Origin of the sequence: Rhizobium sp. AP16 (genome assembly GCF_000281735.1) — a bacterium.
In the GTDB taxonomy this organism is placed as follows: domain Bacteria; phylum Pseudomonadota; class Alphaproteobacteria; order Rhizobiales; family Rhizobiaceae; genus Rhizobium; species Rhizobium rhizogenes.
In genome coordinates this window covers 57672-114335 of sequence record NZ_AJVM01000074.1, presented here as the reverse complement: position 1 = coordinate 114335, position 56664 = coordinate 57672, and the positions used below count along the sequence as shown (strand labels likewise).

Sequence of the window (56664 nt, the reverse complement as noted above, 5' to 3'; positions counted from 1 at the left end):
AGGGCGTTTCCTTGTCCTCGTAGGCCGCGACCGGCGTCTTGAAATCGCGCGGATTTGCCAGGCAGTTCGCGCCGATCGGCCCACGATCCGGCAGCGTGAACTTCGCGCCGTAATTCTCGCAGATATAGCCGCGCCAAACCTTCTCGTCGCCTTTGCGCAGCACCTTGAACATCATGCCCCGGGGGATGAGAACTATCTCCAAAGGCTCGACATCCATGATGCCCATTTCGGTGAACACGCGGATGGCGCCGACCTGCGGGACGATCAGGAGCTCGCCGTCGGCGTTGAAAGCATAATCATCCACCATGTCCTCGTTGAAGACATAGACATGCGCGGCCATCCCCGTCTGCGTCAGGACATCGCCTGCAGTCGTCATCGTCCGAACCCCGTCAAGAAAACTCAGCTTCTCGTCCGGTGCGGGCACGGGGCCCCAACGAAGCTGGCCGAGGGGTAGTGAATGGTCGTCCAGGCAGGGCGCGGATTTCCAGTGCGGATAGGAGACGTTTGAAAAACGGCGGGTATGGCGCACGCTCGGGCGGATGCGATAGAGCCAGGACCTCTCGTTCGTCCCTCGGGGCGCGGTGAAGGGTGAGCCGGAAAGCTGCTCGGCATAAAGACCATAGTTGCATTTCTGCGGACTGTTCTGGCCTTGCGGCAAGGCACCGGGAAGCGTTTCAGTTTCGAAGTCATTGCCGAATCCGGGCATATATTGCAGCTTATCCGCCACCGAGGCCTCTTTGTCCGAAGCCTGGGTCATTGTCTGGTCCATCGCTCAATTCCTCCCGAAAACTGAGGGCGATCCCACGCAGGCGCAGGATCACCTAGAGATCATTCTGCCGCTGTACCGATCACGCCACGTTTGATCTGATCCGCCTCGATCGACTCGAAAAGGGCGCGGAAATTGCCCTCGCCGAAGCCTTCGTCGCCCTTGCGCTGGATGAATTCGAAGAAGATCGGGCCAATGACGGTTTTTGAGAAGATCTGCAGCAGGATCTTCGTCATGCCGCCATTCACCACACCTTCGCCGTCGATAAGGATACCATGTTTCTTCATGCGCGCGATGGGTTCGTCATGGCCGTTCACGCGTGCATAGGACATGTCGTAATAGGTCTCCGGCGGGCCAGGCATGAAACGCAGCCCATTGCCGGCGAGCCTGTCGGTGCCCTCGTAGATGTCTTCCGTTCCCACAGCGATATGCTGGATGCCTTCGCCCTTGTATTTCTTCAGGAACTCCTCGATCTGGCTCGTATCGTCCTTCGATTCATTCAGCGGAATACGGATCTTGCCGCAGGGCGAGGTGATGGCGCGGCTCACCAGACCGGTAATGCGCCCGTCGATGTCGAAGAAGTGGATCTGCCTGAAGTTGAACAATTCGCGGTAAAAAGCCCACCACTTGTCCATGTTGCCGCGGAAGACATTGTGGGTCAGATGGTCAAGATAATAGAAGCCGACGCCTTCGGGACGCGGGTCGCGATCGCCGAGCCAATTGAAGTTCGCGTCATAAGCCGACCCCTTCGCACCATAGGTCTCGATGAAATAGAGCAGCGACCCGCCGATGCCGACGATCGCCGGGACATCGAGTGCCTTGTCGTCCCCCTCATAGGGAACGGCACCTTTTGACACGGCATGATCGAAGGCATGCTTGGCATCGACAACGCGCCAGGCCATCGACGGGGCGGCGGGGCCGTGCTCTCCAACGAAACGCGCGGCATGGCTGCCCGCTTCGGCATTGAGGAGATAATTGATATCGCCCTGCCGCCAGACGGTGATGTCTTTCGTCTTGTGCTTGGCGACCGGAACATAACCCATGCGCGTGAAGAGCTCGCGCAGCTTCTCGGGTTCCGGATGAGCGAATTCGACGAATTCGAAGCCGTCGGTACCGGCTGGATTGTCAGCGCTGATTTCCGGTGGCGGCGCATCGTGCGGAAAAGGACCCATTTTCTCCTCCAGAGAAATTTGCATTTCGACTGCGCAAAGTGTGATCCAAAATGCATGCAATGTACTTGCATTATTCATGCACATGGCGGATTTTATGCACGGATCGTGAGAGTTTTATGGATTTCATGCAATGGATGGACAGCTCGATAAGTTCGATTTGCGCCTGCTTCAGGAGCTGCAAAAGGACGGCAGGTTGACGAATAATGAGTTGGGCGAGCGGATCGCGCTTTCCCCTTCGCAGTGCTCGCGCCGGCGGACGAGACTGGAGGCTGAGGGATATATTCGCGGCTACCAGGCCAATCTGGACAGGCAGAAGCTGGGCCTGGATATGCTGGTGGTCATTTCGGTGACGCTCGCAACCCACAACAGGGACAATGCTCAACGGTTTTCCCAGCTGATCAGCGGACTGCCGGAAGTTCTCGAAGCCTACGCGCTGACCGGTGAAATGGATTATCACCTGAAGGTAGCGACCCGCGGGCTCACCGACCTCTCGAGGTTCGTCAACGACATTCTGTTGCCGCACGAGTCCGTGCAGCATGTGAAGACCTCGATCGTCCTCGACACGCTCAAGACGTTTGAGGGACTTCCCGTCCCGATGCCACATAGCTGACCGCGTGCTAGAGCGGCAATTCGGTCGAGAATTTCAGCTCGCGCAGCACGAAGCTCGACACCACCGTGCGTACATGCGGGTTGCGCATGAGATAGCGGGTCATAAAAGCCTCGTAGCTTTCTACATCCTTAGCCCGGATCTTCAGCATGTAGTCAAAGGCGCCGGATAGCGCATAGCACTCCATGATCTCCGGCCGCTCCAGCACGACCGAGGCGAAAGACGCAACCGCCTCCTCATGGTGATCTTCGAGCGTGACATGGGCAATCACGCAGAGCTTGAGATCGAGCTTTCCCGGATCGAGCAGCGTCACGCGCTTGCGCACGACGCCGTCTGCCTCCAGCTCCTGGATCTTCCGCCAGGCCGAACTCTGCGACATCCCGGCTTTTTCCGCCAACTCCGCCAGCGAAAGGCTGCCATCGGCCTGGATCAATTGCAGAAGCTTGCGATGAAAATTCCCAGGTTCTTTCATTTCCCATACCAGATCCGAGAATATTTGCCATCAACATGGCAATATCCAGCACGAAAGAAAAGAAAATCCTCCAAATCCGGAGCATAATTACAAGAATATCGCAGCATCTGGGAGGATCGAGCTATGGTCAAGGAAAGCAGCTACACCGCCAAATTGCCTGGCCCGGATGGTCTATATGCTTACACCGCCGAAGAGGATGCGATCTGGGGCGAACTCTACGAACGCCAGTTGAAACTGCTGACCAACATGGCCTGCCGCGAATATCTGGACGGTGTCAAAACCCTGGGGCTTAAGGCGGACAAGGTCCCCCAGCTTCTCGACGTCAACCGGCGCCTGAACGAGACCACCGGCTTCGGCGTCGAAGGCGTACCGGCGCTCATTCCGCCTTCGCGCTTCTACGAACTCCTGTCACAGGGCAAGTTTCCGCTCGCAACCTTCCTGCGCCGCCGCGAGCATATCGACTATATCGAGGAACCAGACCTGTTCCATGAGGTCTTCGGCCACTGCCCGCTGCTGACCAACCAGAGCTATGCCAATTTCGTGCGACATTTCGGCGAAACCGCCGTCCGCCTCGGCAAGGGCTATTCCTGGCATCTGTTCCGTATCTTCTGGTTCACCGTCGAATTCGGTCTGATCAATACGCCGGAGGGCCGCCGCTGCTTCGGCGCGGGTATCGTCTCATCTCCAAGCGAAGCGAAGGCCGCCATGGAGGGCAAGGCCTGCGAGTTCCGGCCCTTCGATCTGCTGGATGTCCTCAGAACGCCCTACCGGATCGATATCGTCCAGCCGATCTACTATGTCATCGACAGCTTCGCTGACCTTGAAGCGATCGTCGAGCAGGATATCGAGGCTCTGATCCTCAAGGCGAAATCGCTGGGTGACTTCCCACCCGCTTTCGAAGCAAAGGCCTCCTGAACCACGGATCTGCCAACCCTTGGCCGCTCCGCGAAGATGGGGTATCGAGGATGCAAGGCGAAAAACTGTTCCTGGGTCGATGGTTGTCGAAGACTCTGAGCGGTTTTCTGGTTAAAGAAACCAGCCTAGCGTCAATCAGGTATGTTCAATGAACGAAGAAGATTTCATCGCTCTTTGCAAAAATGGGAAGTTCAAGGAAGCGCTTGCGCTCGCTTTGCAGGGACGTGAGAAGGCGAAATTTTCGCCCAGCCGGTTTTCCATGGACAAGAACACAGGAAAGCCGATCTTCTACCGCGGCAACAAGCGCGTCGAAATGGATGCCGAGGGCGAATGGCAGCAGGCGAAGAACACCAAGTAGCCACTTGCGACTGGTGCACTCCCACGATCCGCGATCGTGTCCAATAGGCACAAGACGAACGGGCCGGGTTGCGCAGTCGGCAACCCGGCCCGTTCTTCAGCATGCTTCTGGCGCCGGCACTAAGATGCCATGGCGTACTGACGTTGTCCTGATGTCGCCGCGCTGCGTGTCCTGAACCGGTGCACCAGATCGGCGAGGTTTTCGGTCTCCTGGGTCAGGCTCTGGGCCGCCGCCGTGGTCTCTTCCACCATCGCTGCGTTCTGTTGAGTGACCTTGTCCATCTGATCCCCGGCCGCCGAGACCTCTCTCAGGCTGGCAGCCTGTTCACGCGCAGCCACCGCGATCTCTGCGACCGTGGCGCTCATCGCGCTAACCTGCTCGACGATCTGCGCGAGCGACGTGCCGGATTCACCGACGAGTTCCACGCCTGCCTTAACCTGGGCGGAAGACGTAGAGATCAGTGCCTTGATCTCCCTGGCGGCGCTGGCTGACCGTTGTGCAAGCTCGCGCACTTCCTGGGCGACGACGGCAAAGCCTTTCCCCGCTTCGCCCGCACGCGCCGCTTCCACGCCCGCATTCAGGGCGAGAAGGTTGGTCTGGAAGGCGATTTCGTCGATGACGCCGATAATATTGCCGATCTTCGACGATGAGCTTTGGATCTCGGTCATGGCCGCGATGGCGCGAGCAACGATCGCCCCGCCGTTCTCGGCATTGGCGCGCGCAGTGGCGACCGCGCCCTGAGCATGACTTGCGCCTTCCGCCGTGCCATTGACGCCCCGCGTTACATCGCCCAGCGCAGCCACGGTCTCCTCAAGCGAAGCGGCCTGCTGTTCCGTGCGGCGAGCGAGATCGTTCGAAGCCGTTGATATCTCCGTAAGGCCGGACCTGATCGTGCCGACCGCGCGGATGACGGAATCGAGAGCCTCTTCCAGACTGGAGACCGAGTTATTGAAATGATCCCGGATGCGGACATAACGACCGTCAACCTCGCCGACACGGACGGTAAGGTCGCCCTTCGAGAGCGCATCGAGACCCAGGGAAATCTGCTGGAAGGCATGTTCCATCACCTGGGCATCGGCAAGCCGCTCGGCTTCCTGACGCAGACGCTCCTCTTCGGCCGCAAGGCGGGCACGTTCGGCATTGGCTTCCGCCATGACCTTGCCGCGTCCCGTTTCCTGGAAGACCTTCAGCGAGCGTGCCATCGCGCCGAGCTCGTGGCGATGTTCGGTGCCGTCCACCACCATCGTGTCGTCGCCATGCGCAAGCCGCTCCATCGTCCGTGCCATCTTGCGCACAGCCGATGAAATCAGCTGGCCGACAAAATAGGCAAGCACGAGACCAATTACGATCAGAAGACCGCTGATTACGAGCGTCGAGCGGGCCGCAGAGGCGACCGTCGTATCGACTGAGCCATCGAGCGCCTTCTGCGCATCCATAACGGTGGCCTGCAGATCCTTGAAGCCGGTGGCGATTTTCGGTGCCAGGACATTCAGTTCACTTTCGCGGATCTTGTTGGTCGCCAGCAATACGTCCCTTACGTCACCCAGACGGCTTGTATAGTTCTGCATCAGCTGACCAGCGCCCAGAATACGCTTGCGTTGCAGGTCACCCTTTGCCGCCTTGGCTGCCGCATCGTTCAAAGCCATGGCGTCGTTGAGCGCCGACTGAGCGGTGTCGTAGGATGCCAGATCGCCCGCATGGATGAAGCGCTCAGAGAAATAGAGGCTGCGGTTCAATGCCTCGAGCGTCGCGCCGGTCATGTGCAGCAGCGTCACATCGTTCTGTCGCCAGGCGCTGCGCATAACGTCGTTGAGCGCAATGCTGGTCCAGGGGCCGAACTCGGTGACCTTGGAGATCAAGGCATCGCGCCTTGCATGCAGGGATACGATCTGCTCGAAAGCCTTGCCGTAGGTGGCAATGTCCTGACGGATGGCTGCCATTCCAGTCTGCAGAGTACTGTCGCCCGCAAAACGCTGGTCGTCGGCGTCAAACGCCTTCACGCCGGCGCGAAAACGGTTCACGACCTCCTGGGTCGGGCTGGACCGGAAAGCTTCCACCGACATCTGAATCTCGTTCAGCTGGTCGCTGTAGCCGGAAATGGCGAGGCTCTGGCCGGCGGTGCTGCGGTAGGAGGAGAAGATGGACGAAAGTCCCTCCATACCGGAAATCGCATTGACCGAGAGCAAGCTCATAAGCAGGATCAACGGCAGAAAGCCCGCCGTAATCTGCGCGCGGATGCCTAGTTTATTCCAAAAGCGCAACATGATGATCCCCTTGTGCTCACTGGGTCTTCGGCAGATATTGGGCGATATTTTGTGGCGTCACGAGCTCGAAGGGCACGTTGTTTTCTCGCGGCACCTTCTGCCCGTTGATGAGCTTGATTGCGGCATCGACCGATGTCGCGCCCTGCCCGACGGCGCTCTGTAGAATGGTGACATCGAGATCGCCGGCCTGCATCGCTGCCAGGGCATCGTCGGTGGCATCGACGCCTGCAACGACGACGTCCTTCATCGACATGCCGTTCCTCTTCATGGCGCGGATCGCACCGACCGCCATCTCGTCGTTATTGGCAATGACCGCGTCGAACTTCACCCCTGCCGACAGCCATTCCTGCATCTGCTGATCGGCATAATCGCTCGACCAATAGGCAGCCTGGCGTTCCACGATCTGGAGACCCTTGCATTCAGGCGTGGCGATGACATTGTCGATGTCCTGCGTGCGGGCGCGGGCAGCCGCATGGAAGGGTTCGCCCATCAGCACCACGAGGCGCCCCTTGCCCTTCAGGAGAGAGCAGACTTCCTTCGTCTGCATCGTTCCCGATTCCGCTTCATCGGACGCGACCACGACCTGGTTTTCCGGCAGATCCGCCAGGTTCGAGGGGACGTTATTGATATAGACCAGTGGAATATGGGCATCGGCGGCAAGCTTGGTCATCTGCGGGCCGAGATCGCCATCGGAGACAGCCAGGATAATGGCATCGACTTTATCGGCTATGAACTGCTGAACTTGTGCCTTCTGAACCTCCTTGTCGCCTTCGGCGTTCTGTACGACAAGTTTCAGCCCGGAAATCGTCTTTCCCTGCGAAAGGACTCCGTTGAGCAATGCTGTTCTGAATTTATCCAGACCGGACATCGATACGCCGATCGTCTGTGCACTTGCAGTCGAGGCGGATATCGCCATCACAAAAGCAGCCAGTATGGTCTTTCTCACTATTACCCCTCCGCAAGACGGTTATCGAGCTGAAGATTTATAAGGCGATTTTGGTTAATATTTACTTTGCGATATTTGATGTAAATTAGAGATTCATTAAGTTTTAAAACAAAATCCGCTATATCAACCGTAACTCATGAAGAACTTCTCATTTATTGCTTCAAAACAGGTCAACTTCCACCCATTTGACGAAACAATACTTATTAGCTCGGCCTATTTAAGCTTGAATGACTTGCCCGCCTTGGATTGAGCGCTAGAGATCCCAACCCATCGCTTCGAGAAAAAACGAACCGCAGATCCACAAATCCGGATTTCAGTTCAGACTTCACGCGACCTTCAACTAGGCACAGAACATCCGGCAGAGTTCATGCAACTTCAAGGTGCTTGCGGCGCGCATCGGGCCGTCAACGGCGGTAGCTGTCCGAGGCGCTTCACTTGGCGATTCCGCCCGTAAACCGTCTGTTAGGGATCTGTTGACCATAATTGGAGGTGAAGCGACGTCGCAGATGCGGCGCCACCAGTGTTCCCTGTCTTTTACCAAAGACGAAAGTCGTGTCCGTGCACCAAGCGTTTCTCTCCATTCCAGCGGCAATGTCGGCCATGATTTTGTCATTCGTCGCTCATCGTGTAGCGCTGATCGCAATGCTGGTTCTTGCCGCCTTTGCGGGATCAACAGCAGCTGCGGCCGAGGACCGGGCACTCAAGCTCTTCTTCACCCACACGGGCGAAAAGGCGACCATCGTCTTCAAGCGCGACGGCAAATTCGATCCGAAGGGCCTGGCGCAGATCAATCGCTTCCTGCGTGACTGGCGAAAGAACGAGCCGACCAGGATCGATCCGGAACTGCTTGACCTCGTCTGGGAGGTCTACCGCCGCAGCGGCGCGAGGGAAGCCATTCATGTGGTCTCGGCCTATCGCTCGCCATCCACCAACAATATGTTGCGGGGCCGGTCCCGCAGCTCCGGTGTCGCAAAGCACAGCCAGCATACGCTCGGCAAGGCGATGGACTTCTACATACCGGGCGTGAAGCTTGCGACCCTGCGCGCGGTCGCCATGCAGATGCAGGTTGGCGGCGTCGGCTTCTACCCGAACTCCGGATCGCCGTTTGTGCATCTGGATGTCGGCAATGTCCGTGCATGGCCGAGAATGTCGCGCCAGGAACTGGTGCGGCTTTTCCCAGATGGGCGAACCCAGCATTTGCCCGCGGACGGCTCACCGCTGCCGCGTTACGAACTGGCAGTCGCGGACGCCAAGAAGCGCATCCGCCCGGCCCGCAGCGAAATTGCCAGCATTGCGGCTGAGGAAGACACCGCCGGGGCCACGACGAGCGCAAGCCTCGTGACCAGCATGCTGCCGATACCTCAAAAGCGGGTCAATAGCGGGCTGGAGCTTCAACTCAACAAACAGGTAAACGCGAGCAAGGAAACTCCACGCTTCACCGACCTTGCATCCTATGTTGTACCGTTGCCGACACTGCGGCCAGTTGTCAGCGACGGAACCGGCGCGACCCCGACCACCAAACCCAGTCCCATGGCTTTCGCAAGCCTGGTGGTGGGCCGAAACCTCGCTGGAAAATTGCAGCTTTCGGACCAGCTAAGGGCTTCCATGAACAGCGACACAGCCACGCTGCAGCCCATGGCAATCCTGCAAGCTCCCGCTTCCCGCGAAGTATCCGCCGGAGTCGGCACCATGTCCACCAGCGCCCTCGTCGCATGGGCCTTGCAGCCTCCGGGCACCACGATGGAAATGACGCTGCCGAGCATGGTCGGGGCCGCGCTCCCTCTGGAGCACAATGCAGCCGGTGCCTGGAGCGATGCTTCCGAGATCGCCGAGGATGACTTCGATACAGAGAGGTTCGGCTTCGAAGGCTAGAACCCGTCACCGCGTCGAGCAAGTGCCGGCAATTGACGAGCCGTATGGCATGCTCGTCTGACCATCCGGCAGATGGACAAGGTTGCGGCCCTCATGCACCCAGGCTCGACATGCGCTTGATCGCAAGATCATAGCCTTCGGTGCCGAATCCGGCGATCACCCCATCCGCGCGCAAGGAGACGTAGGAGTGATGGCGGAACTCCTCGCGCTTGTGGATGTTCGAGATGTGAACCTCGATCACCTTGCCGTCGAAGGCATTCAACGCATCCAGGATGGCGACGGATGTGTGGGTAAAGGCGCCGGGGTTGATGATGATGCCGAAAGCGGTCTCGCGCGCCTCATGGATCCAGTCGATGATCTCGTATTCGCGATTGCTTTGGTGAAAGCGCAGCTGCAGTCCCAGATCATCGCAGATTTTGCGGCAGCGCACGCCCATATCTTCAAGCGTTTCTGATCCGTAAATCTCTGGCTGGCGCTTACCGAGGAGATTGAGGTTCGGTCCATTGAGAAGGAATATCGTGTTCAAATCTTTATCCTTTCGTCTTCCGTGTTCCGATCATGGCACCTTGCCGGCTCCGCGTCTGCGCATTCACGAGCCGCACGGATATCAGTCCACAAAAGACTGTGCGGCGTGCTCCAGTGCATCAGCCCATTGTTGAAGCGCGTGCTCGTCATGCCTTGAAGACAGATAGTGACGGCCATAGGTGCTGTACATCGACATGACGCCGTTGCGCCTTAGCTCCATGTGAAGCTTGGCGGTGAAGTCGGCGTCGGCTCTTTGAACCGCCTCGTGATAGTTCGATGGAGCGTCTTTGCCGCGCCAAATGGTGAATACGGTGCCGTAGCCGCTCGTGCAGACGTCCATACCCACCCGCGCGAAGGCTTCGACCGCGTGCCGCCTCAGCCGGTCGCCGGCCATGTCGAGAGCCGGGTAATCGACCTCGTCAAGGACGCTCATTGCCGCCTTGACCGCGGCGCAGGCAACCGGATTGCCGTTATACGTGCCCGCCCGGTTGACCCGTTGATCCTCAAATGCCGACATAAGCTCCGGTGTGCCCAGCAGCGCGGCGACCGCAACCCCGTTGCCGATCGCCTTGCCGACGGTCGCAAGGTCCGGGTTAACGCCCATCAGATGGCTGGCCAGGCCCGCATGGCGGCGGAACCCCATCAGAACCTCGTCCATGATCACCAGCGCGCCGTGACGCCGGGCAAGCGACGAGACGAATTGCAGATAGTCGGGGTCCGCCAGAATGCATCCCGCATTCGCCATCATCGGCTCAAGCACGATCGCGGCAATGTCGTCGCACTCCTGGAACAGCAGCTCAGCATCCTGACGATCGTTGAAGCGCAGGAGCAGGGTGTCGCCCTTCGACGGCCGATTGTTCATCGCCATCTTCGCTTCGGGCGAACCTGCATTGCCGAACGCCACATCATCGAACCAGCCATCATAGCCGGCCGCCATCTTGACGATCTTGTGGCGACCGGTCAGCGCCCGCGCCGTGCGGCATGCCAAGTGCACGGCCTCGCTGCCGGAATTCAGGAACACCACCTTGGTGAGGTCCTGTGTATGCGAGGCGAGGCTGGCGGCAGCCTCTTCCTCAAGCGCATGGGCATAGGCCGGCATCGAGCCTTTTTCCACTGCTTTGCGAATGGCGTCCGTCACGACCGGATCGGTGTGCCCAAGGAACGTGGCCCCGAAACCGAGTGCCGTATCGACATATCTTCTGCCAAGATCATCCCATACATAGGGGCCTTGGGCGTTGGCAACGAGAAACCGCCTGCCGTCGAGATCGGGCACGGCTCTGCCGCCGCTGGATATCCCGCAAACCAGGTGTTGCATTATTTAAACTCCAAACAGATGGGGAAGCCACTCGGTCAGTGACGGGAAGGCAACGAGGGCTGCGACGCAGACGACGCTGGCGATCCAGTAGGGAACGAGCCACACCGAGACGGACCACATGTCGATCTTTGCAACATTGCAGACCACGAAGATGTTGGTGCCGATCGGCGGCGTGAACAGCCCGATACCCAAGGTCATCGTGAACACGATCCCGGTCTGATAGGGCGTAAGCCCGGCGGCGAGTGCGATCGGAACGAGGATCGGGGCGAGGATGATGAGGGCAGGTCCCAAATCCAGCCAGAAACCGACCACCTTCAACAGAACCAGAACCAGAATGATGGTGACGAGCGGTGTCGTGTGCAGGCCCGTGATCCAGGCGGCGGCATTTGCCGGAACCTGTTCGACGGTCAGGATCCATCCGAACGGCGTTGCAAGCGCCATGATCATCATGATCACACCCGTTGTCGCCACCGCCGCGGATGCGGCTGAATAAAGCGAACGCAACGGCAGCTCGCGATAGACCAGAATGCCGACAAGGAAGGAATAGACGACGGCAAGCGCCGATGCTTCCGTTGCCGTGGCGATGCCGCCGATGATCGATCCGAGAACCAGCGCCGGCATCAGGAGCGCGGGCAGGGCTCCCAGAGCATCCTTTCCGATTTCGCTCCAGCTGGCGGGCGTCTCATTGCGCGGGAAGTTGTGTCGCCGTGCCACGACATAGGAGGTGATCATGAAGGTGGCCGCAATGAAGAGGCCAGGGATCAAGGCGGCGACGAGCAGGCCGCCGATCGACGTTCCTGTCAGCACACCATAGAGGATCAGGATGACGCTCTGCGGCCCGATGATGCCGAGCGTTCCCGACGCAGCTGTGACCGCTGCCGCAAAGGCCTTGGGATAGCCGCGCTCCGCCATTGCCGGGATCATGATCGATCCGACCGCGCCGGTATCGGCGGTGGCGGATCCGCTGATCCCGCCGTAAACCAGGGCCGTGGCGACATTGACCAATCCGAGACCGCCGGTGATGCGACCGAAGACGTGTTCGGCGACCCGCATGATGCGGGCAGTCAGGCCGCCACGGTTCATCAGTTCGCCGGCAAACAGGAATAGCGGAATGGCCGCCAGCGTGATGGCATCCGCGCCACGGACGGTTTGCTGCGCAAACCAGGCGAAGGGCAGACCGAGATGACCCACATAGATCGTCAGAAGGCTGGCGACACCCATGCACCAGGCGATCGGCACGCCAATGAGGAGAAGAAACGAAAAGCTGAGAATGAGAACCGCGATGGTCATAGCGCCCGCTCCTTTTCATGTTTGGAGACAAGCGGCTGGATGACCTTTGGAAGACGCGAAATCGCGATGCAGACCGCAGACAGTCCGAGGATCAGAACCGTCGCGGTTATCACGCCGGTTGGAAGACGCAGCACCGAGGTCGGGACCATCCAGGACCGCTGCCACACGGCCCAGCCGCTGATGAGGAAGGCAACTCCCATCGCGAGCAGAACCAGGGTGGAGATGGTCTCGAATACGGCCCGGAGCCGCGGCGGCGCGCTATGCTTCAAAGCCTCGAACGCGACATTCTCGCCGCGTATCTCCGCATTGATGACGCCGATGAAGGTTATCCAGATGAAGGCGATGCCGGCGACCTCGAAGGACCACTCGACCCCGCCGAATTCGAAATAGCGCGCGATAACACCCAGAAGCGTCGAGCCGAACATGACGACGAAGGCAATCACCCCGACGAATTCAAAAATGCGCGTCAGCCACCCTCGCCCATCGGGCGAGGGGTTCACAAGACCTTGATTCATTGGGATTACCTCAGTTGGAAGCGGCGGCTTGTTTCACGGCGGAAACCAGATCGGCGCCCCACTCTGTCGAAAACTGGGCGTATACCGGCGCAACCAGCGCGACGAACGGTGCCGTGTTGACGGTGGTCACCTTGACGCCCTTATCCTCGAGCTTCTTCTGGGTATCGGCATATGTCTTCGACAATTCGCCCCGATACCAGACCACGGTGTCGAGCGCCGACTTCTTGACTGCTGCCTGCTCCTCAGGGCTCAGGGACTCGAACTTGTCCTTGTTCATATACCACCAATTGGCGGTCCAGATGTAGTTCGATATCGAGAGGTTCTTGGCCACTTCGTACCATTTGGAGTCGTAATAATCGCGCATCTCAGGTTCGACGGCCGCCACCACATGCGACTGCAGGGCGGTGTAGACCTGGCCGAAGGGGATCGATTCCGCGAGCGCACCGAGCTGCTTCATCGTTGCAAGGATCACCGGATTGGGAGGTGTGCGGATCTTGACGCCGGCCAGATCGGCAGGCGTTTCGATGGCCTTGTTCGTCGCGAACTGGCGGAAGCCGGAATCCAGGACGCCGAGCATCAGATAGCCGCGGTCTTCTCCAAGGTGCTGGACCTTCTGACCTTCGTCGCTATCGAGAAACTTGTGCACATTGTCCGCGTCTTTGAAGAGGAACGGCAGCGACAGCACGTTGAGGCGCGGATCGATGGCATCCACCGCGCCACCGAGGCCGATGTCGATTGCCCCTGCACCCACGCCGTCGGCGATCGGGCCTTCATCGCCCAATTGTGCATTCGGAAATATCTGTACCTTGACTGACCCCTTCGAGATCTCGCTCACTTCATCCGCGAATTTCTGGACGGCCTGATTGATGAGACTTTCGGGTGCGGAAGCGTGGGCCAGCCTCAAGGTAGTCTCGGCATCCGCCGTACTGGCCCAGAGGCTCGACAGGCAAATAACGCCGCCGGCCATTATTGTGACAAAACGATTGCGTTCCATACGACGAAACATGAATTCCCCTTTACGTTCTTGTTGTGTTGACGCAGCATCAAGATAATCGGCGGAGCGGTGTTGAAAATGACAGATTTGTTATTCTCGCATAAGCGCCGCTGATACATACCCGAAAGCTCAGGGCTCTCCGCATACGGCAGGCATTGCTGCCGCTAGCCCCGGATGGTTACTTGAACAGGATGGGGAAATAGATCTACGGCCTGGGATGAATGCCTGGCGACAGGAGTATGACACATGCGCAACCTCGATAGCGATGCTCTGGCCAGCTTTGTGGCGGTGGCCGAAACCGGAAGCTTCACGGCGGCGGCCGAGAGACTGGGCCGCACGCAGGCGGCCGTCAGCATGGCCATCGGCAAGTGGGAGGAGCGCCTCGATCTGCGCCTGTTCGACCGCGGCCATCGCCGCGTCACGCTTACGCCGATCGGGGAGAGGCTGTTGGGATATGCGCGCAGGATACGCGCGATCGAAGACGAGGCTTTGGCCACCCTGCTCGAGGGCCGGAACGAAAGCCGGGTTCGGCTCGGCATGCCGGACGACTATCTGACGCTGTTCGGCACCGCTTTGATGCAGCGCTTCGTGCCACAATATCCAAAAGTCAGTCTCGACCTTCAATATGACTTTTCCCACCGTCTTGAATATATGGTCGAAAGCCGCGAGCTGGACATCGCCATCATCACGCAGAATGCCGTGGAGCCGAAGGGGGAGATCATTCGGCTGGAAAAACAGGTCTGGTGTGCAGCGGCCGACCGTTATCCGGAACGCGAGAACTGCATTCAGCTCGCGCTGTTTCCGGAAGGCTGCCGTGCCCGACCGCAGGTACTGTCGGCGCTGGATCGAGCAGACCGCCGGTGGCGGATCGTCTATTCGTCCTCCGACATTGCCGGCATTCAGCTCGCGGTTCATTCCGGAGATTTGCTGACGGTATTGCCGGAGTCGGCAGTCCCGGTCAGTTGGCGAAAGCTCGGACCGGAGGATGGCATGCCGGAACTTCCGACTTTGCGGCTGGCAATGGTTCTACCGCAGCAGCCTCGCCTGCCCGTGAGGCAGCTTGCGACATTCCTGCGTGCCGAATTTCAACGCTCGCTCGTCGAACCCGACGGTGACATCAATGCCGCAATGTTGACGGCCTGATCGATCGCCGTCGCTGCGATCGGCCATAGGTCATGGCCGACGTACAAAGGCAATCACTATCGGAAAGGTCGGCATGGCGCCGAGATTGCTTGCCATCTTCGCTGCGAGTATCACATTGCCAACATGAAGGTGCCAACATGAAGGTGAACGTCTGCGGCGGGCCTCATGAATATTCGGCCACCAGACAGAGAAATGCGAGCAAGTGACGACCAACATCAGACATATCGCCAAACTTGCAGGAACATCGGTCTCTTCGGTCTCGCGCGTGCTGAACAATAGCGGCTACACCTCGCCCGATCTCAGGGACAGGGTGGAAGCAGCCATTCGGACGCTGAAATACACGCCCAGCAAGGACGCGCGCATGCTGCGCGGCGCGCAAAGCCGGATGATCGGACTGATGCTGCCGTCGATTGACGTGCCCTTCTTCGGTATCCTGGCCCATGCCATTGAGCAGGATTTGTTCCAGCGCGGCTATCAGACGCTGATCTGCAGCACGGCGGAAAACATCGACCACGAGGCGCGCTATATTTCGATGCTGCTCGCCCAGCGTGTCGATGGCGTCATCGTGGCAAGCGCCTTCGGCAGAGCCGAGCATTTCGAAGTGCTGCGAGACGCTCGTATTCCGATTATCGCCATCGACCGCGAGCTGAACGGCATCGCCGACGAAGCGGTCATGGCCGATCACGAGGAAGGCGGGACGCTGATGGCGCGCCACCTGATCGGTCTCGGCCACCGGTCGATCGCCATCGTCGGCGCACCGGCCCATAGCCAGCCTGTCCAGCTTCGCCTCCGGGGCATTACGGCGGAAATGGCGAGAAACGGGATCACGCCCGCCGCCGTGACCATGGCCGAGGAACATAGCTTTGGCGCAACCTACCCGCTGGCGCGGGATCTGCTGGCGGCCCGGCCGGAGATCACGGCGATCATCGGCACGAGCGATATCTCAGCGATCGCGGCAATCCATGCCGTCCTCGATCGCGGTTTTTCCGTTCCGGGCGATTATTCGGTGATCGGTTTCGACGACTTGCCCGAGGCAGCTTATGTCTTTCCCCGGCTAACGACGGTCGCGCAGCCGATCCGCGATGTCGGGCAGCGGGCGGCACAGCGGCTGGAGGCGCTGATCGCGGAACACCAGATGGGGCATGAGCCACGCCAGGCCACCGTCGTGAAAGTGCCGGTCACCCTGATCCAGCGCGACTCCACCGGCCCCGTCCGCAGCTAAGCCGGGCCGGGTCCATGGCATGCTCTAGGGTCGGACGATGACCTTGATTTCGCCTGGCAATGGCGCGCCGCCCACCACGCCGGCGACGTCTTCGAGACCGATGGTCCTGGTCACCAGCATATCCAGCTCCAACACCCCGCTCGCGACCATGGCCGCAGCACGCGAATGGGTGAACGGATTGAGATAGGCCGGCCTTATGTCGACCTCGTTGACGAGCAGGTCGAACGGCAGGACGGGCACCTCGACACCCGCGGGCGTCACGCCGAAAAGCACGAAGATGCCGCCGCGCCGCGCCATCCTCAGGCCAGTCTGCATGGTTTCGGGAACGCCGGCGCACTCTATGACGACATCCGCGCCGCCGTGGGTGACATCTCGAACAGCGGCAACCGCGTCCGAAGCTGTCGGGTCGAAGGCATGCGACGCTCCAAGATGCAGCGCGGTCTGGCGTCTTGAGAGCTGCCGCGTGATCAGGATCACCTCGCTCGCCCCGGTCAAACGTGCCAATTGCACCATGAGCAGGCCGATCACGCCCCCTCCCAGGATCACGACACTGTCACCCGCACGGATCTCGGCCTTGTCGATGGCATGAAGGCAGCAGGCAAGCGGCTCGCAGAAAGCGCCATGCACGGGATCGAGATCGGCGGGCAGTGTGAATGCCTGCCGGTGCGGCACCGCCACATAGTCGGCAAACCCGCCATCCCGTGTCACGCCGATTGCAGTCAAACCCTCGCACAGATTCGGCCGCCCGCGCGTGCAGGCATGACAGCGGCAGCAGGCGATGTTGGGATCGACAGTGACAAGCTCGCCGCCGGCAAAGCCTATGACGTCATCTCCTATCTCTTCCACGATGCCACTGAATTCATGACCCATCGTCACCGGGATCGCAGTCGGATACTCCCCCTTGTACATGTGACGATCGGAACCGCAGATGCCGGCTGCAAGGACGCGAACAAGCAGTTCGCCCCGCCCGGCAACCGGTTTCTCGACGCTGCGCATGGTCATGAACCCGATCGATTCCAAACGGACAGCTTTCATTTTTCTCCTCCTCCTCGCTGATGAACCCGCATTGCAGAATGATCAGCTCATGACGTTGCCGCCATCGACATTGTAGCACTGCGCGACGATGTATGCCGCATCCGGCCCGGCCAGGAAGGCAGCCATGGCAGCCTGCTCATCGGCCATACCAAATCGTCCGGCTGGAACAGCGGCGGCCACACGGCGCTTCACGTCGCCCGGCTGCAAACCCTCCCTGCTACCGAGTTTCGCATCGACGACATCCCACATCGGCGTGTCGACAACACCTGGAGCGATGGCATTCACGTTGATCCCGTACCGGATCAATTCCAGAGCGCAGCTTTGGGTGATGCTGATGACGGCCGCCTTGGAAGCGCAATAGGCCACGGCCGGTCCCTCGCCACGACGGCCAGCCTGAGACGAGAAGTTGATGATACGCCCGCCCTGACCGCGCTCCACCATATGCCGGGCAACCGCCTGCGTCATGAAGATCAGGCCTTCGACATTGACAGCAAAGACCTTGGCGGTGCGCTCGCGCGATATCTCCAGAATGGATTGCACCTCATAAACGCCGGCTGCGTTGACCAGGATATCGATCTGACCGGCGGCCTTTATCGAGAAGTCCACGGCAGCATCGATGCTGTCCTGGCTGGTCACGTCGAGCGCCACACCCCAGGCACCGGAGCCGATCGCCTCCGCGACCCCTCGGCATCGTTCGCCATCCAGATCCGCCGCGATAACCCTGGCGCCTTCGGCCGCGAAGCGCTCGCAGACTGCCTTGCCGATACCGCTTGCGCCTCCCGTGACCAATGCCACCTTTCCGTATAGCTTCATGTCTACTCCTCCACTTGCTTGGATCATGACCGGAACTGCCTTCTCCCAAGGGGACCCCGACGGGCTAACCGGATACCGGAGTCGTCTCCTTCGTATCCTCCAAAAGGACCACCATGTCGGGGATGCCGTCGGTGGCCGTCGCGCCGCCTAAGCAACGCGCGGCCGCACCATGGGCGACAGCGCAGATATGCTCGATAGGCCAGTTCTCATGCAGGCCGTAGAGCACGGCGGCGCAAAAGGCATCGCCGGCACCGACCGTGCTAACGATATCGCTCGGATCGACGGGCCGCGAACGTATGACGACGGGCAACGCGCCGGGCGCAAACCAGAAGCAGATCTCCGGGGCATGGATGACCGCCCCTTTGGCGACGCCCGCTGCAAGCAGGCGTTCGCCCGCTGTCAGAAGCTCGGCCTCGATCAGGTCTCCCTTCGCGTCGCGAACGGTAACACCCGTTGCTCGGCCCGCTTCCATCTCGTTGATAACAAGGAAATCGCAATATGGCAGCGCAGCGCCGACCTTGGCCGCGAATTCCGTGTCTTCGCTTGATACGAAATCCACGCAGGTCGTCAAACCCGCGCCCTGCGCGGCCTCCAGCAGACGCGACGCTCCCGAACGGCCATCTGCATCAAGCCGGTCAAGACTGGGCAACAGCATCAGATAACCGAGATAGAACAGCCTGTAGCCGGCATTCGCAAAGGTGGCTGGGGAGACGAGCCCATCCGTGACCGCATCATTGGCGCCGCCATGATAGAAAAAGGTGCGGTTCTGGCCCGGCACGTTCATGACATGCGTATGCGCCGTCGCACGGTCGGCAAGCACGGTCAACCCGTCGACATCGATACCAGCAGCGACCAGGCGTGACTTGACGATCTCCCCGTCAATATCCGCGCCAATGCATCCCGCTGCCGCCAGCTTTCCGGGAAAGCCGAGCGAGGCAAGATCGGTGACGACATTGGCCGCCCCGCCGCCCACGCCCAGATCCTGGTGCAGGATATGGGCGAGATTACCCTGTTCGGGCCAATAGGACAGGGTATGGACGCGATCGACAATGAAATTGCCGGCGCAAACGATGCCGCCCGTCTTCTGCTTTTCGCTGCCGCGACCCTCCTCCCCGGTCCGCATCAGCCACCTGCCTCGTTCCATAGGGGTCTGAGAGGCGGTTCGTCCTCCTCGATGGCGGCAAAGCGCCCGATCGGCTCCAGAAAGAAGTTGTCGTTGTTGTCGTCATTGACCTGACTGACCTCGCCAACGAGAACCGGGCCGCCGCCCTTCCTTCCGTAGAAGCGATGGTAAAGCCCGGTATGGATCGTCACGCTCTGACCGGGGGACAGAACCAGCGGTTCCCATGCGGCGAGCCTAAACGGCAGCCCGTCGACCGGAACGGTCACGTCATCCCTCGTTACATTGCCATCCGCGTCGGTCGCGGAGAATTCGATGATGAGATCACCGCCGGCACGGTTGATGATGTCCTCCATCTTCGCCGCATGGCGATGCGTCGGCGTGACCTGACCTTCCTCGACGAAAAGCAGTTTTTCGGCATAGGTACGCTCGCCCTCGACCCCGACGATGCCGTTGCGCAGGCAGAACAGCACGAGGCCGCATTCGGCAAACCGGCCCGAGCCGAAATCGGTGACGTCCCAGCCCAACTGATGGGCACGCAGATAGCTTGCCGCCTGTGGATTGGCGGCAAAATCCGCCGTCGTCCAATATCCCCAGTCCGGCAAGGACCAGTGCCAGCGTTCAAGGGTTTCGCTTGCCTGCCGAAGGGCCGCATTGATCTCGGAGCGCTTCATCGGATCGCTGCTCCGTCATACTCAACCGGCACCACGACGTCCTCGCGACCGGATTTGAGCGCCGCCGTCAGCACAGCATGATGCGCCTGTGCCTCGGCCGGCGTCGCGCAGCCGAAACCATTTGCATTCCCGCCAGCAAGTTCGTCGACGAAGGCCGCCCACATCTGCTGGATGGCATCGGCAAAGCCGAACTCAAAAATCTTGCCGGTGATCGCCGGAAACAGCGAGCCATAGCCGAGATCCTCGGTGCTCCATGCCTGCGTTCCGCCGCTATAGTCCATCCACTGCCATTGGCGCGGCGACTTGGTGCTGAAGAAAGCGCTCTTCTTCATGCCAAGGATGCGAATGTACCAGGTGTTGGATTCGCCGGGCGCGATGCGCCAGGTTTTCAGCACCATGGGAAAATCCTGATCCGCCGTGCGTACCCGGCTACTGATCGTGGCATTGTCCCAGGTGGTGCAGGGCAGCATGCCGCCCTTGCCGTCGGGACGCTCGGTGACCTTTTTGACCAGTTGCGCATGCAGCGTGGTCGGGCGCCAGCCGAGACGCAACGGTACATGCAGGACATGCATGCCGAGATCGCCCATGCAGCCATAGTCGCCGTTGATCTCGGCCATGCGCTTCCAGTTGATCGGCTTTTGCCGGTCAATATCCGAGGAATGCAGGAAGCCCGCCTCGACCTCGAGGATATCCCCCATCTCACCGCTCTCCGCGAGCGCGATGACCTTCTGCGCACCCGGGAAGAACGGCATTTCCGACGAGCACCGGACCAGAAGCTCGGGATGCCCGGCAAGAACCGTCATGATCTCGCAGTTCTGGGCAGCGTCCATGCCGAAAGGCTTCTCGCCGAGCAGATGCTTTCCGGCCTTCAGGATGTCGATATAGAGCTGCTGGTGCAGCACATGCGGCACGGCGCAATAGATTGCGTCGATCTCCGGATTGGCCAGAAGCTCCTTATAGTCGGCGCTAAACTGCCGCACGCTCGGCACATGATCCCTGAACCAGTCGAGCAGCGTCGCATTGGTGTCGCAGACCGCGACAATCTCCGGCCGCGCCTTCACATCGGCCAGATGCAGCCAGCGCGCCGCCGCACTGGCGAATTCGCGCCCCATCAAGCCGCAGCCGATAACGCCGAAACGGAATACTTTTGTCATGTCTCCTCCTCCCAAAGGTGCGTCAGGCGAGATGCCGCGAAGCTTGTTCGACGGTAGCGTTTTCATGGACGATCGCCATCAAGGCGCGCGTCATACCGCCAGGATTGTTGTGCTGGATGACATTGCGGCCATAGACGATGCCGCGCGCACCTTGCTCCATCAACTGCTTGGTGCGGCTGAGGATTTCCTGATCCGAAACGCGGCCGCCGCCACGCACCAGGACCGGAAGCCCCTGCGCGATCTCGATGACGCGATGATATTCCTCGACATTGTCGCACGGGTCGGCCTTGATGATGTCGGCGCCGAGTTCAGCCGCTTGACGCACCAGCGGCAGGATCTTGTCGATCGCGCCGTCGACCATATAGGCACCCTTGGAATTGTCCTGCATGACCAGCGGCTCGACCATCAGCGGCATGCCGTAGATCTCACATTCACGCTTGAGGCTGCTCACGTTGCGCACACAGGCGCGATAGACTTCGGGCTGGTCCGGCAGCATCAGGAGATTGACGACGACGCAGGCGGCGTCCAGCGCCACGCCCTGCTCCACCGCCCTGTCGATCATTTCGGAAAACAACGCGGAGGGCAGCGGATTACCGTAGATGTTAGCAATGTCGGTACGCAGCACCAGCGCCGGACGCTGCTTGCCCGGAATGGCCTGCAGCAGAGGCGCCGTGCCCGGCGGAAGCTGGATGGCATCCGGTGCTGCATCCGCGATCACCTTGATGGCCGTCTTCATGTCCTCGATGCCGGACAGGAAAGTTCTCTCATTGAACATGCCGTGATCGATGGCGACGTCGAAGCAATTTCCGGACACGCCAAAAAGGCGGTTGAGCCGCGCGGATTTCATGAAGTTCCTCCCGATATGGTAACGTTTCCACATCGATACTAAGCGACGGATATGGCGAGTCAAGACGAATGTGGTATCGTTTCCACATTCACCCATTTCCAAGTCTGAACCTATTGGGGCTCGATGACAAAGGCTGTCGGATTGAGGGGTTTGACGGCCCTGATGCGAGAGCGTGGCTCAATTCAAAGGATAATAGCGACCAGCGCTAATCCAAATCGATGAGACGCTGAGCCGTAAACTTGTCCGTCACCAGCGTATCGATGACACCGACACGCAGCGCTCCCGCGATTGCGGCAGTCTTCTTTTCTCCGCCTGCGAGCGCGACGACACGATCGACCTTCTCAAGCTCTTCCAGCGAAATCCCGATGACGCGTTCGTCGAGCGGCGTTTTTACCGTATTGCCCTTCAGATCGAAGAACCGGAGCGAAATATCGCCGACGGCACCGGCATCGGCCAGGTCGGCCAGCTCGCGCGACGAAAAGATATTTCCGGAGCGCGCCAGCAGCTCGGACGGCTCGACGGCGCCGATCCCGACGATGGCGAGGCTGATTGCGCCAAAAAGGTCGATGGTCTCGCGAACGAACGGATCCGCCATCATCAGAAGCTTCGCTTCCCGAGAGCTTGTGACGCCCTGTACGGTCAAAAGCTTCGGCTCTCCACCCGTCAGCCGGGCCAATCTCGTCGTCAACTGCGTGGCGTGGGTCTGCACCGACGGATCGCCCATGCCACCCAGCGTTTGCACGATGTATTTCGCCTGAGCGCTCTTCTGGGGATGAATGTTTTCCACCATCTTGAAGATGGTCTGGCTCCAGCTCGAAACGCCGATGATTTCGCCCTGCGCCAGCGTCACTTCCAAAAGATGCGCGGCCGCTTCCCCGATCCGCTCCATGATCGCACCATCGCGGTCCTCCGAACATTCCACAACGATGGCTTCGGGAAGATTGAAGCGTTCGCGAAGAGCACCTTCCATGTCGGCATAGGTGCCGGCAGGCGGGATGACTGTGGTTCGAACGATATCTTCGGCTTCCGCGCGCTTGAGCATGCGCGAGACAGTTGCCTGCGATAGTCGCAGATGCTGAGCAATGTCCGCCTGACGTTTATGCTCGATATGGTACATCTGCGCTACGCGGGAAATCAGCCGAAGTTCGTTGATGCGTCCCATATTTTCCCCAGCCGTGAATTTTTATTCACCATTAGCGGGCGGCGGGCCGAACGTCGAGCGGGCAATGGCATCGCTCCACGTATTAAGTTTCTCCGACGAAATAATCGCTTGCGGTCTTATGACCGTATTGCTGCGCGGCAGACGCGCAATAGCCTCCAGATCCGGCCACATGCCGAGCGACAGACCAGCCAGATAGGCCGCTCCCAAGGCTGATGCCTCCGGGGCTTCGCATTGAATGACCGAATGCTGCAACAGGTCCGCAACACACTGCATCAGAAACGTATTCTTACTGGGGCCGCCATCGACATAAAGCGCACCGATCGTCCCACCATTTTGGCTTTGCATCGCCGCAAAGACATCATGAACCTGAAAGGCAATCGAGTCCGTCACGGCCCTGGCCATCTGCGCGCGTGTCGTGTTGAAGCCGATCTGAGAGAACAGGGCACGCGCATCGGAATTCCAATGAGGCGCGCCAAGGCCGACGAAGGCCGGCACGAAGCCGGGACCGCCGGGTTCCGCGGTTGACGCCAACTCGATCAATGCGGCAACATCCGGCAGTCCAAGCACATCCGTCATCCATGGCAGGCTGGCGGCCGAGACGAGGATGTTTCCCTCGAAGGCAAATGTCGGTTTGCCGGCAACGCGCCAGGCGACCGTGGTGGTAATCCCGTTGCTCGGGGCGATGAAACCCGGCAGCGTGGTCATGACGGATGATCCGGTTCCGAACGTCACCTTTCCATCGCCGGCTTTGTAGGCTCCATGCCCGAAAAGAGCAGCGTGGCTGTCGCCGATTGCCGCACGGATTGGTGTGCCATCGCGCACGCCAGGCACATTCGCAGTCGTTCCGAAATCCCCGGAACTGTCCAGCACCTCCGGCAATACCGGTTTGGCGACGCCGAACAAGTCGCAAAGCTCGTCGCTCCATTGCTGCGACTTAAGGTCGAAAAGCTGGCTTCGCGCGGCGTTGGAAGCATCGCATACATGCCGCCTGCCACCGGACAGGCGGTGGATCAGCCAGCTGTCCACGGTGCCGACCCGGATCGAACGGCCTGCCGGGGCACGATCAAGCAGCCACTTCACCTTCGAGCCCGGAAACATCGGGTCGATGGGAAGACCGGTGATCTGCTCGACCCGATGCGAATGACCGCCCTCGATCAACCTTGCACAATCCGGCGCCGTCCGGCGGCACTGCCAGCTGACGACGGGGCCGAGAGCCTCTCCAGTTTCACCGTCCCAGATCGTCACCGACTCCCGCTGGTTGGAAACGGCCACAGCTTCGATTGTGACCTGCGGTGCCGCCTCGATGCAGAGGCGCACGGCTTCGCAGACGGATTGCCAGATCCGGTTGGGATCCTGCTCGACCCAGCCGGATTGAGGATAGCTGATGCCGACCGGAGCAGCGCCACGCGAGATCAGCTCGCCTGTCTCCGATACCAAAATGGCCTTGGAGTTGGTGGTACCCTGATCGATTGCCAGGATGGCGCGCATGAAAGTCTTCTCCACATCAATATCGGCGCATGAACGCTGCTTCGAAAGCCGCTAGGAGCGCTTGCTCACTTCCGCTTCAACAGGGCAAGCGTCGCCTCTGCGATAGCATTCGGAGCCATACCGAACTCATCCAGCAGAAATTCGGCAGAGCCGGTCGGCGCATAGACGCCCGGGACACCCAGACGCTTCATGGGCACCGGCGCATTGTCGACCACGACCTCGGCGACGGCTGAGCCGAGACCACCGTAGATCGAATGCTCTTCAGCGGTTACGATCGCGCCGGTTTCCCTTGCGGCGGCGATAATCGCATCTTCATCGATGGGACGCACCGTTGCCATATTGAGCACGCGCGCGTCGACACCCTGCCTTGCCAATATATCCGCCGCTTTCAACATGCGATGCGTCAGCGTTCCATTGGCGATCAGCGTCACGTCTCCACCATCCCGAAGGAGGTTTGCCCGGCCGGGCACGAACTTATGACCCTCAGGAAGGAGATCCGGCACGCCGACACGCGACAGACGAAGGAAGCAGGGGCCGGCATAGCTCGCGGCCCATTCGATCGCTGCGGCCGTCTCTATCCGATCGCATGGTGCGATAACGGGCAAATTGGGCAGAACGCGGGTCCAGGCGAAGTCCTCGATGGAATGATGCGTGGGGCCGAGTTCACCGTAAGCCATGCCTGACGAAATGCCGATCAGCTTGACGTTGGCATTCGAGTAGGAAATGTCGGCCTTGATCTGTTCCAGGGCACGGCCGGTCAGGAAGCAGGATGCGGCGCAGACGAAGGGGATGCGTCCACCATTGGCAAGTCCCGCGCTAACGCCGACCATGTTCTGCTCGGCGATACCGACGTTGATCAAGCGCTCCGGAAACTTCGACTTGAAGCCGCCAAGCTTCGAGGAGCCGACCGAGTCATTGCAGACGGCGACGATCGTCTGATCGGCCGATGCCAGCGCTTCCAGGGTCGCGGCGAACGCATCGCGGCAGTCGTGCAAAGCGGTAGTTGAGATGGGCGCGTCCATTAAAGTGCCTCCGACAGTTCTGCGACTGCGAGTTCGTACTGTTCCTTGTTTGGCACCTTGTGATGCCAGTCGACCCGGTCCTGCATGAACGAAATGCCGTGGCCCTTGTTGGTGTGGGCGACGATGCAATGCGGGCGGGCGCCCCGATGCTGAAGTGCCGGAACGATTTCCGCCATTTCATTGCCATTGATCTCACTGACCTCCCAGCCGAATGCTTCGAGCTTCGGCCGCAATGGCGCTACATTGTTGGTATCGGCAAGGGCAGCACCCTGCTGGAACCGATTGTGGTCGATGATCAGCGTCAGGTTATCCAGCCCGAACTGGGACGCCGCCATGATCGCTTCCCAGTTCGATCCTTCCTGCATCTCGCCATCGCCGGTCATGACGTAGGTGTGGTAGCCCGCAGAGGTAAGCTTGCCGGCTTTTGCGATACCGATGGCGACCGGAAGGCCATGTCCAAGCGGACCGGTATTGGTCTCGACACCGGGAACCTTGTTGCAATTCGGGTGTCCGTTAAGACGCGAGTACGGCTGCAGGAAGGTCGAGATCTCGTCCTCGGGGAAGAAACCGCGCTTCGCCAGGGTAATGTAGAGGGCGCATGCGGTGTGTCCCTTTGAGAGAACGAACCGGTCCCGGTCAGGATGCTTCGCGTTATCCGGATAGATCTTCAACACATGAAAATAGAGCGCGGTGAGGATATCGATCGCCGACATCTCCCCGCCAATATGACCCGCGCCCGCCGCATATACCGCTTCCAGATCGCGCAGACGTATCTGACGCGCGATGCGCTCAAGTTCCTTCCACTGCATGACGCTTCCTTTATGCATAAATATTCACTATCACATATTTTTGCATAAACTGCGTTCTAGTCAAGCCAATTTCTGAATATAACCCTGCACGACCTCGGGGATCGGCGCCTACAGGCCTATTGACACGACCAGAAAGAGGCGGTAGTGCATTTTTCAACACTTGTGAATAATTATTCTATTGCGAGGATTAAATCTCGCATTCAGCGAATGGGTGGGAGGAACAATGTCCGCACTCGGTGTTCAAGAGCCGGCTCAACAGTCCAGGAATTCGCTGGCATGGCTCGGCGGAGCGACAGGCCCCCTGATTGGACTGCTGCTACTCTGCGCATTCCTAAGCGTTGCGACCGATACGTTTCTTTCGACGCGGAACGCATTGAACATTCTCGACCAGATTACCGTTCTCGGCATCATGTCCGTCGGAATGACCTTCGTTATTCTCATCGGAGGCATCGATCTGTCGGTTGGATCGGTGCTCGCTTTGTCGATGATGATCATGGGATGGGTTGCAAACGTCGCCGGGCTGCCGATGGCGGTCGCCGTTCCCCTGGCACTCCTTGCCTCAGCATTGAGCGGCCTGATTGTCGGCGTGATGGTGACGAGTTTCCGCGTTCCAGCCTTCATTGCAACGCTTGCGATGATGTCGGTCGCGCGTGGCGTGGCCAATATGATTACCGATGGCCAGCAGATCGTCGGCTTCCCGGATTGGTTCACGATGCTGGCGATCGACCGGCATTTCGGCGTGCTGACGGCCACCGTCTTCGTGATGCTCGCCATCGTCCTCGTCGCCTGGCTCTTCCTGCATTTTCGCTCGGAAGGCCGCATGCTCTACGCCGTCGGCGGAAGCCCGGAGGTTGCCCGCCTGGCCGGCATCAATGTGGCGCTCGTGACGATCGGCGTTTACGTCGTTTGCGCAATACTTGCCGGCCTGGCGGGGATTGTCCTTGCCGCTCGCCTCGATGCCGTCCAGCCCTCCAGCGGCTTCGGCTATGAGCTCGACACCATCGCGGCAGTCGTCATCGGCGGCACCTCGCTTTCGGGCGGAGCCGGAGGCATCGGCGGCACCTTGATCGGTGTGCTCATCATCGGCGTGCTGCGCAACGGTCTCAATTTGCTGAATGTCTCCCCCTTCCTGCAGCAGGTCATTATCGGCGTGGTCATCGTGCTCGCCGTCGGCGCTGAAACGCTCCGCCGCAAGAAGAGATGATGTAAGCGGCCAATTGGGCCGCGCATTCGAGAATTCCTCTCCTGGCGATTGGAGAGGATCAAAAGCCCAGGGGCGGAGGAAACACCCAGGGGCAAGGTCAAACCCAAGGAGGAACTGATGAAACTTTCCCGCATTCTACTGACGACAGCTGCCGCCCTCGCCCTTTCATTCGGATCGGTGCAGGCCAAGGAAGTTAAGAAGCTCGGCCTCGCGGTCGCCAACCTTCAGGCAAACTTCTTCAACCAGATCAAGCAGGCGGTTGAAGCCGAGGCCAAGACCCGTGGCATCACGGTCGTTACCGTCGATGCGAAGGGCGATGGCCCGACGCAGGTGAACCAGATCCAGGATCTTCTCACCCAGAACATCGATGCGCTGATCTACATCCCGGCGGGCGCCGCGGCAGCGACCATTCCCGTGAAACTCGCACACCAGGCAGACGTTCCGGTCATCAACGTGGACCGCAACGCCGATGGCGCTCCGGGCGACACCTTCCTGGCGACCGACTCCGTCGCCTCGGCCAATGCCGTGTGCAAGCACATCATCGAAAAGGCCGGCGGCAAGGGCAACATGGTGATCATCCACGGCCAAAAGGGCACGACCCCGGAAGTCGATCGCACCAAAGGCTGCATGGACGCCGTCAAGGCAAACCCGGGTGTGAAGATCGTTGCAGAGCAGTGGTCCAACATGTGGAGCCAGGATGAGGGCTTCCAGATCATGCAGAACATGCTCCAGGCACATCCTGATGTTTCCATCGTGTTTGCACAGGCAGACGGTCTGGCATTAGGCGCGGCGCAGGCCATCAAGGTCGGCAACCCGTCGCAGAAGATCGTCGTTGGTGGCTTTGACGGTGACACCGCCGCTCTTGAGGCCCTCAAGAACGGCGTTTTCGACGTCACCGCAACACAGCAGACGCAGAAAATGGGTCGCGCGGCCGTGGATATGGCCGTCAAGATCGTTGGTGGCGAGAAGGTGCCGCCTGTTCAGCTGATGGATGCGACGCTCACCACGAAAGAAAACGTGGAAGGCTTTATCGCCAACCATCCATAAATTCAGGCTCGGGAGTGGTGATATGACGAAACCGGTTCTCTCTCTTCGGGGCATCTCGAAGCGCTATGGCCCGCTTGAGGTCCTCAAGAACGTCAGCCTCGACGTTTACCCCGGAGAGGTTGTCGCCCTCCTCGGTGAAAACGGCGCCGGCAAGTCGACCTTGTCGGGCATCATCGCCGGATCACGCACTCCTTCTGAGGGCACAATGACATGGCAGGGGCAGCCTTACGCCCCTGCCTCCCCCCGCGAGGCAATCGACAAGGGCGTCGTGCTGATCCATCAGGAGCTTCAGCTCCTGCCGGAACTGACGATTGCCGAGAACGTCTTCATCGGTCGTTGGCCAATGAAGAACGGGATCGTGGATCGTGCGCAGATGGTCAAGCGCGCCCAGGAGCAACTGTCGCGCTTGAACCTGCACATTCCCGCCACGAGGAAAGTCGCGGGCCTTTCGACGGCAAATCAACAGCTGATCGAAATTGCAAAGGCCCTGGCGCTGGATGCAAAACTGCTGATCCTCGATGAACCCACAGCCGCGCTCGGCGGCGCGGAAACCGAGGCTCTCTTTCAACAGGTTCGCAAGCTGCGCTCCGAAGGGGTCGGGATCATCTACATCTCGCACCGAATGGACGAAATCAAACGGATCACGGATCGCATCGTCGTCCTGCGTGATGGCGAGCGGGTCCAGGAATTCGCCGATAGCGCAACACCGGTTCGCACCATCGTCGAAAGCATGGTCGGGCGGTCGCTCGACAGACTGTTCCCCGCCTTGCCGGCTCCACAGGAGCGGCCGGTCCTCAAGGTCGAGGGCCTGACCGCCGTTGACGGCTCGTTCAGGGATGTGAGCTTCGAGGTTCGGGCCGGTGAGATTTTCGGGATAGCAGGGCTTGTCGGCGCCGGTCGAACAGAATTGGTGCGCGCGATTTCCGGCGCCGATGCGCTGAAGGCAGGCGTGATTCATCTCAATGGAGAACAGCTGGCGCTGCGCAGCCCGGCCGACGCGATCGCAAGGGGCATCGTGATGGTGCCGGAGGATCGGAAGCTCCAGGGCCTCGTCGTCAGCCATCGGATCGGCGAAAATCTTGTCTACGCCAACCTGGACCGGTTCGGCCGCCGGTGGATCACGCCTTCGATGAAGCGTGACTTTGCGAGGAAAGCCATCTCGACCTTCGGGATCAAGGGGCGCGGCGAGCAGCTGGCATCGGACCTTTCCGGCGGAAACCAGCAGAAAATCGTGATCGCCAAATGGCTGATGCGCGACCCCAAGGTCGTCGTTCTCGACGAGCCGACGCGCGGCATCGACGTTGGCGCGCGCGCCGGCATCTACGACATCATCGTGGGTCTGGCAAAACGCGGCGTCGCCGTCATCGTCGTCAGCTCCGATCTTGAGGAAGTGCTTGGCGTTTCGAACCGGATTCTCGTGCTTGCGCAAGGCAAACAGGCGGGCATTCTGGATCGCGACCAGGCGAACGACGTCTCCATTATGGAATTGGCTACAATCTAAAACGAATGAAGAAAGGAAGAGCGATGCCTGACATCACTCTGAATGCGCCGAAGCTTTTCGATCTCGCCGGGCAGATTGCCTTTGTCACAGGTGCCGGCAGCGGTATCGGACAACGCATCGCGATCGGTCTTGCACAATGCGGCGCAGACGTCGCTCTCCTCGATCGCAGGGACGATGACGGCCTGGCCACGACGGCAGGATTTATCCGTCAGGCCGGTCGCCGGTCGATCCAGATTGCGGCCGATGTGACGAACAAGGCATCGCTTGCCGAGGCGGTCGAGCGGACGGAAGCCGAACTTGGCCATCTGTCGCTGGCGGTGAATGCGGCCGGCATTGCGAATGCCAATCCTGCGGAGGAGATGGAAGAAGACCAGTACCAGACCCTGATGGACATCAACCTCAAGGGTGTGTTCCTCTCCTGCCAGGCGGAAGCGCGCTCCATGCTCAAACATGGCAAGGGTTCCATCGTCAACATCGCCTCCATGTCCGGCGTCATCGTCAATCGCGGCCTTAACCAGTGCCACTATAACGCCTCCAAGGCGGGCGTGATCCACATGTCGAAATCCATGGCGATGGAGTGGGTCGGACGCGGCATCCGCGTCAATACGATTTCGCCCGGCTATACGGCCACACCGATGAACACCCGACCGGAGATGATCCACCAGACGAAGCTTTTCGAAGAGCAGACCCCGATGCAGCGCATGGCAGCCGTCGACGAGATGGTCGGCCCTGCCGTGTTTCTGCTCTCGGATGCCGCAAGCTTCGTAACCGGCGTCGACCTGTTGGTTGACGGCGGATTCTGCGCCTGGTGATCGTGATGCCCCGCAAATTGATCGCTGGAAACTGGAAGATGAATGGATTGGTCTCGGATCTGTCCGAGATCACGGCAATCGCGGCGGCAGCCGAGGGTGCCGCCGCCGAAGCTGTCGTTTGCCCGCCCGCTACACTGATCGACAGGGCGGCGGCCATCTCCAAGGGAAACAAACTGCGTATTGGCGGGCAGGATTGCCACCCCAATTCCTCCGGCGCGCATACGGGTGACGTTTCGGCCCAGATGCTCGCCGATATCGGCGCAACATATGTGATCCTCGGTCATTCCGAGCGCCGGGCGGACCACGGCGAGACCAGCGCAATGGTTGCTGCAAAGGCATCGGCTGCCTGTCGCGCCGGGCTTAACGCCATCATCTGCGTGGGTGAAACCGAGAGCGAGAGGGCCAGCGGCGCCACATTGGCTGTCGTCGAAGAACAGCTTCAGTCCTCACTTCCCGATGGGGCAAGTGCGACAAACACGACCATTGCCTATGAACCCGTGTGGGCAATCGGAACCGGGCGAGTACCCACGGAAGAAGAGATCGCCGAGGTTCACGCCGCCTTGCGCGCAGCGCTTTCCAGAAGATTTGGATCCGAGGCGAATGACATCCGTTTGCTCTATGGCGGCTCGGTGAAGCCGGCTAATGCTCGCCCGATCTTCTCAATTCCGGGAGTCGATGGCGCACTTGTCGGCGGCGCGTCGCTCAAGGCATCAGACTTCATATCAATCCTGTCCGCCGCGTCCGGATCGTAAGCGAAAAGCGGCCGCCGACGGGATCATGCGGACAATGAAAGGGAGGAGTTTCCATGCATCGCTTCGAAAATAAGACGGTCGTCGTCACCGGCGCGAGCCGGGGGATCGGTGCGGCCATCGCAAAACGGTTCGCGCGTGAAGGCGCGAATGTGCTTGTCTCGGCGAATGAAGAGACTGTCCATTCTGTTGCGGATGACATCAGAAGCTATGGCGGGCGCGCGGCCTCCTTCGTCGGCGACGTCACGGACAAAGCCAGCGTCATCGCTCTCTTTGACACCGCAGAACGTGAATTCGGCTCCGTCGATGTCTCCATCCAGAATGCCGGTGTCATCACGATATCGCGCGTCGAGAACCTGGCCGAAGCGGACTGGGACAAGGTGATGGCGGTGAACACAAAGGGCGTGTTCCTATGCGCGCAGGAGGCAATCGCGCGCATGCGCAAGCATCGCCGTGGCGGCCGCATCATCAACACCGCATCAGGTCAGGCGCGAGACGGCTTCATCTACACGCCTCACTATGCAGCCTCGAAGATGGGGGTCGTCGGGATCACCCAAAGCCTGGCCAAGGAAGTCGCGGTCGAGAACATCACCGTCAATGCCTTCTGCCCCGGGATCATCGAGACCGATATGTGGGCTTACAACGATCAGGCCTGGGGCAAGCTGCTCGGCAACTACGGCCCCGGCGAGCTCATGAAGGAATGGGTTGACGGCATACCGATGAAACGGGCCGGCTCCGGCGAAGATGTCGCCGGGCTCGTGACCTTCCTCGCCAGCGACGATGCCGCTTATATCACCGGCCAGACGATCAACGTCGACGGCGGCTTGATCATGTCGTGAGTGCGTTCACTGGGCATTTCTTGACACTCCATGAGAACTACCCCGCGCTGCCGGCGCGGGGTATGCCGGGCAAGCGCGGGCAATAGCCTGCCCGCGCCAAGATCTTTCAGCGGCTGATCGTCGCTTTCAGCGCATCGATGGATGACTGGATACCGGCCTCCGTGGACATGGTGAAATCTTCCATCTCGAGGCTGACCCAGTCGTTGTAGCCGACCATCCGCACGACCGAGAAGAACTCCTTCCACCATTGCAGGTCGTGGCCTGCCCCGACGGCGACATAATTCCATGTGCGGTTTGCCACATCGGTCACGTCTTTCAGTTCCAGCAGGCCGTTGACGTCGGCGAGCCCGCGTTCGATACGCGTGTCCTTGCCGTGGCAATGATGGATCGCACTCCCGAGTGCACGCGCCGATGCGATCGGATCAGCACCCATCCACATCAGGTGCGATGGATCGAGGTTCATGCCCACCTTCGGGCCGACCTCGTTGCGCAGGCGGAACAGAGTTTCGGGATTCCACACCAGCATCGCCGAGAAGTTTTCGAGCGCGATTTTCTCGACGCCTGTTTCATCCGCAAGCCTCACGAGATCATGCCACAATGGGAAGGCGCGCTCCTCCCACTGGTAGCGGTCGCGCTCCGGCATCTCGTTGGGCCAGCTTTTGGTGTAGACGAGCCAGTTGGGCACCATGTCGCCGGGTGCTGCCTCCGGCAGACCGGACATGGTGACGATTTTCTTCACCCCGATCTCGCCGGCAAGACGAAAGGTCTCTTCCATTTCCTTGCGGTGACGCTTGCCCATGTCGCCTGGATCAAGCGGATTGGCCGAGCAGTTCAGGGCGGCGATCTCCAGGCCACGAGCCTCGATTTCCCTAAGCTTGGTCCTGAGAATGCCCTTGTCCGCCAGAAGTTCGTCAGCGCGGAAATGCGGAGCGCCGGACCAACCACCACCGGTCATTTCAACGCCTTCGACGCCAAGTTCCACGCATTTGTCCAGCATGTCCGTGAAGGACAGATTTCCCATCACGTCGGTGCAGATTGAAAGTCTCATCAGTTCATCTTTCCTGAAAAGAGGTATCGAGGCGCGCCGGGGGAGTAGGAGGAAACCGGCGCGCCTCTCCCGGGTTATTCGAAGCGGACCCAGACGGAGCCTGCGTCTGCGGATCGCACGCAGTTTTCCAGCCAGCGCACGCCGTCGGTGCCCGCCTTGATGCCCGGATAGTGATGACCCTTGAGGAAGGCGCCGTCGCCGCGCTTCTTCGCGTCGATGGCCTGCGCGATCCAGAGATAGATGTTCGACCAGCTGTCGCCGAGACCTTCTGTGTGCAGGGCGCCCATGCGCTCATAGCACAGGCTCTCGTCTTCAAGGTACGGCATCCCGTGGTGAAGCACCTGCGGCGGCTGTCCCTGCACCTCGTAGATCAACTCGTTGGGTTGGGTGTCGGTCCATTCGACCGAGGCCTTGGATCCGACGAAACGGAACCTCTGGCTGGCCATGGAACCGGCATTGACCGACGACACCCAGAGACGGCCGACCGCACCATTGTCGTAGTGCGACAGCACATAGGCATTGTCCTCAAGCGGCGCACGCGATCTGATGAACGACTGGCGGTCGCAGAGGAGTTTTTCGATCTTCATATGCGGCAGCACGATCTGCGACATGTAGTAGATATGCGTTCCGATATCGCCGAGAACGAAGGTCGGACCCGATGTTGCCGGATTGATGCGCCACTTCTGCGCGTCGGATGCATTGGCATCGTCGCCGGAGCTGAAGCCGTGCGTATACTGCATGTCGACGATGCGGATGTCGCCGAGGATCCCCTTCTTAACCATCGCCGCCATCTGATGAAGCAGCGGATGACCGGAGAAACCATAGGTCACGCCGACGATCAGCCCCTTCTCTTCCGCGAGCTTGGCGATCTCGTCGCATTCGGCCACGGTGAAGAACAGCGGCTTTTCACAGATCACATGAAGGCCAGCCTCAAGGCACGCCTTGGTGATCTCGTAGTGGGTGAAGTTGGGCGTGGCGATGGAAACCACTTCCACGCCATCCGGGCGCTGGCTTTCCGCGGCAATCAGGGCCTTGTAGTCGTCATAGCAACGCTCGGGCGCAACACCAAGCTTCACGCCGAAATCGCGGCCCCGTGCGACGTCGAGGTCGAAAGCACCGCAGACGAGCTGGTAGCTGCCATCCCGCAACGCGCCGGTGCGGTGCTTGTAGCCCACCTGCCCCGTGCGGCCGCCGCCAACCATGCCCCACCGAAGAGGACGGTCGATAAGTCTTTCTCCGTTAATCATTTTCGAGCCTTTCAGAATGCTTGTTTGTGGATGTTTGAAAAATGTTCGCTACGGCGCGCGTTCGGGAAAGCCGCTCTCCAATCGACGGACATCCGCTGTCCGATCATGCCCGTTGCGAGAGAGCCGGCTCCAAGGGTCATTTCGCACCCCAGTGCTTGTCGATATATTCCTGCATCTTGCCGCGCATGAACTTGCCGGAATGGTCTGCCCGTTCCTCCCAGGCAAAGACGCAGGCCGTCATGATGCCGTCGAAGCCGATCTCGGCGAGCGTCCCGAAGAAATCGTCCCAGGGCACTTCGCCCTGCCCGATGTCCAGATGCTGGTGGACGCGGGCCATTGAGCCGGGTGGATTGACGATGTAGCGCAGGCCCGAGGATGCCTTGTGATTGAAGGTATCGCCGACATGGACATGAGCAAGGACATCCTTGGCTTCCCGCAGCATCGCCTTGGTGTCGTCACCGAAGTAGAAGGTGTGGGGCGCGCAGTAGAGGAACTTGACGTTCTTCGAATTGACCGTGCGGATGATGTCGAGCGCGGGCTGAAGGGTCTCGCACCAATCTTCCGGATGGGGTTCAACGTGGAGGTTGACGCCTTCCTTCTCGAAGATCGGCACCAGCTCTTCCATCGAGCGCCACCAGGCATCTTCGCACGCCTCGATCATCGAGCCCGTGTGGCAGCAATAGCAGGATCCCTTATCGGGATGGGGTCCGCGACCGAACTCCGAGTTCATGGTGTCGACGCCCAGTTCGACGCAGATCTCGATCGCGCGCTTCCAATGCTTGACCGCCGCCTGCCTTTCGGTCTCGTCGTTCGATGCCCAGCGATACATCGGAAGCAGCGAGGCAATTCCGACATTTGCGTCGGAGAGCGCCTTCTTGAAGGACTTGATGCGGCCAGGAAAAACGCGGGGCGCCTTGAACCACTCGAGGAAGTCCCCTCGCGGGCTCAATTCCATCCATTCATATCCAAGCTCGGCCACCTTTGAGGGCAGCGCATCGAGCGAGAGATGGCGATGCATGAAGGGGTCGATTGCGATTTTCATTTCTGGTCACCCGTCTGAGAGTTGTTTGGCTGGGCCATCCGGACATCGGATGGCGTTGGTTCTGTACCGCCGCGATCCGCAGCGGCACTCGCTTGAAAGAGCCGCTATCCGGCGGAATGGGCCTGGATCTCCGCCTCCAGCTCGGCCATCGCCTCGCCACCGGCCATGAGATCGGTAATCTCCTCGCGGGTCCGTTCGCCCTTACGGAAATCCGCTGCCTTGGCGCCCTTGATCAGCACCGCGAAATGATCGCCGACCGTCATGGCGTGGATGACGTTGTGGGTGATGAAGATCACCGCGAGGCCACGACGGCGCGCTTCGAGCACGATGCGCAGAACGTGCGCCGCCTCCTTGACGCCGAGAGCTGCGGTTGGCTCATCGAGGATCAGGACCCGAGCTCCGAAGTGGACGGCGCGCGCGATCGCCAGCGATTGCCGCTCGCCGCCGGACAGACCGCCGATGAGACGGTCACCGTCATCGATCCGGGTGATGCCGAATTCCCGGACGGCCTTCACGGCAACGTCGTTCGCAGTCTTGCGGTCATAGACCTTGAACGGCCCGAAGCCTTTCGTCGGCTCACGACCCACGAAGAACGAGCGACCGATGCTCATGAGAGGAAAGGTGCCGCCGAACTGGTGGACGGTCGCGATCCCCAAATCCGCCGCCTCGCGCGGGTTGCTGAAGGTGATCGGCTGGCCGTCGAACTTCACAGTGCCCGTTGTCGGCTTGTAGACGCCGGCAAAGGTCTTGATGAGCGTGGACTTGCCCGCGCCGTTGTCCCCGAGAAGACACAACACCTCGCCGGGGTGAACCCTCAATGTGATATCGTAGAGGACATCGATCGGACCGAAAGACTTGTTGACGTTTTCGAGCTCAAGGATCGGGGTTGCCATCTCATAGCCCTCCCTTTTTTCTCTTCGGCGAGTAGGTAAGCGCCATCTGACGGAACGTATTGTTCATGAGAACCGCGACCAGAAGCATCACGCCGATGATCAGGCTCGACCAGTTGCGGTCGAAGGATGTGAAATAGATGCCCTGGTTGACCACGGCGAAGGTGATGGTTCCAAAGAAGATTCCGATCACCGACCCGAAACCTCCCGTCAGCAATACACCGCCGACGACGACCGAGATGATTGCGTTGAAGATGAACGTCATGCCGCCCGACACCTGGGCCGAATTGAACAGGATGGCCTGACACATGCCGACGAACGAGGCACCAGTTGCTGAGAGAACGAAGAGGATCACGGTCAGCTTGGTTGTCGGAATACCGGCATTGCGCGCGCTGATCCTGTCGCCTCCCATGGCGAAAACCCAATTGCCATAGGGCGAATAGTGCATGAAGAAGACGAAGAGCGCGGTGATCGCCAGCCACCACAGGATGATCACCTGAAAGGAGCCGGCCAGGAACTGTCCGAAGACGAATTTGGCCCAGGGAGCCGCCGTCAGCGCCACGCTGGTTGTTCCGGTCACGAGTACCGAAAAGCCGAGCATCAGGCCCTGAACCGCAAAGAGCGTGCCAAGCGTCACGATCAGCGACGGAACGGCCGTTCGCACGACCAGCAGACCGTTGACCAGCCCGACGACGATGCCGAAGGCGATAGAGCCGAGCATCCCGACCCAGATCGGCAGTCCATAATGCCCCGACAGCACGGCGACGATCATGGATCCCGCTGGGATCATCGCACCTATGGAAATGTCGAGTTCGCCGGCGATCATCAGCAGCCCGATCGGCAGTGCGACGATGCCAAGATTGGCGGCGACGTTGAGCCAGCTCGCCGCCCCTGCCGGCTCGAGGAATTTCGTGCTGCCGAAGACGACGAAGAACACGAGGACGCCGATGAGGCCAAGGAAGGCGCCTGCCTCCGGTCGGCGCAGGAGGCTGCCAAATGATAGGTTGTTCATGTACGTTACCCCAGTTTTGGGCGTGACTACGCAAACGCCGGATCAAGGATCCGATCGCTGGACTGAAAGCGTCCGGCCGGCGAAGAGCCCACAGGCCGGACGTCATCGATTGAGGATCAGCGCACGCCCTTGCCGACGCCAGCCAGGGTCGCTTCGATGTTCGAAGCATCGACGATCCCGGGTCCGGTCAGGACCGGGGCGGTCGGAAGGTTCGTGCCGTAATCGATATGGGACGCAAGCAGCGTAACGCCGAGCAGCGACTGCAGGTAGGGCTGCTGGTCGATGGCGAAGGTCTGCGAGCCGTCCTTGATCCTGGCGAGGCCCGAGCCGTTCAGGTCGAAGGTGCCGTGTGCCACCTTGCCGACCTTGCCGGCCTGCTTGATACCGCTGGCGCCCGCATCCGCGTCCGTCGCGCTGATGTTGATGACGCCGTCGATCGTATCGTCCTGAAGCAGCGTCGCCTTGATCGCCTCGGCAATCGCGGTCTGGTCGCCGAAGCTCGTTGCGGGAAGCGGCAGCTGCTTACCCTTGCCGCCCTTGGCGACGATGCCGTCGATAACACCCTTGCAACGGGCTTCCTGATTGGCGGCGCCAGGCACGGTATTGACGCACAGAACGTTCTTGCTTCCCTTGGACGCGAAATATTCGCCGCCTGCCTTGCCGGCCGTGTACTCGTCCGAGCCGACATAATTGATGGCACCAAGTTCGCGTGCCTTGTCGATGCTGCCGGCGTTGATGAGAATGACCTTGATGCCGGCGGCGACGGCGGCCTTGATCGCTTCATCCTCGGCCTCCGGCACCCAATCGGGAACGGCGATACCGTTCACGCCCTGGCTAATGGCCGTCCGCACGAGCTGTGCCGCGTCCGGTCCGAGATTGTCGTAGGTCTGAAGCTGAAGGTAGGTGACGGATCCGCCGTTCTTCCCCACCACGAGAGAGGCATCATCGATCCCCTTCTTGATGCGGCTCCAGAATTCATCGTCGGTCTTGCCGCCAATGACGGCAATATTCGCCGCCATGGCTGAAGACGCGGCGACGACGCCGATTGCGAGTGCAGCACTCGTGAGCAGCCCATGCAGGGCGCGTCGTGAAAATTTCATCTAATTTCCTCCCAGCGATCTCACCGTGGATGTCTCCTTCATCCTTGGCGTCGCGAAAAAGAACTAGCAGACACAGTATCGGCGTGGAATATATCTTGCGCTGAAATGATATTTTTGTATCATTTCGTTTCAACTTGAAATGAGATATTTTAGCTCATGAAAAAGCGTCCCACCATCGCCATGCTGGCCGAACTGTCCGGCGTCAGCATCTCCACCGTGAACCGGATCATGGGAGGATCCGGATCGGTGCGGGCGGAGACGATCCAGAGGGTCCAAAATGCTGCGGAGGAGCTTGGCTTCTATGGGCTTGGCGTCATCGAGGGTCGCAAACAGGAGGCCATTCCGAGCTATCGTTTCGGGTTCCTGCTGCAGCAGTCGACCCGCGATCTCTACCAGCTGTTCGCCGCGAAGATCGTGGAGGCCGCCGCGCGGCGACATAACGAAAAGATCGAGGCTGTGATCGACTTCGTCGACGTGCTCGAGCCCCAGAACATCGCCGACCGGCTCGAAGCGCTCGGGAAGCGCTGCGACGCGACGGCCGTCGTGGCCGGAGACCACCCCCTGATCGGCCAGACAATCCAGTCGCTCAAATCCCGGGGCAAGCCCGTCGTTGCCTATATTACCGACCAGTCCGCCTCGGCGCGCGCAGGCTTCGTGGGTACGGACAACTGGAAACTCGGGCGGACGGCAGCCTGGCTTCTCGCGCAGATGACGCCGGATGCGGGACGCCTCGCAGTGTTCATCGGAAACCATCGCTATCAGTGCCAGGATATATCCGACGCGAGCTTTCGATCCTACATCCGCGAACACGCGCCGCATCTCCAGGTCGACGATAGCCGGCCCACGCACGAGGAACCACAGGAAGCCTATCGCATGGTCAGCGAACTCCTGTCCGAGCTCGATGATCTCCGAGGCGTTTTCATCATTGGCGGCGGCATATCCGGGGTCCTGCGCGCGGTTCGCGAAGCTCCTGAGGAGAAAAGCAGGAATGTCCGCATCATCTGCCGCGACATCGGCCCGGAAACGCGAAAGGGGCTCACCGAAGGCCTGATCACCGCCGCTCTGTGCCATCCACTCGAGCAGACCTCCGACGCTCTGATCGCCACGATGCTCGCCGGCTTGGACAATCGCAGCAGCACGACCATCCTTCAGCGCGTGGTTCCCTTCGAGATCATCACGCCTGAGAGCATCTGAAGCATCGGACCCCATAAGGACCCCAGTCTCCGGAAAAGATCCTTCGAAGATAACAGGTCGTGAACTCACAACATCGTGCAAGCCATCTCTATCCCTAAGCGATTGCTATTGCCTACATAATCCAGATAAATTATGGATTACTCAGACAGATAAACTGCAAACCGGCAGATGCCGGAGATTGCTTTGCGGATAGCCATCTCAAGGCAGCATCATACTCGACAAGGACTGGCGACCCTGCGCCAAGGTCAAATGGGAATGAGGGATGCAGATGCCATCAACTGCCGTTGGGAACCCATGGGCTGCCCCATCTGAAACAAATTCCTGATACCTAAAAGCAAAAATCGACACGAGGAAACATACGCATGGCCAGCCAACCCGTCTCCACCCGCATCGTCCTTGCGTCGCGCCCATCCGGAACACCGACGGCGGCGAACTTCAGGCTTGAGCGGGAGCCTGTCCGGGATCTTGCCGAGGGCGAGGTTCTTCTCCAGATCCTCTATCTTTCCCTTGACCCCTACATGCGCGGGCGCATGGACGATGCCAAGTCCTATGCCAAGCCGGTCGACATCGGCGGCGTGATGGAAGGCGGCACGGTCGCGCGGATCGCACGCAGCCGCAACACGGCGTTCAACCCCGGGGATATCGTCCTCTCGCATTCCGGCTGGCAGAGCTATGCGATTTCCGACGGCACCGCCCTGCGCAAGCTCGACCCGGAGGCAGCACCGATCACGACGGCACTCGGTATTCTCGGAATGACCGGCTTTACCGCCTATGCCGGGCTTCGCAATATCGGCAAACCCAAAGCCGGCGAAACGCTCGTGGTCGCGGCAGCGAGCGGCGCGGTTGGCTCTGCGGTTGGCCAAATGGCGAAGATTTTTGGTGCGCGCGCTGTCGGGATCGCGGGTGGGCCAGAGAAATGCGACTACATACGCGAAGAGCTCGGGTTTGATGCCGCGATAGATCATCATTCGAGCGATTTCCCCGCGCAGCTCGCGGCCGCTTGCCCGAACGGAATCGATGTCTATTTCGAGAATGTCGGCGGCCATGTCTGGAGCGCGGTGTTTCCATTGCTGAACGACTTCGCGCGTGTCCCGGTCTGCGGACTGATCGCGCACTACAACGAAGGCCCTTCCGCCTCAAGCGGACAGGATCAGCTCCCTGCCGTGATGCGCGCAATCCTGCGCAAAAGCCTCACGATACGCGGCTTCATACAACGCGAGTTCACCGACCAGCGTCCCGACTTCTATCGCGAAGCCGGAACATGGATCGCCGAAGGCCGGCTCAAGTACAAGGAAGATATCGTCGACGGACTTGAAAACGCGCCGCAGGCTTTTTTCGGTCTGCTGGAAGGAAGGAATTTCGGAAAGCTGATCGTGCGCGTCGCGCCCTGAGCAGCAATAGACCTTCCGTGGTCGAACATGCCGGTGTCCCGTGCTGACGGGATACCGGCAGACGTTGGATGCATGCGACCTTCAAGCCGGCGTACCAATCCGCCACTGATAAGGGGGCGGCGTTCCATTGACGGCGAAATCTCCGATGATGCGGTCCTTGTAGATACGCGGATTGTGAGAAGAGAGCGTACGGGCATTGCGCCAATGGCGATCCAACCCGTTCGGCTTCTTGGTCGCCGAGGCGCCCAATGCGTCGAAAAGAATGGTCGATGCCTGCAGGATCAGATCCGAAATGACGGTCTGGGCCTGCGCTGTTTCCAGTTCGGCAATCACGTTCGCCTTTTCCTCCAGCTCCGGATCGTCGATGAAGCGGGTGTCGAACGCCCGCTGGATCGACGCTGCCGCCTGAAGCACGATTGCACTTGAACTATAAGCACCGCCACGAATTCGCCCGACGACCTGCAGAACCTGCGGGTCCTGGCTGGAACGGGGGCCTGCCGCATGGGTATAAGTCCGCGTGCGCTCCGCAACGGCCTTGGTAACATCATTGGTGATTGCCCGGCCAATGCCCGCAAGGGTCGCCAGATGGACGAGCTGATAGAAGGCAGCACCATATTTGAACCTGTTATCATCAAGCACGATGTCGTTCTCGGTCACCTTGACGTTGGTGAATGTGGTGGTGCCGCTTGCCGTCAGGACCTGGCCAAATCCATCCCAATCGTCGACCACATCGACCCCTTCCGCACGACGGCGCACGGCAACCGCGATCCCCTCGCCTTTCGCATCGGAGGCGCCGACATCGATCCAGTCGGCGTAGAGCGAACCGGTCGTATAATATTTGGCGCCATTCAGAACCAGGAAACCGTCGTCGCCCGAAACATGGGTTGAGAAGCGGTCGAGCCCAGCTCCGTTGCCAATCTCCGTCCAGGCACTGCCGACAATCTCGCCACGGCCGATCCGCTCGAACCAGACCTTCTGCCGCTCGGCCGACTTCGAATTGAGAATATCCTCGGTGAAGCCGAAATGGGCGCGCAGCGCCTGGGTGATGTTGGAATCCGCCGCTGAAAGCTCGATCAGGAGACTGAAGAATTCCGGCAGCGTTGCGCCCTGCCCGCCATGCTCGCGCGGCAGACGAACGGCACCGAAACCGGCCTCCTTGAGCCTTTTAATGGCGCCGAAGGGTAGATCGCGCTCCAGTTCGCGGCGGTTGGCATCCTTGGCGATATCGTCAAAAATCGGACGAAACCGCGCCGCGATCGTCTCGTATCTCTCACTCGGGCCGGCGCCCCAGCCTTGTGCGATCTGTGTCATCAGTGTGGGTATCCCTGTTGGTCCTGTGTTTCGGCGCTGTTGCCGCCGAGATAGAAATCATGGACGTCGTCGCGCGCCCGCAGTTCCTCCGCCGTCCCGGAAATGGCGACGCGGCCGTTTTCGAGAATGTAGCCGTAATCGGCATAGCGCAGCGCCAGGTTGACGTTCTGCTCGGCAATCAGAAAGCTGACACCGCCCTGCTTGTTGAGCGTGTGGATGATCTCGAAAATCTCCTGCACGATGATCGGCGCAAGGCCCATCGACGGCTCATCGAGAAGCAGGAGGCGCGGTTTGGTCATCAGCGCACGGCCGATGGCGACCATCTGTTGTTCACCGCCGGAGGTAAGCCCCGCTTTCGTCCGGCGTTTTTCCTTGAGCCGTGGAAACCAGTTGTAGATCTGTTCCAGATCGGCCTGCAGGTCGCGCCGCTTGGGGCGACGCAGGAAGCCGCCGGACAGGATATTTTCCTCGACCGTCAGCTGCGGAAAACAGTGTCGGCCTTCGAGAACCTGGACAACACCCTTGGCCACCAGCCGCGAGGCGGAAAGGCGATTGATCGCCTCTCCGTCCCAGGTGATCGACCCTCGGCTGACATGGCCGCGCTCCGGCCCAAGCAGGTTCGATATGGCCTTTAGGGTCGTCGTCTTTCCGGCGCCGTTGGCCCCGAGGAGGGCTACGATCGCCCCCGCCTCGACCTTGAGCGAGACGTCCCTCACGGCCAGGATCGCCTGGCCGTAAAGAGCCTCGATGGTGCGGACCTCAAGCTGCCCGCCCTGTGTTGCGCCAACAACGCTCATCCGCTCACCCGCCTGTCAGTTCGCCACCGGCTCGCGCGGGGGCAAGTTCTTTTCCCTGGCATAAGCGGCGGCCTTGGCGAAGATCGCATCCTTGAAGAGCGGCCTGTCGCCCTTCAGCCAGCCGGTGACAGCATTCCATTTGGTGCCATCCCACTGCACGATCTTGGCGGCCGGCTGGCCCTCATGATCCTGCGGCGTCACCTTCAGCGGGCTCAGCAAGCCGGTTGCGCCGAGTTCTTCGATCCGTTCAGCCGTGATGTCGAGATGCTCGACAGCCCAATGGCCTTCCTCTTTGGTCAGCGGACGGTTACCAAACTTCGCCTGCCCGGTGCGCAGGACCTCGGTGAAGATGATCGCCTGTACGAGGCCGGCATTGTAGTAAACCGAGCCGAACTTCGTGGGATCCTTGAGATCACCCTTGCCCGCGTCGATGATGTTCTTCTTCAGCTCCTGGCTGATCTTGAAATCGGTGCCGGACGGATAGACGGAGACGGCGAGGTAATTCTTGGCCGCGGCACCCGCCGGGCGCGCGTCCTCCTCGGAACCGGTCCAGATATCACCGATGATCCGGTCTGCCGGGAAGCCGACGCGAGCGGCCGTCTTCAGGCCGACCGGCGACATCACGCCCCAGGCGCGAAAGAATACCCAGTCGACACCGGCGCGCTTGATCTGCTGCCACTGTGCCTGCTGCTGTTCGCCCGGATGCGGTACGGGGATCTGGATATCCTCGAAGCCATACTTCTTGGCGAGGATTCCCATCGGCTGGATAGTCTCACGGCCATATCCGGAATCATGGTAGAGCGTGGCAATCTTCAGGCCCTTCAGCTTGTCGTAGCCACCCACCTGATTGGCGATATGCTCGATGACAATCGAGGCTTCCGTCCAGTAATCGAAGAGAAGCGGAAACTGGTAGGGGAAGACACTCCCATCAACGGCATCGCCGCGGCCGCCGGCGACCGATACGATCGGCAGCTGATCGATGCGCGCCTTGTCGGAAATCGCGGCATCGAAGCCGCTCGACGTGGTGAAGAGGGCAGCAACCGGCGCGCCGGCGTAGCCGTTCTTGTAGCGCTCATAGCATTCGAATGCCCGCTCCAGCGTATAGGCCGTCTCACATTCCTGCACGAAGATCTTGACGCCGTTGACGCCGCCCTTCTCGTTTATGTAGTTGAAATAATCGCGATATCCCGCCCATTGGGGAATGCCCGATGGGGCATAGGGCCCGGTGCGATAGGAAAACAGCGGAAAGAGCTGCTGTCCCGTTCCCTCTTCCGCGTAGGATGGCGCAACTGCCGTAGACGCTGCGATGGCGATCGCCCCGACCAGCATGAATGCTTTCTTGAAAAATGACATTGGAAACCCCGTTGGTACAATGAAAGAAGGCGGCGCCTGACTGTTTGGGAGGAAGAACCCGACACCGGAGGTTCGTCCTTGTTTGAAAAGGAACGTCTATGTCGCCCCGCGCTTCCATTTGCCGATGGCGGCTGTTGCCCGGCGTATGAGCGCCGCCAGCCCGTCCGGCTCCTTGATCAGGATCAGAATGATGATCACGCCGAAGATGACGCGCTGGAGATTGGTCAGCGCGCCCTGGTCGCCCAGGAATGAGAGGTTGGCCGCAAGGACGATGCGGTCGAGCAGGATCGGCGTCAGCACGATGAAGGCCGCGCCGAGGAAATTGCCGAAGATCGTTGCGGTGCCGCCGATCAGCACGATGAAGAGCACCTGGAACGACTTGTCGAGATTGAAGGTGTGGGCATCGGAGGTGCCGAGATAGGCGAAGCCCCAGAGAACGCCGGTTACGCCCAGAAAGAACGAACTGATCGCATAGGCCTGCAGCTTGCGGCGCGCGATGCGGATGCCGATCACCGAGGCGGCGGTGTCCATATCACGGATCGCCATCCACTCGCGCCCGAGACGGCTCTTCACGATCAGGAAGGCAAGGCCGATCAGCGCCGTGGCAACCGAGATTGCCAGCAGGTATCGGCCGGCGGGAGACTGGAGATCACGCCCAAGAAAGGCGAGACGCGGCGCCGAGATCGTCAGCGACTGGCTATCATTGGAGAACCAAGTGAAATTGCTGAAGACCCATTCGAAGAAGAACTGGGCGCCAAGCGTCGAGGCCCCGAGATAGAAGCCTTTGATCCGAAGCGCCGGAAGCCCGAAGACGACACCGGCAGCAGCGGCGACGAGGCCCGAGACCAGAAGCACCACCGGTAGCGGCAGGAAAGGCGCACGCAGGATCAGATTATAGGCAGTGAATGCTCCGATCGACATGAAGGCCGCCGATCCCAACGAAACCAGTCCGGCATAGCCCATCAGAAGGTTGAGGCTGATCCCGGCGAGGCCCATCACCAGCGTCGGGATGATGATCGAGCTTAGCCAATAGTCGCTGGCGCCAAGCGGCACCGCGACGAAGAGCAGCAGTAATCCGGCGATAACAGCCAGAATGCGCAGATTGCTCTTCGACGATGTGGCGGCGGCCTCTGTGAGCACGTTGTTGGAGACGCTCATGGATCAGACCCTTTCGATGGCGCGGTCGCCGAAGAGACCGGCGGGGCGGACAAGGAGAAAGGCAACTGCCAGGATGTAGGCGAACCAGGTGGAAACGCTGCCGCCAACCAACGGGCCGATATAGATGTCGGCTAAGGATTCAGCCGCGCCGACAATCAGACCGCCGACAATGGCGCCGGGAATGGAGGAGAAGCCGCCGATGATCAGCACCGGCAGAGCCTTCAGCGTGATCAGCGACAGCGAATACTGCACGCCTTGCCGCGCGCCCCACAAAAGCCCGGCAACCAGTGCCACGATGCCTGCGACACTCCAGACGATGCGCCAGATCTGCGGCAGGCGGATACCGATGGACTGGGCGGCGAGCGTATCGTCTGCAACGGCGCGCAGGGAAATCCCCATGCGCGTCTTGCTGAAGACGATAGCAAGGACAATAACGAGCCCGACCACAATCAGCGAGGCGACGATATCGAACTGGCTGATCAATATGCCGCCGAAATCGCTGGCGATGTCATCGATCCCGATATCGAGCATATGCACGTCCGTGCCGAGGAAAAACTGCGTCGCGCCCTCGATGACGAAGCCTAAACCCAGCGTCGCCATGAACAGGGTCAGCGGATCACGGTTGCGCAAGGGTCTGAGAACGAGCGCCTCGATCGCGACAGCCGTCGCGATCATCACGCCACAGGTGATGGCAAAGGCGACCCAGAAGGAAATGCCCCGTTCGATCAGCGTGACGAATGTCAGTGCCGAGAGGAACACCATCGCGCCCTGCGCGAAGTTGAAGACGCCGGAGGCCTTGTAGATCAGCACGAAGCCGATGGCGACTAGGCCGTACATCAGGCCCGCGAAGAGGCCGGTGATCAGGGTTTCGAGAAAATATCCCATCGTCGCCCCTTAATGAACCGTGCCAAGATAGGCGGAGATGACGTCGGGATTGGTGCGGATTTCGTCCGGTCCGCCATCCGCGACCTTGCGGCCATAATCCAGCACGACGACATGGCTGGCCAAACCAAGCACGATGCCGACATCATGCTCGATCAGGACGATGGTGGTGCCGAAAGCGCGATTGACCTCGGCGATTACCCGGCTCATGTCCCGCTTCTCATCCTGGTTCATGCCGGCCATGGGTTCGTCGAGGAGCAAGAGCTTCGGCGAAGCTGCGAGCGCCCGTCCGAGATCGACCCGCTTCTGAACGCCGTATGGCAAGGTCGAAACGACCGTGTCGGCATAGGGTTCGAGGCCAAGGAAGGAGATAATCCTGCTGGACCGAGCCTCGAAATCGCGCCGCTCCTCGGCGTCGCGGCCGAAGCGGAAGATGTTTTCGAGGAAGCTCGCCTTGCCGTGACGAGAAATGCCCGCAAGCACGTTTTCCCTCACCGTCAGGCGGCGAAACAGTGCATTGTGCTGAAAGGTGCGGCCGATGCCGAGATGAGCAGCCTTGAAGGGATGAATGGCCTCGAACCGCTCGCCATCGAAGACAACATCGCCGGAATCGGCCCGATACACGCCGTTGATGACGTTGAGCAAGGAGCTTTTACCCGCGCCGTTGGGACCGATCAGCGCGCAGATTTCTCCTTTTGCAACACTGAAGCTCAGCGCGTTGAGCGCGCGTACACCCTTGAAGGACAGGGACACGTCATGGAGTTCGAGCAGGCCGGTCATCACGCACCGACCGATTTTAACGGCTGGGAAACATCGCCCACTTCCGCCTCGCGCCGCTTCACCGCCTCGATATCGCGGAAGCCGTTCGCCGGGTGGTTGACGGGCAGGTAAGGTCCGTCGCCAAAGAGTTTTTCACGCAAGGTTCCGGGCTTGTAGGCGGTCGGATAGACGCCACGCTTCTGCAACTCCGGCACGATATGGCCGACAACATCCTCGAAGCTGTCGGGCGTCACCGCATAGGCGATGTTGAAGCCATCGACATCCGTCTCTTCGACCCATTCCTGCAGGATATCGGCGATACGTTGGGATGAGCCGACGAAGACAGGTCCCATGCCGCCGATACCGCCAAACTGCGCGAGCTCATCGATGGTCCAGGACTTGTCGCCGCCGGCAATATGCTCGACGAAGGAATGGATCGCATTGGTTTCGATCCGCTCCACCACGTCGGTCGGCGCATATTGCCCGAAGTCGATACCGCTCCAGCCGGACATGAAGGTCAGCGAGCCGTCATAAGAGACGTAGCGCTTGTAGTCCTCGAACTTCTTCTGCGCCTTCTCTTCCGTCTCGTCGGTGATGATGGTGACGAGCGTATAGATGAACACCTTCTTCGGATCGCGGCCGGCCGCGGCAACGCGCGCGCGAATATCGGCGACATAGTGCTTGAGGACGGATTTCGTCGGCGCGGCGACGAAGATGCACTCGGCATGCCCCGCCGCAAATGTCTTGCCTGGCCCTGAAGCACCGGCCTGATAGAGCACCGGCGTGCGCTGCGGCGAGGGTTCCGATAGATGATAGCCTGGGACCTCGAAATATTTGCCCTTGTGGCCGATCTCGTGAACCTTGGACGGATCGGTGAAGATACGGCGGTCGCGGTCGCGCTGCACGGCGTCCTCTTCCCAACTCCCCTCGAAGAGCTTGTAGAGCACCTCGACATATTCGGCCGCGACTTCGTAGCGGTTGTCGTGCCGGCGGAGCCCGCCCTGCCCGATATTCTTCGCGCCGCTCTCCAGATAGGAGGTGACGATGTTCCAGCCGACGCGACCCTTCGTATGGTGGTCCGCCGTCGAAAGGCGCCGCGCAAAGGTGTAGGGATGCTCGAAGGACGTCGAAGCCGTGATGCCGATGCCGAGATGTTCCGTCGCAAGCGCGATGGGAGCTGCAAGCTGCAGGGGATCGTTGACCGGAATCTGTGCCGCCTGCTCGATGGCGTGATAATTCGATCCCTTGTAGACATCATAGTAGCCGATAACGTCCGCGATGAAGACGCCATCGAAAATGCCGCGCTCCAGCGTGCGGGCGAGATCCTGCCAGTAGTCCAGATCCTTGTATTTCCAGGACTTGTCGCGAGGATGTGCCCATAGGCCCGGCGACTGGTGACCCACGCAGTTCATGTCGAAGGCGTTAAAACGAATTTGGCGGCTCATGAAATTCCCCTGCTGAGTACCTGGACGGGCAGATGGGGAAATTAGGCGGGGCGGTCCGCGCAATACAGGAAATCTATGGTTTTAATGTATATAAAGGGGGATTATTTTGCCTCTCGGCCCGGCATGTAAGAGATTGGTAAAATTTGGCAGTCCCATCATATGCCAAGGATCGCGAGCGCCGAGAGCCGCCAAACTCATAAATGGTGAAGGATGTTCCCAATGGAGCCGGAGAGACGGGCAATCATGCGGCTCGTGCGTTTGCAGCCGGATTAAAGGAGGCGGCAAACAGGCGATGCTGACTGGATGAACCTCACCGGGGGTGCACGACAAGGCGCGCAGCAAGATCAAACCAGCCAGCGACAAGGGTAAAACCAAGTCAATGCGGCAAGATAGTGACGCTTACGTAAGGCCCAGTTTTTTTCGTGAACGAGCAAGATGTCGTCATCGGGCGTTTCGGGCGCGTCATCGAAATCAGCGATACGCTTTGCCAATCACTCCCTTCGTTGGGACAATATCTCCTCATTGGAGCGCTGCCAAACGGCTATCTCGAAGCGAATATCCATCGCGTGGCCACACCACCGGCCGGCAGCGGCCGACCTGAACCCTCCGGCCGAAAGGCTCCAGGCGCGACGCCGGCATTTTTCAAGTTTCCGCTAAATATTAGATATATATGTCAAATCAAGGCGCAAAATAGGTCAGTCCATATGTCGCCTTTGAAGCACGGCGGAGGCATTATCAACACAGTCAACGCGATCGGCGTTTCCCTCCTCCCGGTCTCGCTGCGTTGGCTGTTCCCTCTGGAGGTTTGACCTTCAAACTTAAAGGGCTCCGGTTCATGCCGAGAGCCCTTCTTTCTTTTCTGTCGCGCCTGTGTAGCCACGCCACCAAATGGCTCTAGACCTCATTCTCGAGCGCGAGCACGGCAAAAGTGGCAAGCCAGTGCTCACCCATATAGTCGGAAGCGATGTGCGGGAGACCCGTAGCCAAGTGATGGTCGGCCGCCTCCAGCATGATGGCTCGGCGGGGATCGCCCGAGGGCAAAGCGGCGGCCAGAGAACGCCAGCACCAGGCCCGGCTGAGGTTCAGCCCGTCGAGATGGGCGATCTTACCATCAGTGCGATCCGTGACCGTTGCTGGCCGGAACAGGGTCGACGGCTCGTGCTGCGTAATCCCCGGCAGGAAACGGTCGAACCACGGCAAGAAGTCTTCCCCGGGCAACAGACGGCGCATGCACTCTGCCTCGACCAGCGCGGAGGACTGGAATTCGTCGCCGCTCGGCTCGCCCCAGGCCGAGCAATCGGCGTCCGCCCCATACCAGCGCCTGGCGGTATCAAGGAGGAGCCCTGTCAACGCGGCATCCTGTGTGACAGCGGCATAATCCGCCGCCATCCTCAACCCGAAAGCGGTGTTGAAATGGGTGCCGACCCTTATCGGATAGGTCGAAAGCGGCAGGAAATCACGGAAACGCTGGGCGATGACCTCAGCCAGCGGCGCAAGTGCCCGCGACCAGCGCGGATCATCCAGCAACGCCAGCTCTGTCGCCAACTTCAGCAGCCATGCCCAGCCATAGGGCCGCTTGAAGCCACGCGCCGTTGGTGTTGCGAAATAGGCGCATTCCGCAGCAACCTTCTCGGCAGTGAATTGTTCATCGAACAGGCCGCGAACGCGAGCGGCAAATGAAAGTTCAGGAAACCGACGCAGCAGGCGCGCCAGCAGCCAATAGCTGTGCACGCAGGAATGCCAATCATAGCTGCCGTAAAAGATCGGATGCAGATCGCGCGGCGTGCGGGCGTCCTGCGGTCCCGCGAGTGCATGATCGAGATTGTTGGGATATTCGCGCCGGACATGACCAAGCGCAATGCCGGCGAATTGTTCGGCCAGTTCAGGTGTCAGGATGGAGAGCGTCACGGTCGGTCCTTTGTAGATGATAAAGACAATGGAAGGTCCGTATGTGTTGGGCTAGCAGCCCCTCCCGTGTCGTCGGACCTGAATTTTTTACAGATCGTCTCATATCAGCAAATTTCTTCGCCTGAAGCCACCGGAAAGTCTATAACTTTTATAGACTACCATACTCTCCCATGGCTATAAGTTGGGCACACATCCGTCGTGCATTCAGCCTTTGTCGGCGACGGATCGAACCGACGAGTTTGGGGTAAAGCAGCGATGACAACCTTGAATGAATATCTCGGACAGAAGCGCGAAGCGTTGCTCGATCGGCGGGCGCAGGTCAAATCGGGTGAACTCAGCGCGGTCACATTGAAAGCCAGTGCGAGCGCCGAGGGCCGCAGCGGCGTGCGGCGCATCCGGATCCGGGATTTTCAGGTCATTTCCGACAGCCCGCCCGATTTCGCCGGCTACAATCTCGGTCCATCATCCCCGGAACTGCTTCTTGGCGCGCTTTCGAGCTGCCTGACCCATACCTATCTGATCCATGCCTCCGATCAGGGTGTGCCGTTGGAATCCTTGCATGCGGAAGTCTCCGCCACCATCGATCCACGCGCGGGTGCAGAAGGACACGAAAACATTCCCGTCTATCCGCAGGATATCAGCTACCTGGTTACGCTGGTATCTCCCGCAAGTTCCGAGGACGTCGCCAAACTGTATGCGACCGTGGAGAAGCTCTGCCCCATCCTCAATCTGCTGAAGCGCGGAAACGAGGTGCGCGGGCGACTGGATCACCAGCGACCTGAACATCGAACGACAAACGCCGCCTGAGGATAGCCGCGGCGAAGCGGGCGCCACTCATGATGCGAGACAACCCGACCGGCCCTGACCTGTGCATTCTCGGGTCGAAGCTCTTGTTCGCATGATAGGCTCGCCTTCCCGTGCAAACCCAACTTTTAGAAATGCAGGCCCAACCCATGAGCAGCAATTCCGAATTTCTCTGGTATATCCCGAACGACGTGAAAGCCGGCCACCGGGGCGATTCCGCTGTTGAAAACCACAATAGCCTGGAGACGTTGACCGCCCATGCAAAGGCGCTGGAGGAATACGGCTGGAAAGGCGCGCTTATCGGCACCGGCTGGGGCCGGCCCGACACCTTTACCGTGGCGGCTGCGCTCGCCGCGCGCACCACCACCTTCGAACCGCTCATCGCGATCCGCCCGGGCTATTGGCGGCCGGCGAATTTTGCGTCCGCCGCGGCCACGCTGGATCAGCTGAGCGGTGGCCGGGTGCGCGTCAACGTCGTGTCGGGTCTGGATAACCTGGCCGCATATGGCGACAGCGAGGGCGATCAGGCGCACCGCTATGCCCGCACCAGGGAGTTCATGCGGCTGGTTCGCAGGCTATGGACCGAAGAAAACGTCACCGCCACGGGCGAGCATTTCCGGGTCACCGAGTCCACCGTGGCGCCGCGCATCGAGGCTCGCGGAAGCCGCCGGCATCCCAAGCTCTACTTCGGCGGCGCCTCGGAGGCGGCCGAACAGGTCTCTGCCACCGAGGCCGATGTCCAGCTCTTCTGGGGTGAACCTCTCGACGGCGTTCGCGAGCGGATCGAGCGGCTCAAGGCGCTGAGCACGACGCTGGATCGCGACCTACCTCCGCTGGAGTTCGGGTTGCGGATCACCACGCTGGTCCGCGATACCACGGAGCAGGCCTGGGCCGATGCCGAGGCGAAGGTCGCCGAGATGGCCAAGAGCAAGGGCGCCGGCTGGAACGACCATCGGCAGTCCATCGCGGTTGGCCAACGACGTTTGCTCGATCTGCACGAGCGCGGTGACGTCCTCGACGACAACCTCTATACCGCGCCGGGCAAATTCGGCGGCGGCGGTGCCGGTACCACATGGCTGGTGGGTTCGGCCGAGGACGTCGCTCGCTCGCTGCGCAAATACGAGGATCTGGGCATCACGCATTTCGTGCTTTCCGACACGCCTTATCTGTCCGAAATCAAGCGGCAGGGCGATCAACTGCTCCCGCTGTTGCGCGGCTGAGACCGGAGCCGTTATCCAGCGCGGCCTTCCTCACCCGTTCAAGGCTGCGCCGCCGCTGCTCGAATCTGTGTTGGCGTCCGTCCATACATACGCTTGCAGCACCGCGAAAAATGCGAAGCGCTTTCGAAGCCGACGTCCAGCGCGACCTCGATCACCGAGCTTTTGGTTTGCGTCAAAAGCGTCCTGGCACGCTCGAGCCTGACGAGATTGTAAGCCTTGGCAGGGGAGATGCCCGCCTTTTCCAGGAAAATCCGCTCGAGCTGCCGGCGGGACAGCCCGACCAATGCAGCGAGTTTTTCGATCGAGAGCTCCCCATCGAGATGCTGCTCCATGGTGATCAGCGCCGCCTTCACGCGGGTATCCTCGAAATCCTCATAGAGAGGACGCCGGGGCTGGATATCCGTGGGGGATCGTGCCTTCTCGATTTGCAGCACTTCCAGCGCGTTTCGCTCCGCATCCCTACTGATATAGCGCCGCACGAGCGACGCGGCCATGTCGGCAGCACTGCTGCCGCCGGCGCATGAGCCGCGCGTCCGGTCGAGGTTGAAGATACGATCCGAGCGAACGTCGTGATCGGGAAAGCGTTCGCGAAAAGCCTGATAATGCAGCCAGCTCACGCAGGTCTGATGCCGCTTCATCAAGCCTGCTTCCGCAAGGATGAAGGAGCCCGTGCAGAGCCCGATGAGCGGAACGCCCTTGGTGTCGGCCAGCCGCAGGAATTCGACGGTTTCGCGGTCAACCGGGTTTTCCAGGTTCAGCAGTCCCCCGACAACGACGAGGTAATGGAACTGGCTGGGATCGATAAAGTCGGAGGTCGGCGCCACCTGCACACCGCAGCTCGCGGTGATGAGGTGCCGGGTACTGCCGAGTACGTGCCAATCGGCAAGAACACGACCGGAGCGATCCAGATGATCGCTTGCCAGTCTCAATGTATCGACAAACAGGGCAAAGGCGGAAAGGGTGAAAGATCTCGCGAGCACGAATCCGATCTTCAGCCGCTTCTTTTGCGCGGCGTTGCCGGAAGACTGCGCGTGATCTCTCGTCTTCATTTCAAAACCTCGTGTTTCACGCCTTCGAAAGCACCAATGCTTTCAATACATGCGGCCTTAGCCGTCTCGGCGGGACATGCTCCGTCCTTCTCCCCTTGTCATTTACCGAATTTGGAAGCCGTGGGCGAGTGGGTCACTTTCATCGACGAAGATTGTATTGTGGCCGATGACCCTGGCCCAACCGCCTATACTCGGCAAGATGCCCGGGATACCGCCGACCAAGGCTGCACCTTCGATGCGCCCTTCGAACACCGTTCCGATCAGGCTTTCATTGCGAAATGAATCGCCAATTCCAAGACGACCGCGACCATAAAGCTGTGCCATGCGCGCCGAGGTGCCGGTGCCGCCGGGAGATCGATCAATCGCCTTGTCTCCATAGAAAACGGCACCGCGGCCATCGGCGTTTTCGCTGCCTGCAGCGTCACACCAGATTGCGTGGTGCACGCCCCGAATGCGCTCGTCGTCGGGGTGGACCGGATCGCAGACCACAGAGAGCGCGTCACGAAGTCTCTGGCTGAGCGAAACGATATCGCTGGCACTCATGCCATCCAGCCCGCTCCAGTTTTCCTGGGGCTCAATGACGGCGTAAAAGTTCCCACCATAGGCAATATCGACGGATAGAGAACCCAAACCGGAGACGTCGACAACGATGTCCCTGCTATGGAGATAGCTCGCGACATTGAAGAGCCGGACGGCCTCCACGAAACCGTCCTTCAGCTGATAGTCGACGTCGACCTTCCCGGCTGGCGTCTCGATCGACAATCTGCCCGGCACGCTCGGGGTGATCAGGCCTTCCTCTATCGCCACGGTCGCAAGGCCTATCGTCCCTGCCCCGCACATCGGAAGGCAACCGCTGACCTCAATGAACAAGGCGGCAAAATCGCAATCTTCCCGAACGGAAGGATAGATGATCGCGCCCGACATGATGTCATGCCCTCGCGGCTCGAACATCAGCGCCTTGCGAACCCAATCGTGGTCCCGGACGAAGATCTCGCGACGCTCCGCCATCGAGACATGGGGTAGCAACGGTCCGCCACCGGCGACAACGCGAACCGGGTTCCCGCAGGTGTGTGAATCGATACAAAAGAAACTGCGGCGCATGTGTGAACTCCGGAAATGCTAGAATGTTGGTGCCGTGCGCTTTCGCTGAAGCGCACCACGCGAAAGCCTATCGAGCAAAAGAGCGACCGCAACGATGCAGAGCCCGGCGCGAAGCCCGAGCCCCATCTCCATGCGCGTCAGGCCTCTGGTTACCTCCGCACCAAGGCCACCCGCTCCGACGAGGCCGGCCAGGACGACCATGGCCAGGGAGAGCAAGATGCATTGGTTGAGGCCGACCACGAGCGTCGGCTTGGCGGACGGGATCTCGATCTTGAGAAGGACTGAGGTCGGCGACGCACCGATTGCCTGGCCGAGCTCCTTCAGATCGTTCGGCACCTGACGGAACGCGAGCGTCGTCAGCCGCAGCATGGGCGGGACACCGTAGACGATCGTTGCGATGATCGCGGGTACCCGTCCGAGGCTGAAGATCATCACCGCCGGTATCAGATAGACCCAAGGCGGTACGGTCTGCATGATATCAAGAATGGGCCGGATGATTGCCTCAATGCTCCTGTTTCGTGATGCGAGAATCCCGAGCGGGAACGCGATCGCAACGGAGATAAGGACGGCAACGGTAACGAGCGAAATCGTCTGTATCGACGGCACCCAGAGATCGGCTGTCAGACAAAAGCCGAGGGCCAATGCTGCAAGAAGAGCAACGCGCCAACCGGCAACTGAGAAGGCGAACATGACGACCAAGGCGATCACCGCGTAAGGCGGCAGCGACAGCAGCACGGCTTCAATGGCATTCAACACGGCTTCGATCACGGCGCTGATCGTCGCGAATAGCGGGTGGAAGTTGGTGTTGAGCCAGTCAACCGCCGGCGCAAGCAGCACTCCCGGCGAATAGTCCAGAATTGAAGAATTCATGTCCGTCCTCCATAGCTGACGCGCGCAGCGCCCTGTGCCAGACGATCGAGAACCATCGTCAGGACAACGATTGCAATCGCGGCGTTGATGGATTTGGCAATGTCGAGGGTCCGTATCGCACCGTAGATGGTTTCGCCAAGCCCGCCGGAGCCGACGATCCCCGCTATCACCACCATCCCGAACGCCATCATCAGGCTCTGATTTATTCCCGCCATGATGCTCGGCATCGCAAACGGCAGCCGTATCTTGAAGAAGGTTTGCAGGCCGGTCATGCCGCTGGCCTGACCCAGTTCCACGAACTCCAGCGGCGTCATCCGAATACCGAGAGAGGTCAGCCGGAATGCCGGCGGCATGGCAACAATGACGGTGGCGACCAGCGCAGTTGCAGGTCCGTATCCGAGAAGTGCAATTGCCGGAAGCAGATAGATATA

General features: G+C 60.1%; 55 protein-coding genes (2 of these 55 running past the window's edge). 17 read left to right on the top strand and 38 right to left on the bottom strand.

Features of this window, described 5'->3' with window-relative positions:
* Both hmgA and hppD read right to left on the bottom strand, forming a co-directional pair.
* A protein-coding gene (hmgA, locus tag PMI03_RS25590; protein WP_007700500.1) for a homogentisate 1,2-dioxygenase crosses the window boundary here: on the bottom strand, window positions 1–769 show its 5' portion. 593 nt of this gene lie to the left of the window's left edge; only the first 769 of its 1362 coding nucleotides appear in the window; its start codon is at window positions 767–769; the stop codon falls past the left edge of the window.
* Between the two features lie 59 nt (window positions 770–828).
* A complete protein-coding gene (gene hppD / locus PMI03_RS25585; protein ID WP_007700498.1) occupies window positions 829–1938 on the bottom strand; it encodes a 4-hydroxyphenylpyruvate dioxygenase in 1110 nt (369 codons plus the stop codon).
* A gap of 130 nt (window positions 1939–2068) precedes the next feature.
* Between hppD and PMI03_RS25580 the strand changes: the two genes are divergently transcribed.
* Window positions 2069–2548, top strand: a complete 480-nt coding sequence (locus PMI03_RS25580) for an Lrp/AsnC family transcriptional regulator (protein WP_007700496.1) — start codon at window positions 2069–2071, stop codon at window positions 2546–2548.
* 7 nt (window positions 2549–2555) lie between these two features.
* Here the strand turns inward: PMI03_RS25580 and PMI03_RS25575 are convergent, their stop codons facing one another.
* Complete coding sequence (locus PMI03_RS25575; protein ID WP_007700494.1) at window positions 2556–3017, bottom strand: Lrp/AsnC family transcriptional regulator; 462 nt, start codon at window positions 3015–3017, stop codon at window positions 2556–2558.
* Between the two features lie 123 nt (window positions 3018–3140).
* On the opposite strand from PMI03_RS25575, the gene PMI03_RS25570 reads away from it, so the two are divergent.
* On the top strand, window positions 3141–3932 hold the full coding sequence (locus PMI03_RS25570) for a phenylalanine 4-monooxygenase (protein ID WP_007700492.1): 792 nt from the start codon (window positions 3141–3143) through the stop codon (window positions 3930–3932).
* A 148-nt stretch (window positions 3933–4080) separates the two neighbouring features.
* Window positions 4081–4290 carry a hypothetical protein gene (locus PMI03_RS25565; protein WP_007700490.1) on the top strand — a complete coding sequence of 70 codons (210 nt, stop codon included), beginning with the start codon at window positions 4081–4083 and terminating at the stop codon, window positions 4288–4290.
* Between the two features lie 119 nt (window positions 4291–4409).
* On the opposite strand, the gene PMI03_RS25560 is transcribed toward PMI03_RS25565, so the two are convergent.
* Both PMI03_RS25560 and PMI03_RS25555 read right to left on the bottom strand, forming a co-directional pair.
* Window positions 4410–6554: a methyl-accepting chemotaxis protein gene (locus tag PMI03_RS25560; protein WP_007700487.1), complete on the bottom strand. Its 2145-nt coding sequence runs from the start codon at window positions 6552–6554 to the stop codon at window positions 4410–4412.
* A gap of 16 nt (window positions 6555–6570) precedes the next feature.
* On the bottom strand, window positions 6571–7470 hold the full coding sequence (locus PMI03_RS25555; protein ID WP_153510502.1) for a substrate-binding domain-containing protein: 900 nt from the start codon (window positions 7468–7470) through the stop codon (window positions 6571–6573).
* A 630-nt stretch (window positions 7471–8100) separates the two neighbouring features.
* Here PMI03_RS25555 and PMI03_RS25550 point away from each other — a divergent pair.
* Window positions 8101–9372 carry a DUF882 domain-containing protein gene (locus PMI03_RS25550; RefSeq protein ID WP_007700481.1) on the top strand — a complete coding sequence of 424 codons (1272 nt, stop codon included), beginning with the start codon at window positions 8101–8103 and terminating at the stop codon, window positions 9370–9372.
* Between the two features lie 91 nt (window positions 9373–9463).
* Here PMI03_RS25550 and aroQ read toward each other — a convergent pair whose 3' ends face one another.
* The 5 genes from aroQ to PMI03_RS25525 all read right to left on the bottom strand — a co-directional run bounded on the left by aroQ (window position 9464) and on the right by PMI03_RS25525 (window position 14023).
* On the bottom strand, window positions 9464–9898 hold the full coding sequence (aroQ, locus tag PMI03_RS25545) for a type II 3-dehydroquinate dehydratase (protein ID WP_007700478.1): 435 nt from the start codon (window positions 9896–9898) through the stop codon (window positions 9464–9466).
* An 81-nt stretch (window positions 9899–9979) separates the two neighbouring features.
* On the bottom strand, window positions 9980–11212 hold the full coding sequence (locus PMI03_RS25540) for an aminotransferase class III-fold pyridoxal phosphate-dependent enzyme (RefSeq protein ID WP_007700475.1): 1233 nt from the start codon (window positions 11210–11212) through the stop codon (window positions 9980–9982).
* A 3-nt stretch (window positions 11213–11215) separates the two neighbouring features.
* Window positions 11216–12502, bottom strand: a complete 1287-nt coding sequence (locus PMI03_RS25535; protein WP_007700472.1) for a TRAP transporter large permease — start codon at window positions 12500–12502, stop codon at window positions 11216–11218.
* Window positions 12499–13017: a TRAP transporter small permease gene (locus tag PMI03_RS25530; RefSeq protein WP_007700469.1), complete on the bottom strand. Its 519-nt coding sequence runs from the start codon at window positions 13015–13017 to the stop codon at window positions 12499–12501. Before PMI03_RS25530 ends, PMI03_RS25535 begins: the two co-directional genes overlap by 4 nt.
* A 10-nt stretch (window positions 13018–13027) precedes the next feature.
* Window positions 13028–14023, bottom strand: coding sequence for a TRAP transporter substrate-binding protein (locus tag PMI03_RS25525; protein ID WP_007700466.1), 996 nt, complete (start codon window positions 14021–14023; stop codon window positions 13028–13030).
* 234 nt (window positions 14024–14257) lie between these two features.
* Between PMI03_RS25525 and PMI03_RS25520 the strand changes: the two genes are divergently transcribed.
* A complete protein-coding gene (locus tag PMI03_RS25520; RefSeq protein WP_007700455.1) occupies window positions 14258–15154 on the top strand; it encodes a LysR family transcriptional regulator in 897 nt (298 codons plus the stop codon).
* Between the two features lie 202 nt (window positions 15155–15356).
* A complete protein-coding gene (locus PMI03_RS25515; protein ID WP_007700453.1) occupies window positions 15357–16376 on the top strand; it encodes a LacI family DNA-binding transcriptional regulator in 1020 nt (339 codons plus the stop codon).
* 24 nt (window positions 16377–16400) lie between these two features.
* Here PMI03_RS25515 and PMI03_RS25510 read toward each other — a convergent pair whose 3' ends face one another.
* The 10 genes from PMI03_RS25510 to PMI03_RS25465 all read right to left on the bottom strand — a co-directional run bounded on the left by PMI03_RS25510 (window position 16401) and on the right by PMI03_RS25465 (window position 26500).
* On the bottom strand, window positions 16401–17411 hold the full coding sequence (locus tag PMI03_RS25510) for a zinc-dependent alcohol dehydrogenase family protein (protein ID WP_007700438.1): 1011 nt from the start codon (window positions 17409–17411) through the stop codon (window positions 16401–16403).
* A gap of 42 nt (window positions 17412–17453) precedes the next feature.
* A complete protein-coding gene (locus PMI03_RS25505) occupies window positions 17454–18224 on the bottom strand; it encodes an L-iditol 2-dehydrogenase (RefSeq protein WP_007700435.1) in 771 nt (256 codons plus the stop codon).
* Between the two features lie 64 nt (window positions 18225–18288).
* Window positions 18289–19347: a carbohydrate kinase family protein gene (locus tag PMI03_RS25500; protein WP_007700433.1), complete on the bottom strand. Its 1059-nt coding sequence runs from the start codon at window positions 19345–19347 to the stop codon at window positions 18289–18291.
* Window positions 19347–20018 (bottom strand): D-lyxose/D-mannose family sugar isomerase, encoded by a 672-nt coding sequence (locus PMI03_RS25495; protein ID WP_007700430.1) that lies wholly within the window; start codon window positions 20016–20018, stop codon window positions 19347–19349. The genes PMI03_RS25500 and PMI03_RS25495 overlap by 1 nt, the downstream gene beginning before the upstream one ends.
* Window positions 20015–21172: a Gfo/Idh/MocA family protein gene (locus tag PMI03_RS25490; RefSeq protein ID WP_007700427.1), complete on the bottom strand. Its 1158-nt coding sequence runs from the start codon at window positions 21170–21172 to the stop codon at window positions 20015–20017. The genes PMI03_RS25495 and PMI03_RS25490 overlap by 4 nt, the downstream gene beginning before the upstream one ends.
* 22 nt (window positions 21173–21194) lie before the next feature.
* Window positions 21195–22019, bottom strand: a complete 825-nt coding sequence (locus PMI03_RS25485) for a class I fructose-bisphosphate aldolase (RefSeq protein WP_007700425.1) — start codon at window positions 22017–22019, stop codon at window positions 21195–21197.
* Between the two features lie 205 nt (window positions 22020–22224).
* Complete coding sequence (locus PMI03_RS25480; protein WP_007700422.1) at window positions 22225–23181, bottom strand: sugar-binding transcriptional regulator; 957 nt, start codon at window positions 23179–23181, stop codon at window positions 22225–22227.
* Window positions 23182–23202: 21 nt separating this feature from the next.
* The gene (locus PMI03_RS25475) at window positions 23203–24669 is read right to left on the bottom strand and encodes an FGGY family carbohydrate kinase (RefSeq protein ID WP_007700419.1); all 1467 of its coding nucleotides are present in this window, start codon (window positions 24667–24669) and stop codon (window positions 23203–23205) included.
* A 65-nt stretch (window positions 24670–24734) separates the two neighbouring features.
* A complete protein-coding gene (locus tag PMI03_RS25470) occupies window positions 24735–25691 on the bottom strand; it encodes a transketolase family protein (RefSeq protein ID WP_007700417.1) in 957 nt (318 codons plus the stop codon).
* Window positions 25691–26500 (bottom strand): transketolase, encoded by an 810-nt coding sequence (locus PMI03_RS25465; RefSeq protein ID WP_007700414.1) that lies wholly within the window; start codon window positions 26498–26500, stop codon window positions 25691–25693. The genes PMI03_RS25470 and PMI03_RS25465 overlap by 1 nt, the downstream gene beginning before the upstream one ends.
* Window positions 26501–26723: 223 nt before the next feature.
* Between PMI03_RS25465 and PMI03_RS25460 the strand changes: the two genes are divergently transcribed.
* The 6 genes from PMI03_RS25460 to PMI03_RS25435 all read left to right on the top strand — a co-directional run bounded on the left by PMI03_RS25460 (window position 26724) and on the right by PMI03_RS25435 (window position 32652).
* Window positions 26724–27704: an ABC transporter permease gene (locus PMI03_RS25460; RefSeq protein ID WP_007700411.1), complete on the top strand. Its 981-nt coding sequence runs from the start codon at window positions 26724–26726 to the stop codon at window positions 27702–27704.
* A gap of 117 nt (window positions 27705–27821) precedes the next feature.
* Window positions 27822–28751 carry a sugar ABC transporter substrate-binding protein gene (locus PMI03_RS25455; RefSeq protein ID WP_007700405.1) on the top strand — a complete coding sequence of 310 codons (930 nt, stop codon included), beginning with the start codon at window positions 27822–27824 and terminating at the stop codon, window positions 28749–28751.
* Between the two features lie 22 nt (window positions 28752–28773).
* Complete coding sequence (locus PMI03_RS25450) at window positions 28774–30252, top strand: sugar ABC transporter ATP-binding protein (protein WP_007700402.1); 1479 nt, start codon at window positions 28774–28776, stop codon at window positions 30250–30252.
* 23 nt (window positions 30253–30275) lie between these two features.
* Window positions 30276–31064, top strand: a complete 789-nt coding sequence (locus tag PMI03_RS25445) for an SDR family oxidoreductase (protein WP_007700398.1) — start codon at window positions 30276–30278, stop codon at window positions 31062–31064.
* 5 nt (window positions 31065–31069) lie between these two features.
* Entirely contained in the window at window positions 31070–31816 is a 747-nt protein-coding gene (gene tpiA / locus PMI03_RS25440; protein ID WP_039974693.1) for a triose-phosphate isomerase, read from the top strand.
* Window positions 31817–31869: 53 nt separating this feature from the next.
* A complete protein-coding gene (locus PMI03_RS25435; protein ID WP_007700392.1) occupies window positions 31870–32652 on the top strand; it encodes a glucose 1-dehydrogenase in 783 nt (260 codons plus the stop codon).
* A gap of 106 nt (window positions 32653–32758) precedes the next feature.
* Here the strand turns inward: PMI03_RS25435 and PMI03_RS25430 are convergent, their stop codons facing one another.
* From PMI03_RS25430 to PMI03_RS25405, 6 genes are all read right to left on the bottom strand, one after another.
* On the bottom strand, window positions 32759–33700 hold the full coding sequence (locus PMI03_RS25430) for a sugar phosphate isomerase/epimerase (RefSeq protein WP_007700390.1): 942 nt from the start codon (window positions 33698–33700) through the stop codon (window positions 32759–32761).
* 74 nt (window positions 33701–33774) lie between these two features.
* A complete protein-coding gene (locus PMI03_RS25425; protein ID WP_007700388.1) occupies window positions 33775–34947 on the bottom strand; it encodes a Gfo/Idh/MocA family protein in 1173 nt (390 codons plus the stop codon).
* Between the two features lie 136 nt (window positions 34948–35083).
* Window positions 35084–35989, bottom strand: coding sequence for a sugar phosphate isomerase/epimerase family protein (locus PMI03_RS25420; protein ID WP_007700386.1), 906 nt, complete (start codon window positions 35987–35989; stop codon window positions 35084–35086).
* A gap of 104 nt (window positions 35990–36093) precedes the next feature.
* Window positions 36094–36882, bottom strand: coding sequence for an ATP-binding cassette domain-containing protein (locus PMI03_RS25415; protein WP_007700383.1), 789 nt, complete (start codon window positions 36880–36882; stop codon window positions 36094–36096).
* Window position 36883: 1 nt separating this feature from the next.
* On the bottom strand, window positions 36884–37891 hold the full coding sequence (locus PMI03_RS25410; RefSeq protein WP_007700380.1) for an ABC transporter permease: 1008 nt from the start codon (window positions 37889–37891) through the stop codon (window positions 36884–36886).
* Window positions 37892–38007: 116 nt separating this feature from the next.
* Window positions 38008–38991, bottom strand: coding sequence for a substrate-binding domain-containing protein (locus PMI03_RS25405; RefSeq protein ID WP_007700376.1), 984 nt, complete (start codon window positions 38989–38991; stop codon window positions 38008–38010).
* A 156-nt stretch (window positions 38992–39147) separates the two neighbouring features.
* On the opposite strand from PMI03_RS25405, the gene PMI03_RS25400 reads away from it, so the two are divergent.
* The gene (locus PMI03_RS25400) at window positions 39148–40185 is read left to right on the top strand and encodes a LacI family DNA-binding transcriptional regulator (protein WP_007700372.1); all 1038 of its coding nucleotides are present in this window, start codon (window positions 39148–39150) and stop codon (window positions 40183–40185) included.
* A gap of 362 nt (window positions 40186–40547) precedes the next feature.
* Window positions 40548–41576: an NADP-dependent oxidoreductase gene (locus tag PMI03_RS25395; protein WP_007700371.1), complete on the top strand. Its 1029-nt coding sequence runs from the start codon at window positions 40548–40550 to the stop codon at window positions 41574–41576.
* A gap of 81 nt (window positions 41577–41657) precedes the next feature.
* Here PMI03_RS25395 and PMI03_RS25390 read toward each other — a convergent pair whose 3' ends face one another.
* From PMI03_RS25390 to PMI03_RS25360, 7 genes are all read right to left on the bottom strand, one after another.
* Window positions 41658–42887, bottom strand: coding sequence for an acyl-CoA dehydrogenase family protein (locus PMI03_RS25390; RefSeq protein WP_007700370.1), 1230 nt, complete (start codon window positions 42885–42887; stop codon window positions 41658–41660).
* Window positions 42887–43684, bottom strand: a complete 798-nt coding sequence (locus tag PMI03_RS25385) for an ABC transporter ATP-binding protein (RefSeq protein WP_007700369.1) — start codon at window positions 43682–43684, stop codon at window positions 42887–42889. Before PMI03_RS25385 ends, PMI03_RS25390 begins: the two co-directional genes overlap by 1 nt.
* A 15-nt stretch (window positions 43685–43699) precedes the next feature.
* Window positions 43700–45037 (bottom strand): ABC transporter substrate-binding protein, encoded by a 1338-nt coding sequence (locus PMI03_RS25380; protein WP_007700368.1) that lies wholly within the window; start codon window positions 45035–45037, stop codon window positions 43700–43702.
* Between the two features lie 96 nt (window positions 45038–45133).
* Window positions 45134–46195, bottom strand: a complete 1062-nt coding sequence (locus tag PMI03_RS25375; RefSeq protein ID WP_007700366.1) for a branched-chain amino acid ABC transporter permease — start codon at window positions 46193–46195, stop codon at window positions 45134–45136.
* Between the two features lie 3 nt (window positions 46196–46198).
* Window positions 46199–47080 carry a branched-chain amino acid ABC transporter permease gene (locus tag PMI03_RS25370; RefSeq protein WP_007700364.1) on the bottom strand — a complete coding sequence of 294 codons (882 nt, stop codon included), beginning with the start codon at window positions 47078–47080 and terminating at the stop codon, window positions 46199–46201.
* Between the two features lie 9 nt (window positions 47081–47089).
* On the bottom strand, window positions 47090–47857 hold the full coding sequence (locus PMI03_RS25365) for an ABC transporter ATP-binding protein (protein ID WP_007700362.1): 768 nt from the start codon (window positions 47855–47857) through the stop codon (window positions 47090–47092).
* Window positions 47857–49281, bottom strand: a complete 1425-nt coding sequence (locus PMI03_RS25360) for an LLM class flavin-dependent oxidoreductase (RefSeq protein WP_007700359.1) — start codon at window positions 49279–49281, stop codon at window positions 47857–47859. Before PMI03_RS25360 ends, PMI03_RS25365 begins: the two co-directional genes overlap by 1 nt.
* A 422-nt stretch (window positions 49282–49703) precedes the next feature.
* On the opposite strand from PMI03_RS25360, the gene PMI03_RS25355 reads away from it, so the two are divergent.
* Window positions 49704–50090: a hypothetical protein gene (locus tag PMI03_RS25355; protein ID WP_039974670.1), complete on the top strand. Its 387-nt coding sequence runs from the start codon at window positions 49704–49706 to the stop codon at window positions 50088–50090.
* An 85-nt stretch (window positions 50091–50175) separates the two neighbouring features.
* Here PMI03_RS25355 and PMI03_RS25350 read toward each other — a convergent pair whose 3' ends face one another.
* Entirely contained in the window at window positions 50176–51189 is a 1014-nt protein-coding gene (locus PMI03_RS25350; protein ID WP_007700357.1) for a DUF2891 domain-containing protein, read from the bottom strand.
* Window positions 51190–51444: 255 nt separating this feature from the next.
* On the opposite strand from PMI03_RS25350, the gene PMI03_RS25345 reads away from it, so the two are divergent.
* On the top strand, window positions 51445–51996 hold the full coding sequence (locus tag PMI03_RS25345) for an OsmC family protein (RefSeq protein ID WP_007700356.1): 552 nt from the start codon (window positions 51445–51447) through the stop codon (window positions 51994–51996).
* A 146-nt stretch (window positions 51997–52142) separates the two neighbouring features.
* Window positions 52143–53213 carry an LLM class flavin-dependent oxidoreductase gene (locus PMI03_RS25340; RefSeq protein WP_007700354.1) on the top strand — a complete coding sequence of 357 codons (1071 nt, stop codon included), beginning with the start codon at window positions 52143–52145 and terminating at the stop codon, window positions 53211–53213.
* Between the two features lie 38 nt (window positions 53214–53251).
* Here the strand turns inward: PMI03_RS25340 and PMI03_RS25335 are convergent, their stop codons facing one another.
* The 4 genes from PMI03_RS25335 to PMI03_RS25320 all read right to left on the bottom strand — a co-directional run.
* Window positions 53252–54262, bottom strand: a complete 1011-nt coding sequence (locus PMI03_RS25335; RefSeq protein ID WP_007700352.1) for a GlxA family transcriptional regulator — start codon at window positions 54260–54262, stop codon at window positions 53252–53254.
* 102 nt (window positions 54263–54364) lie between these two features.
* Window positions 54365–55363, bottom strand: coding sequence for a 4-hydroxyproline epimerase (locus PMI03_RS25330; RefSeq protein ID WP_007700350.1), 999 nt, complete (start codon window positions 55361–55363; stop codon window positions 54365–54367).
* An 18-nt stretch (window positions 55364–55381) separates the two neighbouring features.
* Window positions 55382–56233 carry a proline/glycine betaine ABC transporter permease gene (locus tag PMI03_RS25325; protein WP_007700347.1) on the bottom strand — a complete coding sequence of 284 codons (852 nt, stop codon included), beginning with the start codon at window positions 56231–56233 and terminating at the stop codon, window positions 55382–55384.
* On the bottom strand, window positions 56230–56664 hold the 3' portion of the coding sequence (locus tag PMI03_RS25320; protein ID WP_007700345.1) for a proline/glycine betaine ABC transporter permease. It continues 414 nt past the right edge of the window; 435 of the gene's 849 nt are visible here — the last part of the coding sequence; its start codon lies off the right edge, out of view — the gene reads right to left on this strand; it ends in the stop codon at window positions 56230–56232. Before PMI03_RS25320 ends, PMI03_RS25325 begins: the two co-directional genes overlap by 4 nt.

Excerpts from the sequence above, each read along its gene's own strand:
- hppD (WP_007700498.1), bottom strand. The coding sequence starts at position 1,938 with ATGGGTCCTTTTCCGCACGATGCGCCGCCACCGGAAATCAGCGCTGAC.
- PMI03_RS25580 (WP_007700496.1), top strand. The coding sequence starts at position 2,069 with ATGGATGGACAGCTCGATAAGTTCGATTTGCGCCTGCTTCAGGAGCTG.
- PMI03_RS25575 (WP_007700494.1), bottom strand. The coding sequence starts at position 3,017 with ATGAAAGAACCTGGGAATTTTCATCGCAAGCTTCTGCAATTGATCCAG.
- PMI03_RS25570 (WP_007700492.1), top strand. The coding sequence starts at position 3,141 with ATGGTCAAGGAAAGCAGCTACACCGCCAAATTGCCTGGCCCGGATGGT.
- PMI03_RS25565 (WP_007700490.1), top strand. The coding sequence starts at position 4,081 with ATGAACGAAGAAGATTTCATCGCTCTTTGCAAAAATGGGAAGTTCAAG.
- PMI03_RS25560 (WP_007700487.1), bottom strand. The coding sequence starts at position 6,554 with ATGTTGCGCTTTTGGAATAAACTAGGCATCCGCGCGCAGATTACGGCG.
- PMI03_RS25555 (WP_153510502.1), bottom strand. The coding sequence starts at position 7,470 with ATGGCGATATCCGCCTCGACTGCAAGTGCACAGACGATCGGCGTATCG.
- PMI03_RS25550 (WP_007700481.1), top strand. The coding sequence starts at position 8,101 with ATGATTTTGTCATTCGTCGCTCATCGTGTAGCGCTGATCGCAATGCTG.
- PMI03_RS25540 (WP_007700475.1), bottom strand. The coding sequence starts at position 11,212 with ATGCAACACCTGGTTTGCGGGATATCCAGCGGCGGCAGAGCCGTGCCC.
- PMI03_RS25535 (WP_007700472.1), bottom strand. The coding sequence starts at position 12,502 with ATGACCATCGCGGTTCTCATTCTCAGCTTTTCGTTTCTTCTCCTCATT.
- PMI03_RS25530 (WP_007700469.1), bottom strand. The coding sequence starts at position 13,017 with ATGAATCAAGGTCTTGTGAACCCCTCGCCCGATGGGCGAGGGTGGCTG.
- PMI03_RS25525 (WP_007700466.1), bottom strand. The coding sequence starts at position 14,023 with ATGTTTCGTCGTATGGAACGCAATCGTTTTGTCACAATAATGGCCGGC.
- PMI03_RS25520 (WP_007700455.1), top strand. The coding sequence starts at position 14,258 with ATGCGCAACCTCGATAGCGATGCTCTGGCCAGCTTTGTGGCGGTGGCC.
- PMI03_RS25510 (WP_007700438.1), bottom strand. The coding sequence starts at position 17,411 with ATGAAAGCTGTCCGTTTGGAATCGATCGGGTTCATGACCATGCGCAGC.
- PMI03_RS25505 (WP_007700435.1), bottom strand. The coding sequence starts at position 18,224 with ATGAAGCTATACGGAAAGGTGGCATTGGTCACGGGAGGCGCAAGCGGT.
- PMI03_RS25500 (WP_007700433.1), bottom strand. The coding sequence starts at position 19,347 with ATGCGGACCGGGGAGGAGGGTCGCGGCAGCGAAAAGCAGAAGACGGGC.
- PMI03_RS25495 (WP_007700430.1), bottom strand. The coding sequence starts at position 20,018 with ATGAAGCGCTCCGAGATCAATGCGGCCCTTCGGCAGGCAAGCGAAACC.
- PMI03_RS25490 (WP_007700427.1), bottom strand. The coding sequence starts at position 21,172 with ATGACAAAAGTATTCCGTTTCGGCGTTATCGGCTGCGGCTTGATGGGG.
- PMI03_RS25485 (WP_007700425.1), bottom strand. The coding sequence starts at position 22,019 with ATGAAATCCGCGCGGCTCAACCGCCTTTTTGGCGTGTCCGGAAATTGC.
- PMI03_RS25480 (WP_007700422.1), bottom strand. The coding sequence starts at position 23,181 with ATGGGACGCATCAACGAACTTCGGCTGATTTCCCGCGTAGCGCAGATG.
- PMI03_RS25475 (WP_007700419.1), bottom strand. The coding sequence starts at position 24,669 with ATGCGCGCCATCCTGGCAATCGATCAGGGTACCACCAACTCCAAGGCC.
- PMI03_RS25470 (WP_007700417.1), bottom strand. The coding sequence starts at position 25,691 with ATGGACGCGCCCATCTCAACTACCGCTTTGCACGACTGCCGCGATGCG.
- PMI03_RS25465 (WP_007700414.1), bottom strand. The coding sequence starts at position 26,500 with ATGCAGTGGAAGGAACTTGAGCGCATCGCGCGTCAGATACGTCTGCGC.
- PMI03_RS25460 (WP_007700411.1), top strand. The coding sequence starts at position 26,724 with ATGTCCGCACTCGGTGTTCAAGAGCCGGCTCAACAGTCCAGGAATTCG.
- PMI03_RS25455 (WP_007700405.1), top strand. The coding sequence starts at position 27,822 with ATGAAACTTTCCCGCATTCTACTGACGACAGCTGCCGCCCTCGCCCTT.
- PMI03_RS25450 (WP_007700402.1), top strand. The coding sequence starts at position 28,774 with ATGACGAAACCGGTTCTCTCTCTTCGGGGCATCTCGAAGCGCTATGGC.
- PMI03_RS25445 (WP_007700398.1), top strand. The coding sequence starts at position 30,276 with ATGCCTGACATCACTCTGAATGCGCCGAAGCTTTTCGATCTCGCCGGG.
- tpiA (WP_039974693.1), top strand. The coding sequence starts at position 31,070 with ATGCCCCGCAAATTGATCGCTGGAAACTGGAAGATGAATGGATTGGTC.
- PMI03_RS25435 (WP_007700392.1), top strand. The coding sequence starts at position 31,870 with ATGCATCGCTTCGAAAATAAGACGGTCGTCGTCACCGGCGCGAGCCGG.
- PMI03_RS25430 (WP_007700390.1), bottom strand. The coding sequence starts at position 33,700 with ATGAGACTTTCAATCTGCACCGACGTGATGGGAAATCTGTCCTTCACG.
- PMI03_RS25425 (WP_007700388.1), bottom strand. The coding sequence starts at position 34,947 with ATGATTAACGGAGAAAGACTTATCGACCGTCCTCTTCGGTGGGGCATG.
- PMI03_RS25420 (WP_007700386.1), bottom strand. The coding sequence starts at position 35,989 with ATGAAAATCGCAATCGACCCCTTCATGCATCGCCATCTCTCGCTCGAT.
- PMI03_RS25415 (WP_007700383.1), bottom strand. The coding sequence starts at position 36,882 with ATGGCAACCCCGATCCTTGAGCTCGAAAACGTCAACAAGTCTTTCGGT.
- PMI03_RS25410 (WP_007700380.1), bottom strand. The coding sequence starts at position 37,891 with ATGAACAACCTATCATTTGGCAGCCTCCTGCGCCGACCGGAGGCAGGC.
- PMI03_RS25405 (WP_007700376.1), bottom strand. The coding sequence starts at position 38,991 with ATGAAATTTTCACGACGCGCCCTGCATGGGCTGCTCACGAGTGCTGCA.
- PMI03_RS25400 (WP_007700372.1), top strand. The coding sequence starts at position 39,148 with ATGAAAAAGCGTCCCACCATCGCCATGCTGGCCGAACTGTCCGGCGTC.
- PMI03_RS25395 (WP_007700371.1), top strand. The coding sequence starts at position 40,548 with ATGGCCAGCCAACCCGTCTCCACCCGCATCGTCCTTGCGTCGCGCCCA.
- PMI03_RS25390 (WP_007700370.1), bottom strand. The coding sequence starts at position 42,887 with ATGACACAGATCGCACAAGGCTGGGGCGCCGGCCCGAGTGAGAGATAC.
- PMI03_RS25385 (WP_007700369.1), bottom strand. The coding sequence starts at position 43,684 with ATGAGCGTTGTTGGCGCAACACAGGGCGGGCAGCTTGAGGTCCGCACC.
- PMI03_RS25380 (WP_007700368.1), bottom strand. The coding sequence starts at position 45,037 with ATGTCATTTTTCAAGAAAGCATTCATGCTGGTCGGGGCGATCGCCATC.
- PMI03_RS25375 (WP_007700366.1), bottom strand. The coding sequence starts at position 46,195 with ATGAGCGTCTCCAACAACGTGCTCACAGAGGCCGCCGCCACATCGTCG.
- PMI03_RS25370 (WP_007700364.1), bottom strand. The coding sequence starts at position 47,080 with ATGGGATATTTTCTCGAAACCCTGATCACCGGCCTCTTCGCGGGCCTG.
- PMI03_RS25365 (WP_007700362.1), bottom strand. The coding sequence starts at position 47,857 with ATGACCGGCCTGCTCGAACTCCATGACGTGTCCCTGTCCTTCAAGGGT.
- PMI03_RS25360 (WP_007700359.1), bottom strand. The coding sequence starts at position 49,281 with ATGAGCCGCCAAATTCGTTTTAACGCCTTCGACATGAACTGCGTGGGT.
- PMI03_RS25345 (WP_007700356.1), top strand. The coding sequence starts at position 51,445 with ATGACAACCTTGAATGAATATCTCGGACAGAAGCGCGAAGCGTTGCTC.
- PMI03_RS25340 (WP_007700354.1), top strand. The coding sequence starts at position 52,143 with ATGAGCAGCAATTCCGAATTTCTCTGGTATATCCCGAACGACGTGAAA.
- PMI03_RS25335 (WP_007700352.1), bottom strand. The coding sequence starts at position 54,262 with ATGAAGACGAGAGATCACGCGCAGTCTTCCGGCAACGCCGCGCAAAAG.
- PMI03_RS25330 (WP_007700350.1), bottom strand. The coding sequence starts at position 55,363 with ATGCGCCGCAGTTTCTTTTGTATCGATTCACACACCTGCGGGAACCCG.
- PMI03_RS25325 (WP_007700347.1), bottom strand. The coding sequence starts at position 56,233 with ATGAATTCTTCAATTCTGGACTATTCGCCGGGAGTGCTGCTTGCGCCG.